This window comes from Paeniclostridium hominis (assembly GCF_014306135.1).
Taxonomy (GTDB): Bacteria; Bacillota; Clostridia; order Peptostreptococcales; family Peptostreptococcaceae; genus Paraclostridium; species Paraclostridium hominis.
The window spans coordinates 1-57,671 of sequence record NZ_JACRWD010000005.1 but is presented as its reverse complement, the minus strand read 5'-3'; the positions used below and the strand labels follow the sequence as shown (position 1 = coordinate 57,671).

Here is a 57,671-nt window from a genome sequence, read left to right as displayed (position 1 = left end):
CTCTTCATTTATAACTTTTTGTATTATAACAGCTCCTTCAAGACCAGCATTAATAGCTATTTGTCTTAATGGTTCTTCTAAAGCTCTTCTTATTATTTTAGCCCCAACTTGAAGTTCTCCTTCAAGTTCTTCTATTAATTTATCTACAACTGGTATAACACTAACTAATGCAGTACCACCACCAGCAACTATACCTTCCTCAACAGCTGCTCTTGTAGCATTTAGAGCATCTTCTATTCTTAATTTTCTTTCTTTCATTTCAACTTCTGTTGCAGCTCCAACTTTTATAACAGCTACTCCACCAGCAAGTTTAGCTAATCTTTCCATTAATTTTTCTGTATCAAATTCAGAAGTAGTTTGCTCAATTTGATGTTTTATTTGAGCTACTCTATCTTCTATAGCTTTCTTGTCTCCAGCACCATCTACTATTGTAGTACTTTCTTTAGTTACTTTAACAGAACCTGCTCTACCTAACATAGATAAATCTGCTTCTTTTAAATCATATCCTAATTCTTCAGATATAACTGTTCCTCCAGTAAGTACTGCTATATCTTCAAGCATAGCTTTTCTTCTATCTCCAAATCCTGGAGCCTTAACAGCAACTACTTCAAATGTTCCTCTTAATTTGTTAACTACTAATGTAGATAATGCTTCTCCTTCTACATCTTCAGCTACTATTAATAATTTTTTACCTTGTTGAACTATTTGCTCAAGAACAGGTAATATATCTTGTATATTAGTTATTTTTCTATCTGTTATTAATATATATGGATCATTTAATACAGCTTCCATTTTGTCAACATCAGTTACCATGTAAGCTGAAACAAATCCTCTATCAAATTGCATACCTTCAACTGCATCTAATTCAGTATGCATAGTCTTAGATTCTTCAACAGTTATAACTCCATCTTTACCTACTATCTCCATAGCTTCTGCTATTAGATTTCCTACTTCTTCATCTCCAGCAGATATAGAAGCAACTTGAGATATAGATTCTTTAGTTTCTATAGTTTTTGATTGTTTTTTTAATTCTTCAACTGATACTTCAACAGCTTTTTGTATTCCTTTTCTAATTAATATTGGATTAGCTCCTGCAGTTACATTTTTTAATCCTTCTCTTATTATAGCTTGAGCAAGAACTGTTGCAGTTGTAGTTCCATCTCCTGCTACGTCATTAGTTTTAGTAGCAACTTCTTTAACTAATTGAGCTCCCATATTTTCAAATCTATCTTCTAATTCTATTTCTTTAGCTATAGTAACACCATCATTAGTTATAAGTGGTGCTCCAAATTTTTTATCTAATATAACATTTCTTCCTTTAGGTCCTAATGTTACCTTTACAGTATCTGCTAATTTATTTACACCAGCTTCTAAAGCTGATCTTGAATCTTGAGCGAATTTTATTTCTTTAGCCATTTTATATCCCTCCCCTAATATTATTCAACTACTGCTAATATTTCACTTTGTTTTAATATAGTATATTCTTGACCTTCTAATTTAACTTCTGATCCTGCATATTTAGAGAATATTACTTTATCTCCTACTTTTAATTCCATCTTAACTTCTTTACCATCTACTATTCCACCAGGTCCTACTTCAACTACCTCAGCTATTTGAGGTTGTTCTTTAGCTGCCCCAGGTAAAACTATACCACTTGCAGTTTTTTCTTCTGCTTCAATTTTCTTTATAACTACTCTGTCAGCCAATGGTCTTATTCTCATAATTATCCCTCCTAATGAAATTTATATATGTAAATTTTTTATTAGCCTTTTTATCACTCTACTCATTAGAGTGCTAATAATTTTATAATATATCAAACTTTTTTATTTTTCAATAGTTTTAACTAGATTTTATGTATTTTTTATACGAGGAATTTTTGTTTATATTGACAAAACTCCTCGCATAATATATTTATAAAATCGGAGAAAATAATCTTGCCACAGATTCTGCCCATTTTTTTATAAATGGTCTATTTTCAAAATCTTTTAATTTTATTTCTTCGCTATTTTCAAGATCTTTAAAGAAATCATCTGTTATTTTGCTTATTATTTTTTCATCATAAATAAATGCGTTTATTTCAAAATTAAGCATAAAGCTTCTTAAATCCATATTTGCAGAACCTATTGATGAAATCTTATCATCTATAATTACTACTTTTGAATGTATAAATCCTTTTTTATATAAATAAACTTTTCCTCCAGACCTTAAAATATCATCAAAATATGAATATGATGCTTGATGTACAATTTTATGATCTGCGATACTTGGAAATATAATTCTTACATCAACTCCACTAAGTGCTGCACTTTTTAATGCCCTTAACAAACTCTCATCTGGTATAAAATATGGAGTCTCTATATAAACCCTTTCCTTAGCATTACAAATAGCTGAAAAATATGCATAATGTATAGCTTCCCAATCACTATCTGGACCAGTAGCAACAACTTGTATCATCGAGTTGCCCATATTACTTAATTTTGGAAAATATTGTTCGTCAAATGATTCTTTTTGAGTCGTATAATACCAATCAATTAAAAATACCATTTGCAGCATATAAACAGAGCTACCTTCTATTCTTATATGGGTATCCCTCCAGTATCCAAACTTTTTATTTTTACCCATATACTCATCACCTATATTTATGCCACCCGTATAACCTATATGACCATCAATTATAGCAATTTTACGGTGATTTCTATAATTGATTTTGCCCCCTATTATAGGAAACTTTGCTGGTAAAAATGGTACTATTTCTATACCTTCATCTTTCATATCTTGAAAGAATTTTCTATGAAACCAAAACCTCCAACATCCAACATCATCATATAAGATTTTTATACTTACTCCTTCATTTGCTTTCTTTATTAATAATTCCTTTAATTTAATGCCTATCTCACTATTTTTTATTATAAAATATTCTAAGTGAATATGCTCTTTTGCTTGTTCTATATCTTTTAGTAAACTTTCAAATTTTTCGTTTCCATCTATAAATACTTTAACGTTGTTATTAGTCGTAAATGGAAATTTCCCTGTATTTAAAAGTAAACTTATTACCTTCTTTTTTATACCTTCATAATATTCATCTTTAATTAAATTATTATCATTTATAGCTCTTTGTTCTAATTCAACTAGCTCTTCTATAGACTCCATATTTTTAAATAAATTATTTTCTTTTATATTTGTAGCTAGTTTTTGTGTATTAAATATTTTTCTCTTTCTTATATTTCGTCCCAATACTGCATATATAACTAAACCTACCCCTGGTAATAATATAAATATTAATAGCCAAGCCATAGTCTTAGCTGGATCTCTATTTTGAAGTATTATATTAATAGAAACTATAATACCAGCTATGTATGATATTATTACATAGCTTAAGAGTATTATATCTAAAGCAACCATAAAGCCTCCTTTAGTTATCTTCCTATACCTAATTCACGTGCATAATAGAATAAATATTGTTGAGCAAAACCTGATAAGTCTCCAAATTTATCTATAGCATACTTTCTAATTTTAGGCAAACTCATATCGTCTTCTACATAAAATTCTTGCATTACTCTCTTCACCCAAACATCAACAGGGAATGTGTCATACTTTTGCATACCAAATAACGCTATACAATCACACACTTTAGGTCCAATTCCGTTAAATTTAAGAAGTTCCTTTCTACAATCTTCTGTATCTAAATCTCTATATTTATATACATTATCATTACTAGTTACAACAGCTTCTGTTGTAGACTTTATGTATTTATCTCTAAACCCTGTAGAACAAGATCTTATTTCTTCTATCGAAGCTTTATTTAATTGCTCTGGTGTAGGAAAATCATAATAATCTACTCCATTATATTTTCCTATATAAGTTCCATATTCTCTTGATAAATTAGCTATAGCTTTTTGTATCATAGGTATTCTATTGTTAGATGATATTATAAACGATATTATCATTTCCCACGGATCTTGACGCAAAATTCTTATTCCCCATCCAAATTCAGTTGCTTTTTCTAAATACTCATCCATACTCCTTAACTTATCTTTTATCTTTGAGTAATCAGTATCTAAATCAAAATATTCTTTCCATATATCATTAAAATCATTTAAATTAGTATTCTTTAAATAAATTGTTTCTCCTTCTCTTAATACATTTATTACTCTACCTTTAGCTACTCCAGTGTATGATCCATCATCTTCTGCTTTCCATCTAAAACACTGCCCACATTCAAATATATGTTTCGGATCAAAATCTGTTACTCCTTCTAATATAACTAGTTCATTTTTTTCGTATACTTTCATTTTTTTACTCCCTTCAATTAAGCTTATACCTCTAATTCTACCCAAATTTTTATAAAATTAAATTAACTATTTTTTTATAATACAAATTTAATTTAAAAAGTCTAGAGTAGAATTGATAAATTTTTTTTGCTAAAATACATAAGACATTATTTTTAGAAGGTGATTATATGAATAATAGAGGTGTATTTATAGCTATCGAAGGACCTATAGGAGTTGGAAAAACAACTTTATCAAATATACTAAGTGAGCACTTTAATTATACTTTACTTAGAGAGATAGTTGAAGAAAACCCATTCCTATCAAAATTTTATACAGATATAAAAGAGTATGCTTTACAAACAGAAGCATTTTTTCTTTTTAATAGAATAAAACAGCTTGAAGATACGGAAAAAAATATTTTAGAAAAAGGTAATGGAGTAATTAGTGATTATCACATAATTAAAAATTTAATTTTTGCAGGTATAACACTTGATAATATGCAATTTTATAAATATAAACAAATGTATAACATTTTTATCAATGATTTGCCTCAACCAGATATAGTAATATATCTTAATTCAAATACAGATGTTTTAATGAAGAGAATAGCTATGAGAGATAGAAGCTTTGAAAGACAAATGGATAGAAATTATATACATGAATTGAGAAATGAATACAAATACTATTTCAATCCATTATCTATAAAGCATAACTTTGTAGGTAAAGAGCCTATTATATTAGAAATAGACAACTCTAATTTGGACTTTTTAAATAATGAAAATGATAGAAAATTTATAATAGACAAAGTTGAAAATGCAATCAATAACTTAGGGGGACATTTTAATGTTTAAATTGGTAAATCAGTGTAACAAACCACTAAATAGGGATTTATTTATTACTGTTGCAGGTAATGTTGGAGCAGGAAAATCTACTTTAACAAAATTAGTAGGAGAAAAACTAGGATTTGAAACTCATTTTGAGCAAGTTGATAATAATCCATATCTAGAGGATTTTTATAAAGACCAAAATGCTTGGGGATTTCATTTACAATTATATTTCTTAGCTCAAAGGTTTAAGCAACAAAAAGAAATAGATAGTAATGGCTTAAATAACATTCAAGATAGAAGTATATACGAAGATGTTGAAATTTTTGCTAGAAATCTATACGATAATAAAAAAATGTCTAAAAGAGATTATATAACATATAGAGATTTATTTAATGATATGGTCCCTTATCTTAGAAGACCAGATTTAATGATATATTTAGATGGTTCTATAGATACTATTATTAATAGAATAAATTTAAGAGGTAGGGATATGGAAAAATCAGTTGATTTAGAGTATTGGGTTAATCTGCATAATCGATATGAAAAGTGGATAAGTGAGTATAATCAATCTCCTGTACTTTATGTAAATATTGATAAAATTGATTTAATTAATAATCCTAAAGATTTAGATTCTTTATGTAATGAGATAAAAAAAATATTAAATATATAAATTAAAAATGACCCTTTAAAGGGTCATTTTTTATAATAATATAGCTATTAATACTATTGCTGTTACTATCTGTAATATACCTACAAACAATCCATATAATGAAACTTCTTTACCTTGTTTTATAAGATCTTTAAAGTTTACTCTAAGTCCAATTGCTGCCAATGCTATTATTTCTAATTTGCTACTTAATTCTTTAGCTATGTGAGATAATTCTATTGGTATTAAATTCATAGAAAATAATGCACATGTTATAAAAAATCCTATTACATACCAAGGAATTTCAATCTTTTTATTAGATATTTGAGCTTCTTCTTCTTTTATAATTTCTGTGTTAGTTTTATTTTTTAAATGTCCAAATATAAATACTACAACAACTAATAATATAACTCTCACTATTTTAAATATAGTAGATAAATCTTTTGTAGCTTCATTAACCATCGCTCCACTGGCTACAACTTGACCTACTGATTGTAGCGTTCCACCTATTATAGCTGAAGTCTTCATTAGTTCATGTTTATATAACACTCCTGCTAATAGTGGTAGTAATAACATTAAAACAACACCTGTTACATTAACTATTGTAATTGCTATTCCTTTTTCCTTATCATCAGCATTTATAACTGGTGCAGTTGCTCCAATTGCAGATGATCCACAAACTGCATTTCCACTTGCCATTAAATATCTAAAGTTTTCACTAAATCCTAACTTTTTACCTATATATATAGCTCCAACTATAGTCACTGCCATTTGTATAACTATAAATATTATTCCACCTAATCCTAACTCCATTATTGTAGATATGCTTAATGTCGCTCCTAAAAGAACTATTGAATATGATAATAATTCTGTTTCTGAAAATTTATAACCCTCATGAAATACTTTTTTATTTAAGAATAGATTTCCTAATATCATTCCAAGAAATATAGAAATTGTTGCTGCACCTAAACTCGGTACAAATTTAGCTAAGAATATACTAATAAATCCTATTATTATAGATACCATTAATCCTGGTAATATTTTTTTTATTTTATCCATATATAACATCTCCTAAAACTTGTTGTCTTTTTACATGAAGTAGTATACCAAACTTATTATTATTGGTAAAATAGATATATATCATAATAATCATTACTTTTTTAAATGATTTTTTAAAACAAGGAGGTTTTAAGGTTGATAGAAGAATTTAAAACGTTTATAGCAGTTGTAGAACACCAAAACTTTACTAAAGCTGGGGAAAGTATAAATTTATCTCAACCAACAGTAAGTACACATATAAAACATTTAGAAAACTACTTTAACACAATACTTATAAACAGATCTATTAAACAAAAAACAATATCTATAACTGATAATGGTTATCTTTTGTACAAAAGAGCCAGAGAGGTAATAACATCAATAGAATCAATTAAAGATGAGTTGGGTAGTATATCTAATTCTATAAAAGGTCATATAAAAATAGGTACTAGCCTTACAATTGCAGAGTATTTTCTTCCAGATTTTTTAGCTTTATTTTCAACAAAATACCCTGATGTAGAAATTGAAATGGTAGTTGAAAACACTCATAAGATTTGTGAAAAAGTAAAAAGTTCAAATTTAGATATTGGATTGGTAGAAGGAAGTCTTTCTTCTTTTGACTTTAATCAAAATTTCTTCTTTGAAGATAGAATGGTCCTAACATTCTCACCTAAAGCTAAAATAGATTCTAAAAATTTCACATTAGATTCTATAAGAAATAAAAAGTGGATTTTTAGAGAAGAAGGTTCTGGAACTAGAGAATATTTAAACATATTTTTAAGTAATAACAAAATAACTCCAACACAAATAATGGTGTTAGGAAGTAATCACACTGTTAAAGAAGCTATAAAAAATAATTTAGGTGTATCTATTTTATCTAAATTAGTTACAGATTCAGAAGGAGATGCTTTATGTACTGTAAATTTAGATGACACATATAATCGATCTTTCTCCTTTATTACTCCAAAAGGAATAAAGCCTTCAAATACAACAACTTTATTTATAAATGAGCTTGAAAAATATACAAGTTTAAATAAATAAAAATAAAGTCATAGATATTTTTAAAATATCTATGACTTTATTTTTACATCCCTAATTCTTTAAATTCTCTACTTCCCGGCTTAACTAATTCCTCTTTACCTTCTTTACATAATGGACAGTTATCAGATTCATAAACTTGTATATCTAATTTTATAGCACTATATATAGGCATTCCTATATCATGGTTAGTTCTATCTGCTATACAAGCAACACCTATAACTTCCCCACCTAAAGCCTCTAGTGCTTTTTTAGTTTCTATAGTAGATTTTCCAGTAGTAACAACATCCTCAGCTATTATTATTTTAGCTCCTGGTTTAACCTCAAATCCTCTTCTTAGTTGCATTTGTCCATCTTTTCTTTCTGTAAATACTGATTCTTTTCCTAATTGTCTTCCTAATTCATATGAAACTATAACCCCTCCCATAGCAGGTCCAACGACTAAATCTATATCTAAATCTTTGATTTGATCAACTACTGTACTTAAAACTTTTTCTGCTTGATTTGGAAATCTTAGTACCTTTGCACATTGTACATATCTATTACTATGCTTCCCTGAAGATAATAAGAAATGTCCTTCTAATAAAGCATCACATTCTTTTAATATTTCAACAACATTTACATTACTCATAATTTTCTTCTCCCTTTTATCCTTAAATTTGATATTTTTACTTTATTCCATAAAAAGTCTTTTATATAAATTTTTATTAAATAATTCCTCTAATTTCATCCAAAGAATTTATTCCTTCTTCTTCCATGTATTTCTTTATTCCTTCTATAATATCAAGTCCTATTTTAGGATTTACAAAGTTTGCTGTTCCAACTTGAATACATGTAGCTCCAGCCATTATAAACTCTATTGCATCTTGCCAAGTTGTAATTCCTCCCATACCCATAACAGGAATATTTACAGCTTTGCAAACTTCATGTACCATTCTAAGAGCTATTGGCTTTATTGCAGGACCTGATAATCCAGCATATGTATTTTCAAATACTGGCTTTTTCTTATTTATATCAATAGCCATAGCTTTAAATGTATTTACTAAAGATATCCCATCTGCACCTTCTTCTTCACAAACCTTAGCCATTCCAATTATATCCTCTGCATTTGGAGATAACTTAACTATTAAAGGAAGTGTAGTTTTTGCTCTTACTGCTCTTACAACTTCTCTTGCAACCTCATTTTTTATTCCAAATGCCATTCCCCCCGCTTTTACATTTGGGCAAGATATATTTAGCTCTATCATATCTATTGGTTGGTCATTTAATAACTCTACACCTTTTATATAATCATCTAACGTTCCCCCACCTAAGTTTGCAATTCGTACTGTATCAAGCTTTTTAAAAAATTGAAGTTCATTTTCTATAAAGCCTTTAACTCCAGGATTTTCAAGTCCTACACTATTCATCATACCTGATGGAGTTTCAAAAACTCTCATACCTTTATTTCCATCTCTTTTTTCAAGCGTAAGTCCTTTACTACTTATCCCTCCAAGTTTTTCTATATCATAAATTTCTGCATACTCTTTTCCGAATCCAAAAGTTCCTGATGCCATAATTAAAGGGTTTTTAAACTCTATATTCCCAAATTTAACACTTAAATTAGTCATTAAATATCACGTCCTCTCCCCAGAAAACTGGACCATCTTTACATGTCTTTTTGTTTCCAAACTTTGTTTTACATGTACATACTAAGCAAGCTCCTACACCACAAGCCATATGATTTTCTAATGAAACCATTATTTTAGTATTAGTTCCCTCTGTCATTTTCACTAGTTTTTCCATCATAGGTGTTGGTCCACAAGCTAGTATATAATCATATTTTTCCACATCTAATATATCTGTAACAAAAGTATCTCCTAGTGCTATATTAACGTCATTACAAACTTCTTTAAATTCTTTTTCTAATATAGATTTCTTTCTAAATCCTAGGTACGCATCACAATTTTTAATATTTTTAGCTACTAAATATAATGGAGCTACTCCGATTCCACCACCTACTAAAGCAATCTTTCCTTCTACTTTTTCATATCCATTTCCATATGGACCATCTAACTTAATAGAATCATTAGGTTTTAAATTGCTGAAAATTTTAGTACCTTCTCCAACTACTTTATATAAAAATGATATACCTTCTTCGTCTACATCATGTACACTTATCGGTCTTGATAGTAAAGGATATGTATCCCAAGCTCTTAACATGTAAAACTGCCCCATTTTAGCTTTGAAGTTCCCTTTTACTTTCATAAAATACATATCTTCTCCAACATATTTATTTTCTAAAACTTTATACATTACATATCCCCCTTTATGTAGTACATAATTTTTCCGTCTCTTATTGTCATTAATACTTTTCCTAAAATTTTTTGCTTATCAAATGGATTATTTTTACCTTTAGATATAAATTTAGATGTATCTATAATATCATTACAGTTACTATCTACTAAAACTAGATCTGCTTTTAATCCTTCTTCAACCAAACCTTGATTTAATCCTAAAAGTTTAGCAGGATTTAAGCTCATCATTTCACTTAATTTATTTAAAGAAATCCCATTTTCACTAAACACCTTATTTACCATCCCAAAAGCTACCTCTATATTAGATATCCCAGGTGCGCCATTTTCCTTATCTTCTTTAGTATGAGGTGCATGATCTGTTCCAATCATATCTATATATCCATCTTTAATTCCTTGAATAAGATATTTCATATCTTCCTCATTAGCAAAAGATGGATTTACCTTATAATCTAGTCCATATCCATATATATGGTGTGGCCCTACTTCACAAGTAAATTTATGTCCATTATCTTTATATTTTTTTATTTCTTTTAAAGTTTCCTTTAAACTGATATGGCATATATGAAGGTTACCCGCAACTTCCTCAAGAAGTTTTAAATCTCTTTTTACTATTATTTCTTCTGGTTGACAATGAGTTAATACTTTAAAATCTAGTTCTTTTGAAAGTTCTAATGCTTTTTTCATTATATCTTTGTCATGAAGAGTGTATCCATCATCAGAAAATAATTGAGTGTATTTTCTCATACTTTCTATATCTATCATTTCCTGACCTTCTAGATTTTTAGTTATTGCACAAACTTGGTTTATATAACATAAGTCTAATTTTTCAGCTTTATCTAAGATATATTCCATAGTTTCTTTATTGTCACAAGCTGGTTTAGTATTTGCCATAGGACATAATACTGTAAATCCACCTTTTAAAGCTGCCATTTGTCCTGTTTCTAAATCTTCTTTATGAGTTAATCCTGGATCTCTTAAATGTGTATGTACATCTATAAATGAAGGCATTAATATATAATTTTCTCCATTTATAATTTTTGCATCTATTGAATCTATATTTGTATCAATTTTAGAAATCTTACCATCTTCTACAAGTAAATCACTTTTAAAATCTTTATTAGCATCAACTATTCGTGTATTTTTTATTAAAATCTTATTCATTTGCATCTACCCCCAAAAGTTTCATTATTAATGCCATCCTTACGTACATACCGAATTTAGCTTGATCAAAGTAAACAGCTCTTTTATCTTTATCAACTTGTGTATCTATTTCATTTACTCTTGGTAGTGGGTGCATAACTAACATATCAGATTTTGCTTTTTCCATCTTTTCAGTAGTTAGTATATAGTAATCTTTTAATCTTTCATATTCATCTTTATTTTCAAATCTCTCTTGTTGCACTCTAGTCATATAAAGTATGTCTAATTCCTCTATAACTTCATCTAAGTTATTAGTTTCAATATAATCATGACCTTTTATAGCCTCTTTTATATAATCGGGCATCTTTAATTCTTCAGGTGCTATAAATACAAACTTAGTATCTTTATATCTTGACATAGCCTTAACTAAAGAGTGTACTGTTCTTCCATTTTTTAAATCTCCACACAATCCTATGGTGTGATTTTCTAATTTTCCTTTAAGTGATTTTATTGTAAGAATATCTGTAAGTGTTTGAGTTGGATGTTGATTCCCTCCGTCTCCTGCATTTATAAATGGTACTCTAGCGAATCTTGAAGCTTCCAAAGCTGAACCGGCTCTTGGATGTCTCATAACTATTGCATCAGCATAACAAGATACTGTTTCCATGGTATCTTCTAAAGTTTCTCCTTTTGCTGTGGATGATGAGTTTGGTTCTGAAAAACCTATAACTCTTCCCCCTAATCTATTCATTGCAGCTTCAAAACTAAATCTTGTTCTTGTTGATGGTTCATAAAATAAAGTCGCTAGTAAATTTCCTTCACAAACTTGTGAGTATTTTGACGGATTATCAATTATATTTTGAGATAATGATAGAATTTCATCTATTTCATTTATCGAAAAGTCTTCTGGTTGGATTAAATTTCTTCCTTTTAATTTCATCTTATATATCCTCCTTTTTTAGCCTCTCTGGACTAAATTTAAAAGTTTTATAATTTTTTCTTTTATAGTAGCTTATCACCTTTGGTAAACGATGTCAATATAACTTTTAATTTTTTATATGGTGCTTATGTGTATAAAAAAAGGATATACATAATACAAATAGCTAAGGAAAATATGCATAACTATGCATATTTTCCAAGTAACTATAAGTTTTAAGCTATATCCTTTAAATTTCTATTATTATAATACTCTCTTAGCTCCAACGTAAGTTTTTTGCCAGTAAGATGAGTTTATGTTACTTACTTTAACAACATCTCCTTCTTGTGGTGCATGTATCATGTTACCTCCACCAACGTATATACCAACGTGGCTTATTCCACCTCCACCAGTAGCGAAGAATACTAAATCTCCTGGTTGTAAGTTAGCCTTGCTAACAGATCTTCCTGCTCCATATTGAGCTGATGAAGTTCTTGGTAAAGATATTCCTGCTGCATTTCTAAATACATATGATGTAAGTCCTGAACAGTCAAATCTATTTGGACCTTCTGCTCCCCATACATATGGAGAACCTAATTTAGAGTAAGCTAAATTTACTACAGCACTTGCAGCATTTGAGTTATTAACTGGCTTTTCTTCTGGTTTTTCAACTGGCTTTTGAACCGGCTTTTGCACTGGTTTTTGTACAGGCTTTTCTGCTGGTCTCTCTACTGGTTTTTGTACAGAATTTGAAGCTTGGTTATCATTTGAAACTTGATCTTTATTAACATTAGTATTGTTATTTACATTACTATTGTTATTCTCTTTTTCATCATTATCATTATTAGCTGTATTATTTTCAGTAGTACTATTATTGTTAGCACTATCGTTATTATCATTGTTAGTTGTAGTATTTTCAGTTGTTTGTGTATTATCTACTACTTGTCCATCATTTTGATTTTGAGACTCATCTTGAGTTTCTTTTTCTTCTACTACAGGAGCCTTGTCAGATACATATAAATCTCTTATATATCCTTCTTTATCTCCATTTTTAACTTTTACCCAGTTATCTTGAGTTCCTAATACTTCAACTTTTGTAGATAATCCTAATTCATCTTGAATATCAGATTCTACATGAGCATCTTTTCTTAAGTTTACTTTGTCTGCTGTTACATATGCATTAGCAGCTTTAACATCAACAAATCTAGATGCTATCCATCCTTCAGTGTTGTCATCTAATTGGATTTTATACCATCCATCTTGCTCTCCAACTATTTTAAATTCATCCCCTGCATATGCTATAGTTTGAACAGAACCTTGTTGTCTTACTTTTACTCCAACTCCATCTTTTACAACAGCAACTTTGTAATCTACATCTTTGTAGTTTTCTAAGTCTATTATATTTTTTTCATTAACCTTTTTCTTATCTGTTGCTTTTTCAGCTTTTGTATCATCTGCATGAGCTATTCCATTCATCGATAATGCCATAAATGATGCAAACACTGGTACTAATATTTTTCTCTTCATAACGTTTTTCCCTCCAAAAATTCACCATAAGTTTTCTTACGTGTTATTTTCATAGATGAAACCTATGTAGGATAAAATACTAATACACAAGATATTTTTTATTTATTTATATTTCATAATTTGTAACTTTTTTGTAAATAATTGTTACAAATTATGTAGTATTCTTATATTAAACAATAGTTAATTTATACCTTGTATATAATATTAAAAAATTAAAACTTATTTATTTTATCCAAAAATAACTTTAATATACATTTTTATCTTTATTATATACTATATTTTCCAAAAAGTAAATATTTTTGGATATTTTAGCATATATTAGTACATTAATTTATTCTTTATGTACTTTTTTTATGCCCTTTTTTCTTATATAGCAAAATAAAGTGTGTATTCTCTTTAAATCAATTAAAAGAATACACACTTTTTATTTAAAAACTTTTAAATTTATATTATATTCTCTACCTTAAACTAAAGATGTAGCTACTTCTTTAGCAGGAGCCTCTGTATACCATCCTCTTAACTTCATAGCATCAGCTATTCTCTTTATAGACATCATATAAGCAGCAGTTCTCATTTCTACATTACGTTCTTCTGCTAATGCCCATATTTCTTCAAATGCTTTTATCATTAAAGCTTTTTGTTTTTCTTGAACTTCGTCAAAAGTCCAGTTATATCTCATTAAGTTTTGTACCCATTCAAAGTAAGAAACTGTAACTCCACCACTATTAGCTAATATATCAGGTACTAATGTAACACCTTTTTCAAATAATATATGATCTGCTTCTGGAGTTGTTGGTCCATTAGCACCTTCACATACTATTTTAGCTTTTATATCTCCTGCATTAGCTGAAGTTATTTGATTTTCTAAAGCACAAGGCATTAATATATCAACTTCTGTAGTTATTACACTTGTGTCTACAGCTTCAGCTCCTGGGAACCCTTTTATACATCTATGTTCTTTATTATAAGCCATTAAAGCTTTCATATCTATTCCATCTTTATTATATATAGTTCCTGTATGATCTTCTACATATATAACTTTTGCCCCAGCTTCGTCTATGTACATACCAGCAAAGCTTCCAACGTTTCCAAATCCTTGAAGACCTACAGTAACGTTTGATACATCTATTCCTTTTTTCTTAGCAGCTTCCATAGCCATTGTAGCAACTCCGTATCCAGTAGCTTCAGTTCTAGCTAAAGATCCGTAAAAATCAACTGGCTTTCCAGTAAATACCCCTGGTTGAAATTCACCTGTAACATTAGCATATTCATCAACCATCCAAGCCATTATTTGTCCATTTGTATTAACATCTGGAGCTGGTATATCTTCTTTTTCCCCTATTATTGGAGCTATAGCTTTAGCAAATCCTCTAGATATTCTTTCTAATTCTCCTTGAGAAAACTCTGTAGGGTCGATGGCCATACCACCTTTTCCTCCACCATATGGTATACCTACTACTGAACATTTAAAAGTCATCCAAGTAGATAATGCTTTTACTTCATCCATGCAAACTGCTGGATGGAATCTTAATCCACCTTTAAATGGTCCACATGCATTATTATGTTGTGATCTATATCCTGTAAATGTTCTTACAGTTCCATCATCCATTTTTACTGGGAATGATACTTCTAATACTCTCATTGGATTTTTTAATATTTCATATACTGCTGGATCAGCCCCTAACTTATCACAAGCAGTTTTAACTTGAGATCTTGCTATCTCTAGAACATTTAAAGTTTTTTCAGCCATTTTAAAAGCCCCCTTAAAATATTTATAATTTTATATCCCCTTGTTTGTTTTAATTGAAAACATTTTCCCTTCGATACATTTTGATTATAGCATAGTTTTTTTTAATTTTGTATATAAATTTTATTAGTTTTTTATTTAACATATTTTATTTTATTTATCCTTACATCTATTTTATTAACATTTATTAAAGTCATTTTATATAAACACCTTATTATATGTTGTTGTAGCTCAAAAACATTCTCAACGCCTTCAAATTCATTAAATTCTAATGCAATAAAAACATTTAAGTTTCCTTTTTCATTCTCAAATTTTACAGTATTTATTTTATGTATATAGTGAATTTTAGATAATTCATAAAATATTATTTGACTAATAGCATTTTTACTTATATAAAATTTTCCAATATAGCTAAAGGTAGGCCTTATTATTGTTTTCTCTACAATAATAGATTCTTTATCTTTCCTTTTAAATAATTTTTTTATAGGATTTATACTTAAACCACTAGCAATAGGTTTTACCTCTAAAGTAGAAACAGGGATTATGTGATTGCCTGCTTTTCTTGATTCTTTTGCAGCATTTATTTCTTCTTTTGTAGATATATCCTCTATATAAATAGTTTTATTTATCTTTTCTAACCCCAATCTACTTATAATTTTATTTACCATTTTATCAGATGTTCCTATAACTAAAATTTTATCAATCTCTTCTTTTAACAACTTTTCTTTTACATTATCTCTATGTTCTCCATTATTAAATATAGCTATTTTAACAGCTTGAGTTTTAGTACTTGCTTGTTTTGCTGATAATCCTGCAATTATTTTGTTATTGTGTATTAATATACCATCATCTATTATGTAATTTATATTATAATCATATGCTAATTCTAAAGCTTTATAACTTTTTCCTGAACCACTTTCTCCTACTAATGCATAAACCTTCATAGACTTCTCCTATATCCTTATATATTTAAAGGCTATAGATTTAATCTATAGCCTTTAATATCATATATTATAGCAAAACTCTCCATTTCCTTTAATAGAAAAGAAATCTGAGTATCCTATATCAAATATTTTGTTTTCTAAATCGTTAACTACTACCTTATTTTTTATTAAATAAGTAAATACACTACATAAGGTATATCTCCTTGTATTATAGCACCCTTAATTACATTATCTTTTATTATAAACTTCTTAATATAATACTATATTATATAGATTTAATTCCTACTTATTTATAAATTTAATTTTCTTTTGTATACAATGTCTTTATTGTTATATTGATTTGTTTTTGCTATAATACTATTGAACATATTATTTATATATATTAGGAGGAGATTTAAAATGGCTTACAAAATTAATGATGCTTGTATAAGCTGTGGTGCTTGCGAAGCTGAGTGCCCAGTTAGCTGTATATCAGCTGGAGATGACAAATACGTTATAGATGCAGACTCTTGTGTTGAGTGTGGTGCTTGTAACGGAGTTTGTCCTGTAGATGCTCCACAACCTGAGTAATAAATAGTATAAAAAAACTACCTACATTGTAGGTAGTTTTTTTATACTATTTATTTTCGTTCATAAGATATGATAAAGTAAATAAACTTTCAGTTAAATTTACATTTTCAACGATAACATCATTTGGAACTTCTAAATCTAATGGAGCAAAATTCCAAATACCTTTTATACCAACTTTCACAAGTCTGTCTACAACATCTTGTGCTCCATTTTTAGGTATACATAATATTGCTATATCAATATTATTTTCTTCTACAAACTCTTCTATACTTTCAGAATCAAGTATTTCAAAATCTCTAATTTTTAATCCTATCATTCTTGGATTTGCATCAAATAAAGCTTTTATTTTAAACCCGGCTTTTGTAAACCCAGAATAGTTTGCTATTGCTTGTCCTAAGTTACCAGCACCTATTATAATAGAATTGTATGTTCTAGATAAACCTAATATTTTACCTATCTCATTATACAATTCTTCAACATTATATCCGTATCCTTGCTGTCCAAAACCACCGAAGTTATTTAAATCTTGTCTAATTTGAGATGCTGTAAATCCTATTATATCACTTAACTCTTTAGAAGATATTCTTTGTATATCTCTATCTAATAAATCTCCAAGGTATCTATGATATTTAGGTAATCTTCTTATTACAGCCATAGAAATATTTCTATTACTCATGTCATCACCTCCTGTATAGTCATAATCCCTATTTTCGTATAATCTATGCTATTTTTTTAACATAGTGCATATATCCTTGATTATATTATACCAAAACATTATAATTTTAGATAGTTTAAGGAGGTATAAATTTATGATTGTTTTGTCATGTAATAACTTAAATAAAAGTTTTGGAATAGATACTATATTAGAAAATATTAGCTTTACAGTAAATGAAGGAGATAAAGTTGGTATTATAGGCGTTAACGGAACAGGTAAAACAACTTTATTCAAGATTCTTTCAGGAATATATGGATATGATAGTGGAGATATATATCTTGGAAAAGGTGTAGAAATAGGCTATCTTGAACAAAATACTAATTTTCAATCGGAAAAAAGTATATATGAAGAAGTTTTAGAAGTTTTTTCAGATTTAATGGAAATGGAAAACTATATAAGAAATTTAGAAATTAGAATTTCTGAAGAAAGTTCAAATCCAAATTCAAAAGAATTAGACAAGCTTATGAATGAATACTCGCATAAGCTAGAGCTTTTTTCAGAATTAAATGGTTATGGATATAAGTCTGAAGTTAAAGGAATTTTAAAAGGTCTAGGATTTTCTGATAACGATATGCAAACTCCAATAAACATATTGTCAGGTGGAGAAAAAACTAGAGTCTTACTTTCAAAATTATTGCTTAAAAACCCTTCACTTTTATTATTAGACGAACCTACTAACCACCTAGATTCAGATGCCATAGAATGGCTTGAAGTTTTCTTAAAACAATACAAAGGAACAGTTATTATCATTTCACACGATAGATATTTCTTAGATCAAGTTGTTAATAGAGTATTTGAAATTCATAATAAAAAACTTAGAACATATAATGGAAACTACTCTAAATTTATAGAGTTATCTAAAGTTGAGAAAGAATTAGAAGTTAAAAAATATGAAGATCAACAAAAAGAAATTAAAAAACAAGAAGAATCAATAGAAAGATTAAAAGCTTACGGTAGAGAAAAACATTTAAAAAGAGCTAGAAGTAAAGAAAAAATGCTTGATAAAGTTGAGGTTTTAGATAGACCTGATGTTCATAGAAAAAGAGCAAGTATAAAATTTAGTCCTTCTGTTTCTAGCGGTAATGATGTTTTAGAAGTTAAAGATATTTCTATGGGTTATGGAGAAAGAATTCTTTTTAAGGATATAAACTTTAATATATATAGAGGTGAAAAAGTTGCACTAATTGGAGCTAACGGTATTGGTAAATCTACCTTATTCAAAATTATTATGAACGAAATAGTACCTCTATCAGGTAGTACTAAACTTGGTACAAATGTACATGTCGATTATTTCCACCAAGAGCAAAAAACTCTTAATTTAGATAATACTATAATAGATGAAATCTGGGATGATCATCCAGAATTAAATCAAACAAATCTTAGAAATATGCTAGGTTCTTTCTTATTTGAAGATGAAGAAGTATTTAAGAAAATCTCTACTTTAAGTGGTGGAGAAAGAGCAAGAGTTGCAATATTAAAACTTATATTATCCAATGCTAACTTCTTGTTACTAGACGAACCTACAAATCACCTTGATATAGATTCTAAAGAAGTGTTAGAAGAAGCACTTTTAAATTATACAGGTACTTTATTTACAATATCTCATGATAGATATTTTTTAAATACTGTAGTTGATAAAATTTTAGTTCTAGACTCTGAAGGTATTACTGAATACTTAGGAAACTACGACTACTATATGGAAAAGAAAAAACAAACTCTAGAAATGAATACTGTAGAAGTTGTTGAAGAGAAAACTAAAACTCAATTAAAAGATGAAAAAAGAAAAGAAAGAGAACAAAGAGAGATAGAAAAAAAAGCTAGAATCAAGAGACAAAATATAGAAAAAGAAATTGAAGAAATTGAAGGTAAGATTGAAGAACTAGATTTACTTATGTGCCAAGAAGAAGTTTATTCTAATCCTGAAAAATCTAAGGAAGTAAGTCAAAATAAATCTAATCTTGAAGAAAAATTAAATAATCTTTACGAAGAATGGGAACAGCTAATGTAAGCTGTTCTTTTTATTTCGATAATTCTGATTTTTCCATAATAAATTAGTTGCTATATATGTGTTGTTTATATTACCATAGTATAGACATTAAAATTTAGGGGGTGCTTATTTGAATAATATTTTAAATTTAAACGATGAAAATAAGAGATTTTATAAACTATTAATTTCACTTTGTATACCTATAATCATACAAAATCTTATCTCAACTTCAGTAAATGTTATAGATACCGTTATGATCAGTAGTTTAGGAGAAACTTCAGTTGCTTCCATAGGAGTTGCTAATCAGTTTTTCTTCTTATTTAATATGACCTTATCTGGTTTAACAGGTGGAGCAGGTTTATTTATATCTCAATTTTATGGAAAAAATGATATTAATAACATAAAAAAAGTGACAGGATTAAATGTTTTACTTGGCATAATACTTGGACTAATATTTCTTATACCTGCGCTTTTCTTTCCAAAACTAATAATACACTTTTTCTCTTATGATCCTAATGTAATAAAACTTTGTATTGATTACTTTAGCATAATAGCATTTTGTTATCCTTTAATTGCAGTTAGTACTGTTTTTAGTATGGGATCTAGAAGTGTAAGAAATCCTAAATTAGGAATGATTTGTAGTGCAGTAGCTCTTATAAGTAATATAATCTTAAATTATGGATTAATATTTGGTAATTTAGGTCTTCCTGCATTAGGAGTTAAAGGTGCAGCCTTAGCAACTGTTATAGCTAGATTAATTGAATTTTCACTTTTAATTGCCTATGTTTATGTAGTTAAAAAGAATTATGTTTTAAGATTTAATTTAAGCAATTTAAAATCTATCGACAAATCATTTATAAATGCATTTTTTGCTAAAAGTACACCAATCTTATTAAATGATTCTGGTTGGGCTATAGGAACTGTGTTATATTCTGTAGCATATTCTAAAGCAGGTACTTCTGCGATTGCTGCAAGTCAAATAGCAACAAGTACAGGTAACTTCTTTATAATGACTGCTGTTTGTGTAGCTATAGGAGCATCTATTATGCTAGGAAATGAACTTGGAGCAGATAATAAAGAAGTCGCTATTGATTATGCTAAAAAGTTTTCTAAGATTGTATTTGTTGTAGGAACTCTATTTGGTATACTTCTTATATTTAATATTCCTATGCTACTTAAGATGTTTAGCGTCTCTGATAGTCTAGCACCTGATATCATTAAGATATTTGTTATTATGGGATTATTAATGGGACTTAAATCTTTTAATACACTTTTAGTTATAGGTATATTAAGAAGTGGTGGAGATACTAAATACTCTTTATTCTTAGAATTAGGATGTATGTGGTTAGTCTCACTTCCTCTTACTTTTATATTCGCTATTAAAGGAGCGCCAATTTACGTACTTGTTCTTATTACTTATTCTGAAGAAATAGTAAAATTCATATTTGGTGTCCCTAGAGCATTATCTAAAAAGTGGGTTGCTAACATCGTTAAAGAAATTAATTAATAAAGCTTGGACTTATAAAATAGTAATTTAATATTTTATAAGTCCAAGCTTTTATTTTTAGCAATATAAATTATTTAATTTTGTCCAATTTTTAAATTTGGAACTGCATTTAAGCTCATATCATCTCTTCTTCCATTAATAAAACTATAATATCCTGCACATCCAATCATAGCTGCATTATCTGTACATAAAATAGGAGATGGATACTTAACTTTTATATTTTGTTTTTCACCCATAATTGTTAGTTTTTCTCTAAGTGCTGAATTTGATGCAACCCCTCCAGCTAAGGCAATAGTATCATATCCTTTTTCTTTTGCTGCCTTTATAGCTTTTTTAGATAAAACTTCTACTACAGCCTCTTGGAAAGATGCTGCTACATCTTCTACTACTATTTCTTCTTTTTTCATTTTTTTAGCATTTAAATAATTTAAAACTGCTGACTTTAAACCACTAAAGCTAAAGTCATATCCTTCATCCATACATGCTCTAGGAAAATCTATTGCTTTTTTGTTACCACTTTTAGCCAATCTATCAATTATTGGTCCACCTGGATATCCTAATCCCATGGCTCTTGCTATTTTATCAAATGCCTCTCCTGATGCATCATCCTTAGTTTTTCCTAAGATTTCATATTTACCATAATCTTTAACTTCTACTAAGTGAGTATGTCCACCTGAAACTATTAATGTTATAAATGGAGGTTTTAAATCTTTATCTTGTATATAATTAGCACTTACATGCCCTTCTATATGATTTACACCTACTAATGGTATATCTAAAGTGTATGCTAGTGCTTTAGCATAAGATAATCCCACTAAAACTGCCCCTACTAATCCAGGTCCATATGTTACTGCTATATGGTCAATATCATCAAATGTTACTTTTGCTTCATCAAGAGCTTGTTGAACAACCATAGGTATATTTTCTATATGTTTTCTAGATGCAACCTCTGGTACAACTCCACCAAATTTTTTATGTAATTCAATTTGAGTTGATATTATATTACTTAAAACTTCTCTTCCATTTTTAAGAATTGCACAAGCTGTTTCATCACAGCTAGATTCTATAGCTAATGTTATTATATCTTTCATCACTACACCTCTTTTAATTGGCTCCACATTATCATTGCATCTTCTTTGTTGTCACTGTAATATTCTTTTCTTATTCCAGCTAATTTAAATCCATATTTTTTATATAAATTTTGAGCTACTAAATTAGAAACTCTTACCTCTAAAGTCATAGCAAATATGTGATTTTCTTTACACTTTTCAACAAGATGCTTTATAAGTTTATCGCCTATCTTTTGTCCTCTATAATCACTATGTACTGCAACGTTTGTTATATGTCCTTCACCAGCTATGAACCATATTCCTACATAGCCAACAATCTTTTTATCTATTTGCGCTACTAAATATCTAGCAACATCATTTTTCATTTCTTTTTCAAATTCAGACTTAGACCAGTAATGTTCAAAGCAATTTTTTTCTACTTGAAAAACGCCTTCTACATCATCTATATTCATGTCTCTTATTATTAAATTGCTATTTGTCATTTTCTAACCTCTTAATTTTTTCTTCATATTGAACTTCTGCTTGAGATTTTCTTATATACATTGGATTTACAGTATAGCAATTATATACATCCATATCTTTATGGTATTTCATAGCTCCTATTGCACATAAACTACTTGCTTTGCTAACATTATTAGATGCTGACGCTACGTAAATATTTTCAACTGGTTCAAGCTTTTCTTTATATAAAATCGTAGCTTCCCCAACTAAAATAAAATCTTCATCTTTATTAGATAATTCTTCTATTAATGATTCTATTTCAATAACTTTTATATCTTCTATTGTTTTAAATTCTCCATTTTCAAACTTATACTTTCCTGTATAAACTTGATTTCTTTGAGCATCTAAAATAGGGCATATTATTTTATCACATAAATTCATATTAAATGCTAGAGATTCTAAAGAATTGACAGCTATTATTGGTAAGTTTCTAACTTGAGCTATTGCTTTTGCTGTAGCCATAGAAATTCTAAGTCCAGTAAATGAACCCGGTCCTATACATATTGCTATTGAATCTATGTCTTTTATATTTAAATCACTTTCTTTTATCATTGATTCAATCATTACCATAAGTTTTTGAGAATGTGTTTTTTTAGTATTTACTGTATATTCACAAATTAATTTTTCATCTTCTATAACACACACACTAGTTGAATGTGTAGAAGTATCTATTCCTAATATTTTCATTACTTAGTCAACTCCTTAACTATTTCTTCATACTTTTCTCCTTTTGGAGTTAATATCATTTCTCTTCCTGTTTCTTTATAGTTCATTTCTATATATAAGTATTCATTTGGAAGTATATCCTCTATTAAGTTTGCCCATTCTATTATACAAACTCCTTCTCCATCTATATACTCATCAAAGCCTATATCATACATTTCGTCACTGCTTCCAATTCTATATACATCAAAATGATATAAAGGCATTCTTCCTTCATATTCATTTACTATATTAAAAGTAGGACTTGTTATATAATCATCTACTTCTAAAGCTTTTGCTAAACTTTGAGTCATAGTCGTTTTACCTGCACCTAAATCTCCAATTAAACAAACTACACTTTTAGGTGTTAAAAGTTGACCTAATTTATAACCTATTTCTTTAGTTTGTTCTTCATTTTCTAAATATATTTTAACCATCTATATCATCTCCATAAATAAGACTTTTTTATTATTTTTTAATGTAACAGATATTATTATATTATAACCAATTACTATTATAAAGGTTTTAAATTGACAAAGTTTTTTTATATAACACTTATTTGTAAATTTATGGTAATATATTCTATGACAAGGGGGGATTAACTTGAATTATAAAGTTCTTACGTATGAAGATTACGATGATATATTGGATATATCAAAAAATATTTGGGAAGGAAAAGATTATATACCTAAAATATTTCATAAATGGGTAGATGCAAAAGAGGGCTGTTTTTTAGGTTTAGAAAAAGATAATAAGATTGTAGCATTTGGAAAGTATACAGTATTACCAGATAGACAAGGGTGGATTGAAGGACTTAGAGTTCATATAGAATATAGAGGGCAACAACTTGCTCATGCTATTATTGACACGCTATTTAATATAGCTAGAGAAGATTTAAGAAATGGTAAAACAACTAATATAGGAATATGTACTCAAAAAGATACTAAAGCTAGTATAAAAATGTTCAAAGCTAAAAACTTTAAATTTATTCAAGGTTGTCTTGTATGTTTTAAAAGTTATGAGAGTATTAAAGGCTTAGACATCAAAATTGATGACTTTAATATAGAAAGTTGGAATATTTCATATGAAGATTTCAAAAATCTTGATTACTTCAAAAATTTTAATAATAAGTTAGCTTCTGGTTTTACTTATTTAAATATATGCGAAGATGTATATAATGATTTAGTAAAAAATAATTCTTTGGTAATAGTTAATGGACATAAGTGTATAGTTACAATGAAAGCATGCCCTTCTATAATTTGTATAGATAATACATTTGAAGGTATAAACGATGCTACTAACTACTACTTATTAAAATCAAAAGCCAGAGAAGCTGAAATTTATGTTTCTAATCCATATAATGATCTAGTAGATAAACTTAAGAATAATCATTATAGATCTATGTCTGATTTTGATAAAGACTGTGTTTATTATACTTATAAAGAATAAACCTTAAAATAAAAAGACTATATTAAAATAAATTAGTATGCTAGTTAGCAATTTACTTTTATATCTAGCATACTAACTTATTATTTTAATATAGTCTATTTTTTAAGTATAACTTCCATCTTCTTGTATAATGGTAGTGTTATTAATGATATTAATACTGCTTTAACTAAATTAAAAGGAGCTATCATCCAAATAACAAAACTTCCTAAATCTGTAATCCTTGGATTTATTATATTCCCCATGCTTATTATAGCTTCCATTGGCATTACTTTAGCATAAAAAGGCAATAACATATAATAATTAGTTAGGCATCCCACTATAATCATAGCTATAGTCCCTAATATAAATCCTATTAATAAACCTTTAATATCTTTTTTATGTCTATAAATTAAAGATACTATTACTACATATGATCCACCAATTAATAAATTAGCTATTTCTCCTATCCAAGCAGTAGTAGAAGCCGTCATAGCTTGAAATAAATTTTTTATAAATACTATTATAAATCCTGCAATTGGTCCTAAAGACATACCTCCAAATATAGCAGGAACATCTGATATGTCTATTTTAAGAAAATCTGGGAATATCCCTGGTATTGGCAGTGATATAAACATCAGTATATAAGATATAGCTGATAATATCGCTACCTTCGTCATAGTATTTGTTGACATCAATCTTTGTTTTTTAATTATTTGTTGCATATATAAAACCTCCTAATTTATATATTAGGAAAAATAAAAGCCCGAAGAATCTCTTCGAGCTTAGTTTTTGAGTATATCAAAAATAAAATTCATTTATTTTTAAATTTTATACATTTATACTAATCCTCTCTCATCCAGACTTTACTGTCGGCCTTGGAATTTCACCAAGTCATGCTACAAATGTAGCTCGCGGGCTATACCGCCGGTAGGGAATCTCACCCTGCCCCGAAGATTTTCGTGCTATTTAATTTTCCTTATAATTATATATTATAAACTTTACATATTTATGTCAATAATTTAATCTTTAATTATTTACTATAAACAACTTTTCCATCAATTATAGTATATAATACGTTACTTTGGATTTCTAATGGATCATTATCCCATATAACTATGTCTGCATCTTTTCCTATTTCTAAAGACCCTACTCTATCTTCTATACCTAATAACTTAGCTGCATTTATAGTTATAGCTTCTATAGCTTTTTCATACATCATACCATGTTTAACTGCTATTCCTGCGCATATAGGTAAATAGTGAAGTGGTACAACAGGATGGTCTGTTGTTAAAGATACATTCATACCTGCATTAGATAAAATTCCAGCTGTATCAAAAGTTAAATTTCTAAGTTCTATTTTAGATCTCTCTGAAAGAGAAGGCCCAACTACAACAGGATATCCTTCTTCTAATAAATCTTCTACTATTAAATGTCCTTCTGTACAATGATCTAAAGTTAATTTAAGATTGAACTCTTTAGCTATTCTTATAGCAGTGAACATATCATCAGCTCTATGTGCATGAACTTTAAATGGAATTTCTCTTCTAAGTACAGGTAGTAAACTTTCCATTTTTATATCGTAATCTGGCTTTTCATTTTCATCATCTTCTTCATGCATAAGAATTGCATCTAAGTACTGCTCAGCTTCTTTTAATGTTTCTCTTAACATTGCAGCTATTGCCATTCTAGTTTGTGGTGTTTTATCATCTTGTCCATAACAACTTTTTGGATTTTCTCCAAAAGCTATTTTTGAAGCTACTGGATTTTTTATAACCATTTTATCAATTCTTCTTCCAACAGTTTTTATAGCTATACACTGTCCACCCATAACATTAGCACTTCCTGGTGTTGTACAAACTGAAGTTATTCCTCCATTTCGGGCTTCTTCAAAACTTCTTTCCATGGGATTTATTCCATCTATAGGATTTAAATGTGGAGTTATTGGATCTGTTTCTTCATTTCCATCGGCTCCTTCAAATCCCATTCCATCTTCCCACAATCCTAGATGTGTATGTGCATCTATAAATCCTGGATATACTTGATTGCCATTAGCATCTATTACTTGTGCATCTTGTGGATGTGATATATTAGTTCCTATTTCTATTATCTTACCATTTTCTATAAGTATATCACCATGAATTATTCCATTAGTGACAGTATTTATAACTCCATTTTTTATAAAAAGCATTTACTCCTCCTATATCTCCTTAACATCTCTCATAGTTAAAGAAACTCTTTGTGTTTTTAAATCTACTCCTATTACTTTTACATCTATTACATCCCCAACTGTAACTATTGTCATAGGATCTTTTACAAATTTATTGCTCATTTGAGATTTATGAACTAGTCCATCATTTTTTATTCCTATATCAACAAAAGCTCCAAAGTCTACTACATTTCTAACAGTTCCTTTTAAAACCATACCTTCTTTTATATCTTCAATTTTCAATACGTCAGTTCTAAGAACTGGTTTCATACCTTCTTCTCTAGGGTCTCTTCCTGGTTTTTTAATTTCAGATATAATATCTTTTAAAGTTACTACTCCTACTTCTAGTTCTTCACTTAATTTGTCTATACCTATAGCTTCAATTTTTGAATCTATGTCACTTATACTTTTATCTTTTATATCATTTAATGAATATCCAATTCTCTCTAAAAGTTTTTTACATACATCATAACTTTCAGGATGTACAGATGTATTATCTAAAGGATTTTTAGAATCTGTTATTCTCATAAACCCAGCACATTGCGTAAATGCTTGAGGCCCTAATCTTTTTACTTTTTTAATCTGATCCCTTGATGTAAAATTCCCATTTTCTTCTCTATAAGCTATTATGTTTTTAGCTATAGTTTTACTTATACCTGCTATATGCTCAAGTAATGAATATGATGCTGTGTTTAAATCAACTCCAACAGAGTTTACTGAGTCTTCAACAACTCCATCTAAAACCTCTTCTAATCTCTTTTTATTAAGATCATGTTGATATTGCCCAACACCTATGCTCTTTGGATCTATTTTTACTAATTCAGCTAGCGGATCTTGTAATCTTCTCGCTATTGAAATTGCACCTCTTATAGATACATTTATATCTGGATGTTCTTCATTAGCAAGTTCTGATGCTGAATAAACTGATGCTCCTGCTTCACTTACTATTGTATATTGAACTTCTTTCTTTATTTCTTTTAACATTTCAGATACAAATTGTTCCGATTCTCTTGATGCAGTTCCATTACCTATAGAAATTATATCTATATCATGCTTTTCTATAAGTTGTTTTAAAGTTTTCTTTGCTCCTTCAATATCATTTTGAGGCTTAGTAGGATATACTGTTGTATAATCTAAAAGCTTACCATTTTTATCAACTACTGCAATTTTACATCCAGTTCTATATGCTGGGTCAAACCCCATTACAACTTTATCTTTTACTGGTGGTTGAAGTAATAAACTTTTTACATTTTGACCAAAAACACTTATAGCTCTTTCGTGAGCTATATCTGTTAAATGATTTCTTACTTCTCTTTCTATAGAAGGGAATATAAGTCTTTTATATGCATCTTCTATAGCTAGCTTTATTTCATCTTCATTAGTTTTATTATTTTTATTAATATAATTATCTATTATATGATTTATTACTTTATCGTTATTTATCTCTAATTTAACTTTTAAGAATTCTTCTTTTTCACCTCTGTTTATTGCAAGTACTCTATGTGGAGCTATGGTCTTTACAGCTTCACTATAATCATAATACATATCATAAACAGATTTTTCATCTTTTGTATTTTTAGTAATAATAGTTCCTTCTCTTAAAGATAAATCTCTTATATATTTTCTTAATTTTGCATCTTCTGATACTATTTCAGCAATTATATCTTTAGCTCCTTTTAATGCATCTAGTTCTGAATTAACTTCTTTTTCTAAATCTATATATTTTTTAGTTTCTTTTTCTAAATCTATATTTTCATTTAATATAGACATTGCTAATGGTTCTAATCCTTTTTCTTTTGCTATAATTGCTCTCGTTCTTTTCTTTTGTTTAAAAGGTGCATAAATATCTTCTACTTCTTGAAGTGTTTTAGCTTGCTCTATATTTTTAACTATTTCTTCAGTTAACTTCCCTTGTTCTTCTATAATCCTTTTTACGTCATCTTTCCTACTTTGTAAATTTCTTAGATAAACTAATTTATCATAAAATGCTCTAAGAGTTACATCACTCATTTCTCCCGTCATTTCTTTTCTGTATCTAGCTATAAATGGTATAGTATTACCTTCATCTATAAGCTTTATAGTATTTTCTATTTGTGAATCTCTTAAATTAAACTCTGATTTTAATATTTTATTTATATCCAATTTAATTCCTCCTAAAATAAGGCTTAAGAATTAACTTCTTAAGCCTTAAGTTTTATGAATTATTTTAATTTAGCCATTTTTAAATATTCATTTATAAATAAATCTATATTTCCATCCATAACACTATCAACATTTCCAATTTCAGCATTAGTTCTATGGTCTTTAACTAGCTTGTATGGTTGGAATACATAAGATCTTATCTGACTTCCCCAAGTTATTTGCGAATATTTACCTTGTAAATCTTCTATTGTTTCTTTTTGTTCTAACTCTTTAAGCTCTATAAGTTTTGCCATTAACATTCTCATAGCAGTATCTTTATTGCTATGTTGGGATCTTTGGTTTTGGCACTGAACGACTACACCTGTTGGTATATGTGTTATTCTTACTGCTGAGTCAGTAGTATTTATATGTTGACCTCCAGCTCCAGATGCTCTATACGTATCTATTTTTAAATCTGAAGGATTTATATCTATAGTTATACTATCGTCCAATTCTGGTATTACATCTACTGATGCAAAAGATGTATGTCTTTTTCCTGATGGATCAAAAGGTGATATTCTTACAATTCTATGTACACCTTTTTCACTTTTTAAGTATCCATAAGCATTTAGACCTTCTATTTGTATAGTAGCACTTTTTATTCCAGCTTCTGGATCATAAATTAAATCTAATGTTTTAACTTTAAATCCTTTAGAACTTGCCCATCTATCATACATTCTTAAAAGCATATTTGCCCAATCCTGAGCATCTAGTCCTCCAGTACCTGCATTTATAGATAGTATAGCATTATTTTTGTCGTATTCTCCACTTAATAATGTTTTAATTTTTACTTTATCTATTTCTTCTTCAAGTGAATTTATAGAAGTATTGACTTCTTTTTCTAAAGATGAATCATTTTCTTCTAAAGCTAACTCTATAAGAACTTCTATATCATCTAGAGAAGACTGTAGATAATTAAACTCATCTACAGTACTCTTTAAATTTTTGTTTTCTTGTAAAGTCTTTTGCGCTTTATCATTATCATTCCAGAAATCTTGTTCACTCATTATTTTTTCATTTTCAATTATTTTTTCTCTTAAGCCATCTATGTCAAAGAGAAGCCCTCAATTCTTGTATATTTTTAGACATATCTTCTATTTTATGTCTATACTCTTGTATATTAAGCATTTTTACCTCCAGATTATCTTCCACAACATTTTTTATATTTTTTACCACTTCCGCAAGGACACTCGTCATTTCTTCCTATTTCTTCACCTTTTTTTACAGGCTTATTTCCTTGTCCTTCATCAGCGTTTGAAGACATCTTATCTACATCTACTACTTGTTTTCTTTCTATAGGTGCTTCCACTGTAAAGTTATATAAATATCTTACAGTATCTTCCTTTATAGCTTTTGTCATATTGTCAAACATATCAAATCCTTCTAATTTGTATGCTACAACAGGGTCTTGTTGACCTATTGCTCTAAGACCTATACCTTGACGTAATTGATCCATAGCATCTATATGATCTATCCAATAAGAATCAACTGCTTGAAGAAGTATTACTCTTTCTATTTCTCTCATTTTTTCAGGTGAAACCATATCTTCTTTTTCTTTATAAATTTTATTAGCTATTTCATATACAGCATTTATAAGATCTTCTTTTTTCATATTTTCAAGGTTTTCAACTTCTAAACTTCCTTTTGGCATAAACATATGATATAGATGTTCTTTATATGCATGAAGATCTAACCCTTGATCTGTAACATATATATCGTATGATTCTTCTATTATTGATAGAATCATTGCTTGAATTTGTTCTTGTAAGTTTTCACCTTCTAATACACGGCCTCTTTGCTCATATATTATTTCTCTTTGCTTATTCATAACATCATCATATTGAAGTACATGCTTTCTTATACCAAAGTTTCTACCTTCAACTTTCTTTTGAGCATTTTCTATAGATTTAGTTAACATTTTAGCTTCTATTGGTGTATCATCATCTAATCCTATCTTTTCAACCATTCCAGATATTCTTTCACTTCCGAATAATCTCATAAGCTCATCTTCTAAACTTATATAGAATCTTGAACTACCTGGATCTCCTTGACGTCCTGCACGACCACGTAACTGATTATCAATTCTTCTTGATTCGTGTCTTTCTGTACCTATTATAGCTAATCCACCAGCTTCTCTAACTTTATTTTGTTCTTGTTCTGTTTGCTCTTTATATTTTTTAAGTATTTTATCATAATCAGATTTAGCTTTTACTATATCTTCTGTTAATTCTATTCCTAAACTTTCTATATCTGCATCAACTGTATTTATTAATTCCTCAGAGTATCCCATTTTCTTCATTTCTTTTTTAGTTAAGAATACTGGGTTACCTCCTAAAACAATGTCAGTACCACGACCTGCCATATTAGTTGCTATAGTTACAGCTCCTAATCTACCGGCTTGCGCTACTATCTCTGCCTCTTTATGGTGGTTTTTAGCATTTAACACTTCATGTTTTACGCCTTTTCTTTTTAGAAGCATAGATAATACTTCAGATTTTTCAATCGATACTGTACCAACAAGAACGGGTTGATTATTTTTATGTCTTTCTATTATATCTTCTACAACTGCATTAAACTTACCTAACTCACTTTTATAAACTGAATCAGATAAATCTTCTCTTAATATTGGCTTGTTAGTTGGTATTTGAACAACATCCATTTTATATATAGCTTTAAATTCTTCTTCTTCTGTTTTAGCTGTACCTGTCATTCCTGATAGCTTATTATACATTCTAAAATAGTTTTGGAATGTTATAGTAGCTAAAGTTTTAGACTCTCTTTGAATTCTTAATCCTTCTTTTGCTTCTATAGCTTGGTGTAATCCTTCTGAGTATCTTCTACCAAACATAAGTCTTCCTGTAAATTCATCAACTATAACTATTTCTCCATCTCTAACAACATAGTCTACATCTAACTTCATTATTTTATGAGCTTTTAATGCTTGATTTATATGATGGAATAATTCTATATGAGCTATATCTGTTATGTTATCAACTCCAAAATAAACCTCTGCTTTTTGTATACCACTTTCTGTTAAAGATACAGACTTTTGTTTTTCATCTATCTCAAAGTTATCATCTTTTAAAGTATGTATAAATGTATTTGCATCTGAATATAGATGAGTCGATTTATCTCCAGGTCCAGATATTATAAGAGGAGTTCTAGCCTCATCTACTAATATAGAATCGACCTCATCCACTATTGCATAATTTAATTCTCTTTGTACTTTTTGTTCTTTGTGTATTACCATGTTATCCTTTAGGTAATCAAATCCATATTCATTATTTGTACCATAAGTTATATCACACTCATATTGAGCTTTTCTTTCTTGTGGGTTTTGTCCATGAACTATAACACCTACTGTCATTCCTAAGAATTCATAAATTTTACCCATCTGCTCTTTATCACGTTTTGCTAAGTAATCATTTACTGTAACTACGTGTACACCTTTACCAGTTAAGGCATTTAAATAAACTGGAGCTGTTGCAACTAAAGTTTTACCTTCTCCAGTCTTCATTTCAGCTATTCTTCCTTGGTGTAATACTATTCCACCTATAAGCTGAACTCTATATTGTCTCATTCCAAGAACCCTTTTTGAAGCTTCCCTAGCAACTGCAAATGCTTCGGTTAATATGTCATCTACTGTTTCTCCATTTTTAAGTCTTTCTTTAAATACGTTAGTCATATTCTTTAATTCACTATCTGACATTGCTTGAAACTTAGGTTCTAATGCATCTATCTCATCTACTGTTTTATTGAACTTCTTCATTTCTTTTTTATCTGCTATATTAAATAAGTTATCTAATAAACCCATATACTATTCTCTCCTCGTTCATTATATGTATAATATACATTTTACCATAAAACTATTATATTTTATATTTAAAAAGCTATCGATGTTCATTTTTATCGATAGCTTTAATAATCAAATTTAATTCTACTCTTGCTCTATTATTCCATAGCCGCCATTTTTTCTCTTATATACTATTGATATATCATCAGTTTGTGCATTTGTAAACATATAGAAATCATGCCCTAGTAAATCCATTTGTAATACAGCTTCTTCCGGACTCATCGGTTTAATACTAAATTTCTTACGTCTATCTATTGAAATATCTATAGAGTTTTCATTTTCATTTTGTAGATCTTCTTCCGTTAAATCCTCTATATGACTAAATCTTATACTTTCATTTGACTGATGTCTATCTTGTACTCTTTTTTTATATTTTCTTAATTGTGTATTAAGCTTATCATATACAACATCCATAGCTGCATATAAACTTTCTTCTGTATCTTCTGCTCTTATTATAGGTCCACTTATAGGTATTACAGTTACCTCTACTTTTTGTCTTGCTTTTTTAGCACTTACAGTAACTTTTACTTCTGTTTCTGGGTGAAGGTAGTAATCTAATCTTTCTAATTTTTCTTCTACTGCATCTTTTATAGCATCTGTTAATTCCATTTGTTTCCCAGATATTGTTATTCTCATAAGAACATCTCCCTTCAGAATATACCAGTATAAAAACTATACTTATCGTATATATTTCTATGCTTAAATTCAATTTCCTTTATTTTTATTGTTGGCTTCTTACAATTATAATATTCAATTTAATTAAATTTATTTTTTGTCGAATTGTTTTATATTATTAACCTTATGTGGATTTATTTTTTTAACTTCCTGTGGATAATGTGAATAACATTGTTAATAAGTAATAGATTATTTGATTTTACACACTTTTTTCAAAAATTATATCCACAGAACTAATGTTTATTTGTTATTAATTTGTTTATTATTGTCATATTGTCGAATAAATTTAACGAAATTTGTTTTTTAGATAAAAAAAAAGCACCTATAAAGGTACTTTCGTAATATTTTAGCTGACCTGGTCTTTGCCCCCACACTCGCCTGCTGGAGATTTCGCTTGGGTTCGCCGCACTACTGACTCTCTCGACTTTAATGTCGGCAGGTCTTACTTCTAAGCTGCACCATGATCATTAATCCCATTTTTAGAATTAACTTACGTGGGTCCTTTCGCCTGCAACTGGCATGAACTTTCAACCACAGACCTAACATATTACTAATTTATTTTAATATCTTAAGAAGTATATGTCAATAAGAATTTATTTTTGTTAATAATGTGCATACATATATATTATTTACTTCTTTGCATTGTAGTATTTTAGATATTTCATTTACAGTACTTCCTGTAGTAAAAATATCATCTACTAATAATATATTTTTATTCTTACAAATTCCTATTTTATCATTTACAGTAAATGCATTTTTTAATTCTTTAATTCTTTCTTCATTTTTTAGTTTGAATAACCTAGATGTATTTTTATTTCTTTTTATACAATTTAATACTTCTATATTTGTCATACATCCTAAATACTTTGCTATTAACTTAGATTGATTAAAACCCCTTTTTCGCTCTCTATTTTTATGTAGTGGAACATATAATATATAATCATATTTTATGTTTTCACTCTCTAATTTATCTTTAATTATATTTGCTATATACTTTGCCATAAATGTTTTATCATTATATTTAAATTTAAATACCATCTTTTTACTAAACTCATTATATTCAATACACCCTATGGCTTTATCAAAGTAATAAGTTTTATTTATACAAGATAAACACCCATCAAGTAATTCCTTTGAGCTAATCTCTTCTATTGATTGATTTATTATTGTCTTTCCGCATTTTATACATCCGTCATTTATAAAATTAAGTTCTTTAAAACAATCTTTACATAATGAATAGGTATTTTCTTTACTTATTGGTTTGTTACATATAATACATTTTATATTACTCGGATATATAATATCTATTAACTTTTGTATTATTAATTTAATCTTTTACCAGCAGCCCTTCTTTTTTTAATCTATTTAGCTTTTTACTTAAGTTTGAGTATCTATCATTAGTCCTATTGTTTTTAATCATATACTCTAAGTACTTTACATTTCCAACTAATACAACTAATTTCTTTGCCCTAGTTACAGCTGTGTATAACAAATTCCTATTTAATAACATCGGAGGAGCCCAAGCTACAGGTATCACGATAGCGGGAAATTCACTTCCTTGACTTTTATGAATAGTAGTACAAAAACTATGATCTAACTCATCTAATTCTGAATACTCATATGATACTATCTTTGTTTGATCAAACAATACATATATTATTTTATTCTCTTTATCTATATGATAAATATAGCCTATATCTCCATTATATATACCTTCTCCACTTTCACTTTTATCCTCTGTTTCCCATTTTTTAGTATAATTGTTTTTTATCTGCATTACTTTATCGCCAACTCTAAAAATTCTCTTTTGTAAAGTTTCTTCTACTTTATACTTATCTTCTTTATTTAAATATTTTTGAAGTTCAATATTTAAATTTGCTACTCCTAAATCTCCTTTTCTCATAGGTGCTAACACTTGTATATCTTTTAGTTTATCTAGTTTGTAAAATTTAGGCAGTCTTTCACTTACTATGCCTACAATCTCATTTAGTATCTCTTCATTTGTATCTTTTTTTATAAAGAAAAAGTCCTTACCTTTAACATTTAAGTGTAGTGGAAGTCCTTGATTAATTCTATGAGCATTAACTACTATCATACTTTCTTGTGCCTGTCTAAAAATCTCATTTAATCTAACAACATTAATAACTTCAGAATCTATTATATCCTTTAAAACATTTCCTGCTCCTACAGATGGCAACTGATCACTATCTCCTACTAGTATTAATCTCGTTCCTGGTTTTATAGCTTTTAACAAACTATACATAAGAACAACATCAACCATAGATACTTCATCTACTATAACAACATCTGCTTTAATCGGATCTTCTTCGTCTTTTAAAAATACTAATTCTTCTGAATCCGTAGCATATCCCATTTCTAATAATCTATGAATGGTTTTAGCTTCTTTATTAGATGTTTCACTCATTCTTTTCGCAGCTCTACCTGTAGGAGCTGCTAAAAGAACTTCTTGATTATTATTTTCAAATACTTTTATTATTGTATTTATAGTAGTAGTTTTTCCTGTTCCAGGCCCACCAGTTATTACTACTAATCCACTATTTATAGCTTCTTTAACAGCTAAAATTTGATTTTTAGCAAGTTTTATATTCGTTTCCTCTTCAACTTTTTCTATTTCTTCTTCTATATCTATATTTAAATCTTTAAACTCTGACTGAGATAATTTTATAATTTGCTTACATACTCCATTTTCAGATAAATAATAAGGAATTAAATATATATGTTCTGTGTTCCCAAGATTTCTTTCAATATGAATTTTTTGATCATATGCTAGATTCAAAATAGAATCTAAGACATATTCTTTATCTATTCCCAAAAGCTTACTGGTTTCTTCTACTAATATATCTTTAGGTAAATAAGTATGACCACTAGCTAGCGATTGATTAAGAGTATATAAAACTCCCTGCATTATTCTATCTTTTGAATATTTATCTATACCTAAGTTTGATGCTATTTTATCAGCTACTTTAAATCCAATCCCCCTAACATCTTCTGCTAGTTTATATGGATTTTTGCTTATAACATCTATTGCCTTATTTTTATATTTCTTGTATATTTTCAAACAAAAATTAGGAGTTATTCCATAAGGAGATAATTTAATTATTATATTTCTTAGCTCTCTATCATCTTCATAACTTTTGGCTATCTGTTCTATCTTTTTAATGCCTATACCTTCAACTTCAGATAATCTTTGAGGAGAATTTTGAATTATATCTAATGTATCAACTCCAAATTTATCAATTATCCTTTTAGCCATTTTTTCTCCTATACCTTTTATCATTCCAGAAGATAGATAAACATATATACCTTCTATAGAAGATGGAGTAACAGGCATAAAACTACTAACTTCAAACTGAGTCCCATAAGTTTTATGATTTACCCATTTGCCCTCAACCTCTATACTCTCTCCAACTGTTAGGGTCGGCATACATCCAACTATTACAACATCATTATTTTCATTTGACAAATGTGCAATAACATAACCATTATCTTCATTTTTAAATACAATATCGCTTATCATTCCTTCTATTTTTTCCATAAATAATCTCCTATAAAATACTAACTTTATCGTTTACATAATTTATTATTATTATACAAGTAAATAGTTATAAAAAAAATAGAAGACTGTAAAATTACAGTCTTCTTATCTTCTCAATTTTAAAAGATAAATTATTATTTACCTAATGCTTCACTTCTTAAAGTTTCAGCTTTATCTGTTCTTTCCCATGGTAAATCTAAGTCAGTTCTACCAAAGTGTCCATATGCTGCAACTTTTTTATACATTGGTTTTCTTAATTCTAAATCTCTTATTATTGCTCCTGGTCTTAAGTCGAAATGCTTGTTTACTAACTCAACAAGTTTTTCTTCACTAACTTTTCCTGTTCCAAAAGTATCTATAAATACAGATAAAGGTCTAGCAACACCTATAGCATAAGCTAATTCTATTTCACATTTATCAGCAAGCCCTGCTGCTACTATATTTTTAGCAACATATCTTGCTGCATATGCAGCTGATCTATCAACTTTTGTAGGGTCTTTTCCTGAGAAAGCTCCTCCACCATGTCTAGAATATCCACCGTAAGTATCTATTATTATTTTTCTTCCTGTAAGACCTGTATCTCCTTGAGGTCCTCCTATAACGAATCTTCCTGTTGGATTTATGTATATCTTAGTTTCATCGTCTAGTAACTCACTAGGAATAACTTCTTTTATAACTTTTTCTATTAAGTCTCTTCTTATTGTTTCATTACTTACTGTTTCACAATGTTGAGTAGATATTAAAACTGTATGAACTCTAACAGCCTTATTTCCATCGTACTCAATAGTTACTTGAGTTTTTCCATCTGGTCTTAGGTATTCTAACTCTCCACTTTTTCTAACTTCTGTTAATCTTCTTGATAATTTATGAGCAAGAGATATTGGAAGTGGCATTAATTCTTCAGTTTCATTACAAGCAAAACCAAACATTATACCTTGATCTCCAGCTCCTATTTTCTCTATTTCATCTTCTGTTATTTCTCCGCTTCTATTTTCTAAAGCTTCATCTACACCCATAGCTATATCTCCTGATTGTTCATCTATAGCTGTTATAACAGAACAAGTCTCTCCATCAAATCCATATTTAGCTCTAGTATATCCTATTTCTTTAATTGTATTTCTAACTAATTTTGGTATATCAACGTATGTATTAGTACTTATTTCTCCGGCAACTAATACTAATCCTGTAGTAACTGTAGTTTCACAAGCAACTCTTGCTAGTGGGTCTTTTTCTAATAATGCATCTAATATTGCATCTGATATTTGGTCACATATTTTATCTGGATGCCCTTCTGTAACTGATTCTGATGTAAATAAATGTTTTGCCATTTAATTACCCTCCTATACATTTATATTTTAACTTATCTCCATTACCTTAGTTTTATGTTTGTATAGTTTTTTTGATATTAAAAAAACCTCTTCTTTTTAAGAAGAGGTTAATTATATTCATCAATAACTAACTAACCTCATCTTTCAAGATATAAATATCTTGTAGGAATTAGCACCTTTTCCATTCGGAATGGTTGCTGGGTTTCACAGGGCCTGTCCCTCCACCTCTCTTAATAAGGTAATTAAGAAATTTATTAACTTTTTTATTTTACATGTATGATTATACTACTATTAAAAATTCTTATCAACATATTTCTTAAAATTTTACTTGTTATTTTTTTTTATAAATTTCATATATTTATTTTAAGGGGGGATGTTCCCATGTATTTGGCTAAAGTAAACTACAAAAAAGATAGTGTTGTTCAAGTACTTAGTGATACATTAAAAGATATAATTGATGAGAATACGGTTATAGTTTGTATAGGAACTGACAGAGCTATAGGCGATTCTTTAGGCCCTTTAGTTGGAACGATGTTAAAAAACAGCAATTATAAATATCCTGTTTATGGTACTTTAGATAAACCTATTCATGCCTTAAATATATATGAATCTCTACAGTCTATAAAGAAAAAGCACCCCAAGGGGAATTTTTTAGCTATAGACGCTTGTTTAGGGTCAAAAAGTAATATAGGAAATTTACAAATACGAAAAGGCCCTATTCTTCCTGGAAAAGGAGTGGGAAAAAAGCTACCAGAAATCGGCAATTATTCTATAGTCGGTATAGTCGATAAAGTTGATGAAAATAATAAATTTTCCTTTAACAATATCCGCCTAAGCTTTATTTTAGAAATGTCTGAAATAATAGCATTATCTTTAATACTTTCAACATAACTTATCCCCTTATTATATAAAAATAAAGAAGCTGTATAAAAGACAGCTTCTTTATTTTTGAACTAATGCAAACATTAATTCTCCACTACATACTAATTCTTCACCTACATATGCACTAGCATGTGCTTTTCCTATATTTCTTCTTATTGAAAGCATTTCTACTTCCATTTTTAAAGTATCCCCAGGTCTAACTTCTTTTTTGAATCTAACTTTATCTATTCCCGCAAACACACCTAGTTTACCTTTATTTTCTTCCATTGACATCATAGCAATTGCTCCAACTTGTGCCATAGCCTCTACTATTAAAACTCCTGGCATTATAGGATATTTAGGAAAATGTCCTTGAAAAAATGGTTCATTTGCACTTACATTTTTTATACCTATAGCTTTTTTTCCCACCTCTAGGTCTAATATTTTATCTACAAGTAAAAATGGATATCTATGAGGTATTAATTCTTTTATCTGATCTATATTTAACATATTAATATCACCCTTTATTTATTTTTCTTTTAAATGGTACTGTCCCACCTATTTCTAATAAGTCTAGTGTTGAAAGTGATTCTCCTGTTCCTTTAGCTACACATGTTAAAGGATCTTCTGCTATTTTTACCTTTATCCCCGTTGCTTCTTCTATCTTTTTATCTAAACCGTATAGCAAAGCTCCTCCGCCCGTCATTATAATTCCTGCATCACTTATATCTGCGGCTAACTCCGGTGGTGTTTTTTCAAGTACAGAACGAACTGTAGAAACAATTTGATTCACACCATCTTCTAAAGCTTCTAATACTTCAGATGAATTTATAGATATTTTTTCTGGAAGACCAGTTATTAAATTTCTGCCTCTAACATCCATAGTTACTTCTTCTTCTCTAGGATAAGCTGTCCCAATATTTATTTTAATTTGCTCAGCAGTTCTATCCCCTATAAGTAAGTTATGATGTTTCCTAATGTATGAAACTATATATTCATCAAATCTATCTCCACCCATTTTTATAGATTCACTTACTACAGCTCCACCTAAAGATATTACAGCTATATCTACCGTTCCTCCACCTATATCAACAACCATATTTCCATCAGCTCTAGATATGTCTATTCCGGCTCCTATGGCTGCTGCTATAGTTTCCTCAATTATATATACATCTCTAGCACCAGCTTGTCTAGTCGCTTCTTCTACAGCTCTTTTTTCTACCTCTGTTACTCCACTCGGAACACATACCATTATTCTTGGCATAAAAAATCTAGAAAATCCCTTTTTATCTACAACTTTATTCACATAATAGCTTAACATTTTTTCAGTAATATCATAATCAGATATTACTCCGTCTTTTAAAGGTTTTATAGCCACTATATTTCCAGGTGTTCTCCCGATCATCCTTCTAGCCTCAGATCCTACCGCTAAAACATTCTTAGATCTTTTTTCTATAGCAACAACAGAAGGTTCTTCTAAAACTATTCCCTTACCGTTGACATACACAAAAACATTCGCCGTACCTAAATCTATGCCAATGTCAGCTCCTTTAGTCATTTATTTCAACTCCTTTTTATTTACATAAACTATTCGTTAATTTTAATACTCTACATACAAAATATACAAAAACTACTTTTAAGTCAAGAAAAAATGTAGGTACATTAACCTACATTTTTGTCACATTTAATTTCATATTTTTGTTTCGTTGCCATTCCACCTCTGATGTGTCTTTCTGATTTATTTTTTTCTAAAACCATTTTGACCTCTTTTGCAAGAGATGGGTTAATTTCCTCCAATCGTTCTGTTACATCTTTGTGTATAGTACTTTTACTTACACCAAATGTTTTAGCTGTTTGTCTAACTGTTGTTTTCTTTTCTAATATATACTTTGCAACAACTATAGCTCTTTCTTCTATGTGAGATCTCAAAACTTCCCCCCCTTAAATCTGGCCTTAGTGATATATATGTAAATTAAATAAAAAATATAACAAGCCCAATCAAATTTGATTGAGCTTGTTATACTTTTTATTTAATCAATGTCATAGGGTCTATAGATTTACCATCTTTTGTTACAGTCAAATGAACATGTGGAGCATCTAAGCTCTCAACACTTGTAGTATTTCCTACTTTACCTATAACATCTCCATCTTTAATTTCTTGTCCTTTTTTTACAGATACTTTTTCATCTAAATTAGAATATACAACAGATACTTTATCCTTTGATTCTATTTTTACTGATACTCCATGTTGCTGATCTTCAAATATATCTGTAACTTTTCCACTTATTAAAGATTTTACTTTGCTTCCTTTCTTTGCTTGTACATCTAATCCTTTATGTATTTCCCAAACATCTAATGTACTTGAGTAGCTTGGTTCTTTTTCTGAGTATTCTCTTATAACTTTCTCACCTAGATAATTAAGTTTGCTTTCATTTTGTTTACTAACTTCTTTTTCCTTTGCTTTTTCTAAATTCTCTTTTGAATTAGTAGTAGTAGGTACAACTTTTTTCTCTTCTTCTATTAAATGTATTTCTTCATCTTCATCGCCTTTTGCAACTTTATCTTTATTATCTAAAAAACCACTTTTAGTTGCTAAATTATCCACACTATTTTTTGTAAACCAAACACCTCCAATTGCTACTAAACAAACACACACAAATAAAGCTAAATAAAAACCATCTTTTTCTAATAGCTTTTTCTTTTTCATAACGCACCTCCAAATATATTCATACATTTTCATACATTTGTATTTTGTACCTTTTTTGTTATTTTTATACAGTTTTTATTTCTTTATACTCTATACAATAAAAAAACTCTAAACCAATCTAATATTAAGATTGGTTTAGAGTTTTAATATATATCTTTAATTTGCGTACCTGAGTAATAATGGTTTAAAATCTCGTAATAAGTGTACCCTTCATTTGCCATCCCTTGTGCGCCCCATTGACTCATTCCTACACCATGACCATATCCTTTTACTACAATATCTACATACTCTTTATTAAACTTCAAATCAAAATTAGCAGAATTTAAATTGAATAAATTTCTTATATCACGACCTGTTAAGTTTTTATTCCCAACTTTAATTTCATTTACTGATCCACCTTTGCTTCTATTTTTAATTCGAATTTTCTTAGATAAGTTATCCTCTGATATATTTATATTAGGATAACCCTTTTTTATAGTATTTACAAAATCTGAGTTGTTTATCTTAATATTAGATGCATATTTAGGTGCACTTTTATCATATGGACTATCTACAGACCTTAAATATGGATATTTAGTGCTAAATACTTCTTCACTATTTTCTGTATTTCCAGAAGATGTAGAAAAGTAAAGTGGTAGTATTGGTTGATCATTATAAACAACAATGTGGCCTTTGGTTTCTTTTACAGCCTGTTGTATTTTTTTATAGTACTTATTCATCCATTCTTGTCCATTTTTATTTAATAATTCTTCTTTACTCTTATATTCCTGACAATGTTTATAATCTGTACATACATCTGCATTTTTATGTTTATTAGTATTTTTATTATATATAGTAAATGTTCTTGCTGCCACAGCTTGTGATTTTAATGCTTCTATATCAAATTCAGGTGACATCTCTCCTGCAACAACACTACATAGATATTCTTCTATGTCTAGATTTTCAACTTGTCCTTTTTTATGGTTATAAACTTTTATATTAGGGGACTCTTTATTTACAGTTTCATAATTTATTATTTTTTTAGTTCCTTTAGATTTAATATTGAATTGATTTATAGAGTTATCATTTTGTTTTATATCTGAATCATAAGTAAATACAGATATAAAAATTGGTATCGCTACTGTAACTAGCACTGTACTAGCTAAAACTAATAAAGGGTTCTTCATAAAATTTTCCTCCTTAGATAAATACTTCTAATCAATAAATTTTATGAACAACCCTATGTAATTATTACTAAATATTAGTCTTCAATTATTTCTATGTTTCCACCTAATGCTTGGATTTTTTTATCTATATCCACATATCCTCTTTGTATATGATATATATCTCCTACTTCAGTTTCACCTTCTGCTATAAGTCCACATAATATTAAAGCTGCTCCCGCTCTTAAATCTGTAGCTTTTACTTTAGATCCATATAATTTATCTACTCCTGTAACTATAGCACTTCTACCTTCTATCTTTATGTTAGCTCCCATTCTATTAAATTCTGCTACATGCATAAATCTATTTTCAAATACAGTTTCTATAACTACACCTGTACCGTTAGCAATTGTAGCCATAGCCATAAATTGTGCTTGAACATCTGTTGGGAAACCTGGATGAGGTAAAGTTTTTATATCTATTGGCTTTAACACCTCAGGACCTTTTACTCTAACTGCATTTTCCATATCTATTATTTCACAACCAGCTTCCTTTAACTTAGCTACAACAGGTTTTAAATGTTCCATCATTACATTTTCTATAGTTATATCTCCTTTTGTCATAGCTGCTGCTACCATATATGTTGCAGCTTCTATTCTATCTGGTATAACAGTATGTTCTGCTCCTTTTAATGATTTAACTCCTGTTATTCTTATTGTATTAGTTCCTGCCCCTTTAACATTAGCTCCCATTTCATTTAAGAAATTAGCTAAATCAACTATTTCTGGCTCTTCTGCTGCATTTTCTATTATAGTAGTACCTTCCGCTAACGCAGCTGCCATTATTATATTTTCTGTAGCTCCTACTGATGGAAAATCTAAGTATAACTTACTTCCTACTAATTTTTCAGTATTTGCTTCTACAAATCCATGATCTATTATTACATTTGCCCCTAATGCTTTAAATCCTTTTAAATGTAAATCGATTGGTCTTGTACCTATTGCACATCCCCCTGGCATAGATATTTTAGTTTGATTAAATCTTGCTAATAATGGTCCCATTACTAGGAATGATGCTCTCATTTTTCTTACAAGTTCATATGGAGCTTCACAAGTTTTTATTTCACTTGCATCTACCGTTAATGTACAATCCTTATATTCAACTTTTGCCCCTAAATGTCTTAATAAATCAGATATTACATGAACATCTTTTAAGTTTGGAACTCCCTTTAATACAGATTTTCCATCTGCTAATAAAGTTGCTGCTATTATTGGTAGTACTGCATTTTTCGCCCCATCTATTTTAACATTTCCTACAAGTGGATTACTCTTTTTCACTAAAATTTTTGCCATTTTACTTTTCTCCTCATAATCTTATTAATAATCTAATTTTATTATAGGTGTAGCTATATAAATCATTGTTTTTTCTTCATTTTCACTATACCTAATTCCTATATTTAAATTTACCTTATTTCCCAAATATTCTAAGTAATCAGTTTTTATAGCTTTACTAAAAGCTGTAACTGACATAAAATTTTCCTCTTCTACCCTATCTATTTCTTTAGCATTCATATTATATAATATTTTTTTCAAAATATCATCATATTTATATAGTTGTAACTTTTTTTTATATTCTCCAGCTAAACATGTATAAACATCAACCCTTTTACAGTAGCTGTTTAAAGTATTTTCTAGAACTGTATAAATATCCACTATATCTTTATATACTTTATTTTCTAATATGTCAACTATAATATATGACTCATTTTTGCTTTTATTTGCAACAATTATAGATATATTTTTATTTTTTTCTTCTATTTGTGCATATACCTGGCTTTGAGCCTTCTTTTTGCTCTCTATCCACTTTAATTGCGCCTCTTCTAAGCCTAGCATGGAAATAATATCCACACATATATTTTTCATTTCTTCTTTATTTAAAGATCTATCTATATAAGCATTTGCTTTAATATTATAAAACTTAAATTCACTATTTGTATTTTCAAAAGAATTTATCATTTGCAGATATCCATTATTTTCCGAACTATTTTTTGATTCTCCATAACAAACAAATAACCCTAGTAAAAACATAAATACTAAACTTATTACAATTAATATTTTCTTCATAGTATATACCCCCTAGATTTCATTTAATTCATATTTATAATTATTAACGTAAAATAGAAGATTATACTATTTATGATTTATCAATTTTAAAATGTATTCACCATAAAATAAGCCTATGTAATTACATAGGCTTTTATATTTGTTATATTATTCAACTGTAACTGATTTAGCTAAGTTTCTAGGCTTATCTACATCACAACCTCTTTCAACTGCAACGTAGTAAGATAATAATTGAAGTGGTAAAACTGTTAATATACTTGATAATACATCCTCAACATTAGGTATATATATTACCTCGTCAGCAGCCTTTTCAACTTCTTTATTTTTCTCTTGAGCGATAGCTATAACATATGCTCCTCTAGCTCTAACTTCTTCCATATTAGAAACCATCTTTTCAAATAAAGCTTCTTGAGATGCAATTGCAATAACAGGAGTACCTTTTTCTATTAATGCTATTGTACCATGCTTTAATTCTCCAGCAGCAAATGCTTCAGCGTGTATATAAGAGATTTCTTTTATTTTTAGAGCACCTTCCATAGCTATATTATAATCTAGACCTCTACCTAAATAGAAAGCACTATGCTTTTCTTTTAAAGTTTTAGCTATTTCTTTTATATGATCTTCTTGCTTTAATGCTTCTTCTACTTTTAAAGGCATTTCTTTTAATTTTTCTATCATTTCATTATAGTACTCTTTAGTTATAGTACCTTTCTTTATAGCAAAATCTAAAGCAATCATATAAAATGATACTAATTGAGTTGTATAGGCCTTTGTAGACGCAACTGATATTTCAGGTCCTGCCCAAGTATAGAATACATCATCAGATTCTCTAGCTATTGATGATCCAACAACGTTAGTTACTGATAATATTCTAGCTCCTCTTTCTTTAGCATATCTTAAAGATGCTAATGTATCTGCAGTTTCTCCTGATTGACTTACTAATATTAATAAAGTTTTATCATCTATAAATGGATCTCTATATCTAAACTCTGATGCTATATCAGTTATAACTGGTATTTTAGCAAATTTTTCTATAGCAAATTTTCCTACAAGACCTGCATGATAAGCTGTACCACATGCCACTATATAAACTCTATCTATGTTGTCTAAATCTTCTTTAGTCATTTTTATATCATCTAAATGAATTTCTCCATTTGCATTTAATCTTCTTACTAATGTTTCTTTAACTCCATTAGGTTGTTCGTATATTTCCTTTAACATGAAGTGCTCATATCCACCTTTAGATGCAGCTTCTACATCCCAAGTTATTTCATTTACTTTTTTATCAACAACTTCTCTGTTTTCATTTAATACAGTAACCTTATCTCCTACTATATGAACGAATTCTCCATTTTCTAAGAAATATACTTTTCTTGTATATTTTAATATTGCAGGTATATCTGATGCTATAAAGTTTTCACCTTCTCCAAGACCAACTACTAAAGGACTGTCTTTTCTAACTGAAACTAATTCTTGATTGTTGTCTTTACATATAACACCTAATGCATAAGCACCTCTTAATCTTTGAGTAGCTTTATACACTGCATCTAATAAATTACCTTCATAGTATTTATCAACTAAATGTGCAACAACTTCTGTATCTGTTTGAGATAAGAACTTTACACCTTCAGCTTGTAATTCTTCTTTTAATTCTATATAGTTTTCTATAATTCCATTGTGAACAACAGCTATTGTTTTATCCATATTAAAGTGAGGATGTGAGTTTACATCAGATGGCTCTCCATGAGTTGCCCATCTTGTATGTCCTATACCTAATCCACCCTTTATAGGGTTTTTTTGTAAATCTTCAGCTAAAACAGCTAGCCTACCTTTGAATTTTCTTATTTCTAATTCATTTCCAGTATTTACTGCAACACCTGCTGAATCATATCCTCTGTACTCAAGCTTAGAAAGTCCTTCTACTAGAACTTCTGTCGCCATTTTATTTCCTAAATATCCAACTATACCACACATATTTTGTGTCCTCCTAAAAATATTATTTATTTATATTTTTAAGATTTAGGTCAGTTTACATAAGCTTTATTTTGTACATGTAATTACTTACATGTTTTGTTAAAACTTTCCGATGGTAAACACACCGCAGAGCATCCGCCGACACTTCGATAAACTCTGTCCTCGTCAACTCAGACCAAATTTTCAATCTAAGTTCTGGCGCTTGCAAAAGCGAATACTAAAAATTTAAATTTAGTATTCACTTTAAAATTATGATAATTTCTCTTGTATTAAATTAGCTAAGTTTGTAGCTAATTCTTTTAATTGACCTTCATCTTTACCTTCTAACATAACTCTTACTAATGGTTCTGTTCCAGATGGTCTTATTAAAACTCTACCTGAACCATCCATTAATTTTTCTATTCTTTCTATTTCAGATTTTATCTCTGGAATTTCCATATATCTATTTTTGTTTTCATTTTTAATTCTTGCATTAACTAATACCTGTGGGTATTGAGTCATTACTGACGCAAGAGATGATAAAGTTTTACCTTCTTCTTTAACTATTTGAGCTAAGATTAAAGAACTTAAAACTCCATCTCCTGTAGTATTATAATCTAGGAATATCATATGTCCTGACTGTTCTCCACCTAAATTATATCCACTATTTTTCATTTCTTCTAAAACATATCTATCTCCTACAGAAGTAGTAGCTAAGTTTATATTGTTTTCTTTAGCTGCTATAACTAATCCTATATTACTCATAACTGTAACAACTAGGGTATCCTTAGCTAATTTATTGTGTTTTTTTAGGTAAATGGCACCTAATATCATTATATGGTCTCCATCAACTATTTGGCCCTTTTCATCTACAGCAATAAGTCTGTCTGCATCTCCATCATATGCAAGACCTAAATCTGCATTGTGCTTAACTACAGCTTCTTGTAAGCTTTCTGGATGTGTTGATCCACATTTGTCGTTTATATTATTTCCATCAGGAGTATTATTTATTGCTACAACTTCTGCTCCTAATTCTTCAAAAACCATAGGTGCAACTTTATAAGATGCTCCATTAGCACAATCTAATACTACCTTTAATCCATCAAAGTCTGCATTTACTATAGTTTTTAAGTAATCAACATAATCTCTAACTGCATCATGTTTGTGTAGTTTCTTTCCAACATTACTTCCTGTTGGATGAACATCTACTTTATCTATATCATCTATATACTCTTCTATTTCTAACTCAATAGAATCATCTAATTTATATCCATCTTCATTAAAAAACTTTATTCCATTATATTCAACAGGGTTATGTGATGCTGATATAACTACTCCACAGTCAGCATTGTAGTGCTTAGTTAAGTAAGCTACTCCTGGAGTTGGTATAACGCCAACAGTTATTATATCGCATCCAACTGACATAAGTCCAGCTATAAGAGCAGATTCTAGCATATCACCAGATACTCTAGTATCTTTTCCAACTACGACCTTAACTTTATCTTTCCCCTTAGTTAAAACATATCCACCAGCTCTACCTAGCTTATATGCAAGATCACAGTTTAGTTCTGTATTAGCTATTCCTCTTACTCCGTCAGTTCCAAAATATTTTCTCATCTTAAAATACTCCTTCCAACAATAAAGATTTAACTTGAATATAATTTTATATTATGTCCACGTTAAATCTTTAGTTCATAATTGATATTGTAATATGTTTATCAAAAAAAGACAATAGTATTTACACTATTGTCTTTTTTATGTCACTTTTTATATTTTTTTCATATATTTAAAATTATGCAAGTGCTTCTTTATTTTGTACAGCTTCTGCACCTTTCATTAATGCTTCTTTATTTAATGGAACAAACTTCTCTTTACTTGGTCCAAAAACTTTTTTGAAGGCTTCTAATACAGATTCAACTTCTACACATTTATTTAACTCTAAATATGCTCCTAGCATTATCATATTAGCAACTCTTGGATTACCAAGTTCTAAAGCTATTTCATTAGCTGGTATATAATAAGCTTTGACATCTTCTCTTTCTACTTTTTTCTCGATTAATGAACTATTTACTAGTATCTTTCCACCAGGAATAACATCTTTTTCAAATTTATCAAGTGATGGTAAATTCATTACTATAGCACAAGTTGCATCATCTGTTATAACTGGAGATCCTACTGGTATATCAGAAATCGTTACTGAACAGTTAGCTGTTCCTCCACGCATTTCTGGTCCGTATGAAGGTAGCCATGAAACTTCTTTTTCTTCAAGCATCCCTGCATAAGTAAGTAATTGTCCCATAGACATAACACCTTGACCACCAAATCCTGCACATATTACTCTTTCTGTAGCCATATTACTTCGCCTCCTCAACTTTAACATCTTTAATGTTTCCTATTGGATAATATGGCATCATATTATCTCTTAGCCATTGTAATGAATTTTGAGGTGTTAATCCCCAGTTTGTTGGACAAGTTGATAATACTTCGACTATACCAAATCCAAGACCAGCTAATTGTACTTCAAATGCTTTTTTTATAGCTTTTTTAGCTTTCCTTACATTAGCTGGAGTATCTACTGAAACTCTTTCTACAAATACAGCTCTATCTAATGTTCCTAACATCTCTGCCATTCTTATAGGAGATCCTTGTAAGTTAACATCTCTTCCGCTTTGAGCTGTAGTAGCTTTTTGCCCTGGTAAAGTTGTTGGTGCCATTTGTCCACCAGTCATTCCATATATAGCATTATTTACAAATATAGTTGTAAATCTTTCTCCTCTAGCCGCAGCATGAACTATTTCAGCTGTACCGATTGATGCCAAATCTCCATCCCCTTGATAAGTGAACACTACTTTATCAGGATGAACTCTCTTTATTCCAGTTGCAACAGCTGGTGCTCTACCATGAGATGCTTCTTGCATATCACAGTTAAAGTAATCATAAGCTAAAACTGAACATCCAACAGGAGCAACCCCTATAGTATCTCCTAATACTCCTAACTCTTCTAATACTTCTGCCACTATTCTATGTATTATTCCGTGTGTACATCCTGGACAGTAGTGAGTATGTTTATCTGTTAGTCCTTGAGTTTTTTTGAATACGACTGTCATTATCTAGCACCTCCCATAGCTACTTCTTGAGAATCTTCAACTATTTGTCTAGCTTTATCAGCTATCTCTGCTGGTGATGGTATCATACCACCTGTTCTTCCATAGAAATGTACTGGTAATCTACCTTCTATAGCTAATCTAACATCTTCTACCATTTGCCCCATACTCATTTCCACAGTTAATATATTTTTAGCTTGTGGTATTTGGTTAAATGCTTCAAATGGGAATGGCCATAAAGTTTTCGGTCTTATAAGTCCAGCTTTTATTCCGTCATCTCTTAATGATTCTATTGTATTTTTAACGATTCTTGAAGTAGTTCCATATGCAACGAAAACTATTTCAGCATCTTCTGTTTTATACATTTCATAATCAGTTTCATTTTTCTCTATTTCTCTATACTTCGCTTCTAAATTTATACAGTGATCTTCTAGAGCTTTAGGATCTAAGTATAAAGAATTTATTATATTTGGCTTTCTTTCCATTTTAGTTCCAACACTTGCCCAAGTTTTTGGAGCTAAATCTCTTTTTTTAGGCGCATTAAATTCTACAGGTTCCATCATTTGACCTATCATACCATCTCCAACTACCATAACTGGAGTTCTGTAATAATCAGCAACTTCAAATGCTTCTTGTACCATATCAACTGCTTCTTGTACAGTTGCCGGAGCATATACTGGAGTTCTGTAATCTCCGTTACCTCCACCTCTTGTTGACATAAAATAATCAGCTTGAGATGGTTGTATTCCTCCAAGACCTGGACCACCTCTCATTATATTAACTATAACGCATGGAAGTTCTGCTCCTGCTATATAAGTTATCCCTTCTTGCTTTAAAGCTATTCCAGGAGAAGATGACGAAGTCATAACTCTAGCTCCTGCACCAGCAGCCCCATAAACCATATTTATAGCAGATACTTCTGATTCTGCTTGAACAAATACCCCTTCGTTCTTTGGTAATTCTCTAGACATATATTCTGGCAACTCATTTTGTGGTGTTATTGGATATCCAAAGAAATACTTACAGCCAGCTTCCATAGCTGCTTTTCCTATCGCTTCGTTACCTTTCATAAGTATCTTAGCCATTTTAATTCCCCCTTAAGTTTATATTTAGTCTCTCTCAACTGTTATAACTGCATCTGGACACATAGTTGCACAATTTGCACATCCTATACACTTATCTAAATCTGAAACAGTAGCTGGATTATACCCCTTATTGTTTATTGTAGCTGTGTCTATCTCTACAATTTTAACTGGACATGCATCTACACAAAGTGCACACCCTTTACAAAAGTCTTGGTCAAAAGTTACTTTTCCCTTAGCCATAAAATTAGCCTCCCTTGAACTGTATATATTTAAACCTCTTATTACATCCAACATTCCCTCATGTATAATTTAACTGGGAATATTTCTCCCCTTAAGTTGTTTGGAAGTTGAGGTATCAAGCTTTCTAAACACGTGACATATCTTATAGGTATGCCCGTTAAATTTGAAACTTCTTTTATTAATTCATTTCCTTTTAAAATATCATCTACAGTAGTTTCCCTAACTAAATGTGTATTATTAACAAGTCCTGTCACTTTAAGATTTGAAGTTTTTTCTATAGATTTAATATGATTTATAACATCTTGTGCTGTTTGAGTTTTCTCTCTATTTGCATTTACTACACAAAACATATCATAATCATCTTTTTCTATTAAATGACTAAATCTTCCTAAAACTCTAGCTCCTACATCATCTCCACCTACATCAATTACATAATTATATTCTTTATCAGTTATTGGACTCGTAACTTGAGCAGATACTGCTGGTAAATCTAATGTAGTTGCTTGAACTGAACTATCTATTGGTAATATATCTTTAGATTGTAAAAAATCCCTTTTTTCCCTAGTTCTAAAATAGACATTTACTACATCTAAATCAGATATTGCAACTTTTGTATCTATAAGTTCCCTAAGACGTGTAACATAATTCATGGAAAACTCACTTTTACCACTACCATAGTGACCTATGATGATTCTAATTCTCTTGTCATTTACTATCATTTAATCACCTTTTTATAATGTATTAGCTATAGCTAGTTCTTTACCATAAACTTTAGCTTCTTCTTCATTTGATAAAACTCTAAGCCCCCCTTGAGCTAAAGCTATCATTTCATCTTCGCCAGGGTAAACCTTTACCTCAGCCACAAATTTAACCTTATCTATTATCATATTTGTAAACATCTTTGAATATGATATACCACCTGTTAATAAAACTGCATCTACTTCCCCATTTAAAACAGTTGCACAAGCCCCTATTTCTTTAGCAACTTGGTAAGCCATTGCTTCATATACTAATTTAGCCTTTTCATCTCCAGCTTCTATCATAGCTTCAACTTCTCTACCGTCATTAGTATTTAAATATGCTATTAACCCACCATTACCCTTTATCTTTTTCTTTATATCATCATGAGAGTATTTTCCAGCAAAACACATCTTTACTAAATCTCCAACAGGAAGCCCCCCACTTCTCTCAGGTGAGAATGGACCTTCTCCATCTAGAGCATTTGCAACATCAATTACAGAGCCTTTTAAATGTGCTCCAACTGATATTCCTCCACCCATATGTGCTACTATAAAATTACAGTCCTCATACTTTTTATTTAAATCTTTGGCAGCTCTTCTTGCTGTAGCTTTTTGATTTAAAGCATGGAATATACTCTTTCTAGTAATCTCAGGTATACCTGAAATTCTAGCTACATCATTTAACTCATCTACGACAACTGGGTCTACTATATATGAAGGTATGCCTACACTATCTCCTATTTCTTTTGCTATTAATCCACCTAAATTAGATGCATGTTCTCCTAAAACTCCTACTTTTAAGTCCTCTACCATTTCCTCATCTACACTATATGTACCACCTGTTATAGGCTTTAAAAGTCCTCCCCTACCTACTACAGCGTCTAAATCTGATACTTTTATTCCACCTTCTTTTAAGGCATCCTCTATTACTTGTTTTCTGAATTCGAATTGATCTGATATTCTTTCATATTTGTTTATTTCTTCTGAAGTGTGTCTTAATGTTTTCTCAAATAATAATTCTTCATTATCAAAAACAGCTATTTTAGTTGATGTTGATCCTGGATTGATTGTTAAGATTTTAAATTTTTTCTCCATATTAAGCCCCCTGTATATTTATTTAACCTTTTGCAGCCATTAAAACCCCTAACGCTATGGAATTTAGCTTAGTTTCCTCACTATCCGCTCTAGAAGTTAATATTATTGGTGCTTTAGCTCCAACTATGATACCAGCATTTTTACTTTCAGAGAAAAATACTAATGATTTATATAGTATATTTCCAGCTTCTATATCTGGAGCTAAAAGTATATCTGCTTTACCTGCAATTGGATTATCTATTCCCTTATGTTTAGCCGCTTCTTCTGATACCGCATTATCTAAAGCAAAAGGACCTCCTACTATACATCCTTTTATTTCCCCATTTTTGCACATATCCTCTAAATTTTTAGCATCTACTGTATCTGGCATCTTAGGATTTACTTTTTCCTTTGCACAAACTACTGCTACTTTAGGAATTTCTATATCTAAAGCATTAGTTACAACACATGCATTTTCTATAATTTGTTTCTTTGATTTTAAATCTGGTGCTAAATTCATAGCAGCATCAGTTATAAAGAAAAGTCTATCATATCCTTTAACATCAAATACTGCAACATGACTTAGTATATTCCCAGTTCTTAATCCCACTTCTTTATCTAAAACTGCTTTTAAAATTATTGATGTATCTACTAAACCTTTCATTACCATATCTGCTTTACCTTCAGATACTAAACTTACTGCTTTTAAAGATGCTTTAGCCAAGTCTTTTTCTTCTATTAATTCATATTCACTCAAATCTATATTTAATTCATTTGCTATACTTTTTGTTTTTTCTATATCTCCTACTAAGATAGCCTTAGCTATACCCTCTCTTTTTGCTATATCGACAGCCATTAAAACTTCCTTGTCTTGCGAACAAGCTACTGATATAGTTTTAGGACCCCTTTCCTTAGCATATTTAATTACATCATTAAAACTTCTCAATACTTCACCCCATTTTATATATAAAGTTTTATGAAATTGTTTTCCTCTACATTTTTATCATATATCTAAAATAAAAAAGATGCAACAATAATTATTTATTTAACTTAGTAATTTTTGTTGCATCCTGTTATATTAATTTATATCTCTACTATTTGAGGGTCTATCTTTACTTCTTTAAAATTATATTTACTTTTATATTTTATAATATACTTCCCTTCACCTTTCGACCTATCAGTCATATCTATATAAAGTTGTATATCATCTTTACTTAAATTGCTAATTTCATCTGAATGTACAATAGTAACTTTTATGTCGTCAGGAACTTTACTTAAATCTACTTTTGTGTCTATGTCACTTTCTTTATCAAGAATATCTATATTTGATTTTGGTATAATAAATTCACTTGTTATACTTTTATCTATATCTATCTTAACACTTGAAATATTATCATTTACTCTAATTCCATTTGGAATATCAAGTCCAACATCAACACTATTTGCATCTTTTAAATCTTCTATTTTGACAGGTTTAGTACTTATACTATTTATTTTATCTAGTGATTCTTTTTTTCCTTCTATAGTAATTTCATTTGGAGATATCTTATAATCTTTTATATTATTGTCTCCTTCACTACTTCCTTCTAACTTTAATTTCACAGGAACTACTTTTTGTTGCAAGAACTTAACTGTAGCAACTACAAAATCATCTTCTAATTTTACATCTTCTACTTCATTACCAGATTTGTCTACAGGTACTAATTTAACCTTTGTAGAAAAGTCTTTTTCTTTGTTATCTACATCTACAGTTGCCTTTATGCTAGTTACTTTATTAACAACACTTCTAGGTCCAGTAACATTTGCTGTTTTTTTATTAATTTCTATATTATCAATGTTTATATTTGATTTTCCTTTTGTACTTACTTCTATACTTCTTTTTTCATCTACAACTTTTTCTAAATCCACAGTTATAACACTAGGTTTTATATCATACTTGTTAACACGTTCTGGTAGATTAGCTTGTAGATATATAGCATTTTTTCCTTCCTTGGGATCATCTAATCTTCCATATATATATATATTATCTCTGTTTATAGTCCTAAGGCTAGACAAGTTTGCTTTTATTGATATATCAGCTAATAATTCTTCTTTTGGATATATAGCTAATCCTCTATCTTCTAACATACTCATGTTTGTTATGGTTATAGGTATATTATTAAAAGTTCTTAATTCAACAGGATCTTCTACTGTCATAACGTATAACCATAAAACTAATGCACTTAGCAATGAGATTAACTTTATTTTAGTATTGTTCTTTAAATTTTTTATCATCTAAATATACCACCTTTAAAAAAGCCTTTTTCTTGATTCTGATTACTAGATTTCAAATTGCTTCGTAATATATTAGTTAATCTTTCTTTAGTCATATTTCTATATAACTTTCCTGATTTAGCTATAGATACAGCTCCTGTTTCTTCCGATACGATTAGTGATAAGCAATCAGAAATTTCACTTACACCTATAGCAGCTCTATGTCTTGTACCTAAATCTTTACTTAAATCTTTACTCTCTGTAAGAGGTAAAAAGCATGCTGCAGCTTTAACCTTACCATCTCTAATTACAACTGCTCCATCATGCAATGGAGTATTTGGGATAAATATATTTATTAATAATTGCCTTGAAATATCTCCATCAATTATAGTTCCAGTATTTATGACTTCACCTATTTTAGTATCTCTCTCCATTATTATAAGAGCTCCTATTTTTTGTCTTGATAAAGAATATAAACACTCTACTATCTCTTCTATATCTTTATTTAGCATATCTTCTGTTAAGCTATAATTATTTTTACCTAAAAAGTTAAATTTAGTTCTACCTATATATTCAAGACCTGATCTAAGCTCTGGTTGGAATATTATAAGTACAGCAATTAATCCTACAGTTAAAGTATTTTCTAACATCCAATATAATGTATGTAAATTAAATATTTCACTAAGCTTTGTAGCTATTAATAAAAATAGCATACCTTTTAAAACTTGTTCTGCTCTTGTATCTTTTATAAAGGTATATACTTTATAAAAGATATATGTAACTATGATTATATCAACTAAATCTGGTATGCTTACATTCTTAGCCAAACTAATAAAACCCTGCCAAAAAGAATCTATATTAAACACAGTTTTGTCCTCCTGTTTATAATACTCAAATCGTTTACAATATGTATTATACTATATTAATCCAGCTATATTCAATTTATAATATATAAAATAATTTTATAATAAAAAAAGAGTTTCACTAATGTGAAACTCCTTTAAATGATTGGTGAGCGCACAGGGATTCGAACCCCGGACACACGCCTTAGAAGGGCGTTGCTCTATCCAGCTGAGCTATGCACCCACGATAGTGGAGCGGGAAACGAGATTCGAACTCGCGACTTCAACCTTGGCAAGGTTGCGCTCTACCACTGAACTATTCCCGCATATTAATTTGGCGACCTGGAAGGGACTCGAACCCTCGACCTCCAGCGTGACAGGCTGGCATTCTAACCAGCTGAACTACCAGGCCGCAATTGGTGGGATTAACAGGGCTCGAACCTGTGACCCCCTGCTTGTAAGGCAGGTGCTCTCCCAGCTGAGCTATAATCCCACATTTAATGGTGACCCATAGGGGAATCGAACCCCTGTTACCGCCGTGAAAGGGCGGTGTCTTGACCGCTTGACCAATGGGCCTTGTTACCTAGCTACGTCCTACTCTCCCAGGCAGCTTCCCACCAAGTACCATCGGCGCTAAAGAGCTTAACTTCTGTGTTCGGAATGGGAACAGGTGTATCCTCTTTGCTATAATAACTAGATCAGAGTTAGTACTCTAAAAACTACATATCATCTATCTGATTAAATAATCTTGGTCAAGTCCTCGATCTATTAGTATCAATAAGCTACATACATTACTGTACTTCCACCTTTGACCTATCAACCAGGTAGTCTTCCTGGGATCTTACCCTTACGGTGGGAAATCTTATCTTGAAGTTGG

At 29.4% G+C, this 57,671-nt stretch carries 53 protein-coding genes, 5 tRNA genes, 2 rRNA genes, 1 pseudogene and 2 riboswitches (1 of these 63 running past the window's edge); of the genes and pseudogenes, 8 read left to right on the top strand and 53 right to left on the bottom strand.

Going from position 1 to position 57,671, the window contains the following annotated elements; genetic code table 11:
• The 4 genes from groL to H8891_RS11670 all read right to left on the bottom strand — a co-directional run.
• On the bottom strand, positions 1 to 1,416 hold the 5' portion of the coding sequence (groL, locus tag H8891_RS11685; RefSeq protein ID WP_147547375.1) for a chaperonin GroEL. It extends 207 nt beyond the left edge of the window; only the first 1,416 of its 1,623 coding nucleotides appear in the window; the start codon lies at positions 1,414 to 1,416; the stop codon falls past the left edge of the window.
• 20 nt (positions 1,417 to 1,436) lie between these two features.
• Positions 1,437 to 1,721 carry a co-chaperone GroES gene (locus H8891_RS11680; protein ID WP_147547377.1) on the bottom strand — a complete coding sequence of 95 codons (285 nt, stop codon included), beginning with the start codon at positions 1,719 to 1,721 and terminating at the stop codon, positions 1,437 to 1,439.
• 190 nt (positions 1,722 to 1,911) lie between these two features.
• Positions 1,912 to 3,402, bottom strand: a complete 1,491-nt coding sequence (cls, locus tag H8891_RS11675; RefSeq protein WP_187006583.1) for a cardiolipin synthase — start codon at positions 3,400 to 3,402, stop codon at positions 1,912 to 1,914.
• Positions 3,403 to 3,416: 14 nt separating this feature from the next.
• Positions 3,417 to 4,292 (bottom strand): DNA-3-methyladenine glycosylase family protein, encoded by an 876-nt coding sequence (locus tag H8891_RS11670; RefSeq protein WP_187006582.1) that lies wholly within the window; start codon positions 4,290 to 4,292, stop codon positions 3,417 to 3,419.
• Between the two features lie 167 nt (positions 4,293 to 4,459).
• Between H8891_RS11670 and H8891_RS11665 the strand changes: the two genes are divergently transcribed.
• Together H8891_RS11665 and H8891_RS11660 are read left to right on the top strand one after the other, a co-directional pair.
• Complete coding sequence (locus tag H8891_RS11665) at positions 4,460 to 5,122, top strand: deoxynucleoside kinase (protein ID WP_147547383.1); 663 nt, start codon at positions 4,460 to 4,462, stop codon at positions 5,120 to 5,122.
• Positions 5,115 to 5,768 carry a deoxynucleoside kinase gene (locus tag H8891_RS11660; RefSeq protein WP_187006581.1) on the top strand — a complete coding sequence of 218 codons (654 nt, stop codon included), beginning with the start codon at positions 5,115 to 5,117 and terminating at the stop codon, positions 5,766 to 5,768. The genes H8891_RS11665 and H8891_RS11660 overlap by 8 nt, the downstream gene beginning before the upstream one ends.
• Positions 5,769 to 5,798: 30 nt before the next feature.
• Here H8891_RS11660 and H8891_RS11655 read toward each other — a convergent pair whose 3' ends face one another.
• Positions 5,799 to 6,803: a YeiH family protein gene (locus tag H8891_RS11655; RefSeq protein ID WP_243196546.1), complete on the bottom strand. Its 1,005-nt coding sequence runs from the start codon at positions 6,801 to 6,803 to the stop codon at positions 5,799 to 5,801.
• Between the two features lie 135 nt (positions 6,804 to 6,938).
• On the opposite strand from H8891_RS11655, the gene H8891_RS11650 reads away from it, so the two are divergent.
• On the top strand, positions 6,939 to 7,823 hold the full coding sequence (locus H8891_RS11650) for a LysR substrate-binding domain-containing protein (RefSeq protein WP_187006579.1): 885 nt from the start codon (positions 6,939 to 6,941) through the stop codon (positions 7,821 to 7,823).
• Between the two features lie 43 nt (positions 7,824 to 7,866).
• On the opposite strand, the gene pyrE is transcribed toward H8891_RS11650, so the two are convergent.
• The 8 genes from pyrE to H8891_RS11610 form a co-directional block, all read right to left on the bottom strand.
• Complete coding sequence (gene pyrE / locus H8891_RS11645; RefSeq protein ID WP_187006578.1) at positions 7,867 to 8,451, bottom strand: orotate phosphoribosyltransferase; 585 nt, start codon at positions 8,449 to 8,451, stop codon at positions 7,867 to 7,869.
• Positions 8,452 to 8,527: 76 nt separating this feature from the next.
• Positions 8,528 to 9,430, bottom strand: coding sequence for a dihydroorotate dehydrogenase (locus H8891_RS11640; protein WP_187006577.1), 903 nt, complete (start codon positions 9,428 to 9,430; stop codon positions 8,528 to 8,530).
• Positions 9,423 to 10,115 (bottom strand): dihydroorotate dehydrogenase electron transfer subunit, encoded by a 693-nt coding sequence (locus H8891_RS11635; RefSeq protein WP_187006576.1) that lies wholly within the window; start codon positions 10,113 to 10,115, stop codon positions 9,423 to 9,425. Before H8891_RS11635 ends, H8891_RS11640 begins: the two co-directional genes overlap by 8 nt.
• Positions 10,115 to 11,278: a dihydroorotase gene (locus H8891_RS11630; protein ID WP_187006575.1), complete on the bottom strand. Its 1,164-nt coding sequence runs from the start codon at positions 11,276 to 11,278 to the stop codon at positions 10,115 to 10,117. Before H8891_RS11630 ends, H8891_RS11635 begins: the two co-directional genes overlap by 1 nt.
• Positions 11,271 to 12,197, bottom strand: a complete 927-nt coding sequence (gene pyrB, locus H8891_RS11625) for an aspartate carbamoyltransferase (protein WP_187006574.1) — start codon at positions 12,195 to 12,197, stop codon at positions 11,271 to 11,273. The genes H8891_RS11630 and pyrB overlap by 8 nt, the downstream gene beginning before the upstream one ends.
• Positions 12,198 to 12,437: 240 nt before the next feature.
• Positions 12,438 to 13,700, bottom strand: coding sequence for a C40 family peptidase (locus H8891_RS11620; protein ID WP_187006573.1), 1,263 nt, complete (start codon positions 13,698 to 13,700; stop codon positions 12,438 to 12,440).
• Positions 13,701 to 14,163: 463 nt separating this feature from the next.
• Positions 14,164 to 15,450 carry a Glu/Leu/Phe/Val family dehydrogenase gene (locus H8891_RS11615; protein WP_147547403.1) on the bottom strand — a complete coding sequence of 429 codons (1,287 nt, stop codon included), beginning with the start codon at positions 15,448 to 15,450 and terminating at the stop codon, positions 14,164 to 14,166.
• A 131-nt stretch (positions 15,451 to 15,581) separates the two neighbouring features.
• Positions 15,582 to 16,391: an ATP-binding protein gene (locus H8891_RS11610; protein WP_187006572.1), complete on the bottom strand. Its 810-nt coding sequence runs from the start codon at positions 16,389 to 16,391 to the stop codon at positions 15,582 to 15,584.
• Between the two features lie 399 nt (positions 16,392 to 16,790).
• Here H8891_RS11610 and H8891_RS11605 point away from each other — a divergent pair, with 399 nt between their 5' ends.
• Positions 16,791 to 16,961, top strand: coding sequence for a DUF362 domain-containing protein (locus H8891_RS11605; protein ID WP_147547407.1), 171 nt, complete (start codon positions 16,791 to 16,793; stop codon positions 16,959 to 16,961).
• A gap of 46 nt (positions 16,962 to 17,007) precedes the next feature.
• Here the strand turns inward: H8891_RS11605 and H8891_RS11600 are convergent, their stop codons facing one another.
• Positions 17,008 to 17,637 (bottom strand): redox-sensing transcriptional repressor Rex, encoded by a 630-nt coding sequence (locus H8891_RS11600; RefSeq protein ID WP_147547409.1) that lies wholly within the window; start codon positions 17,635 to 17,637, stop codon positions 17,008 to 17,010.
• A 133-nt stretch (positions 17,638 to 17,770) separates the two neighbouring features.
• On the opposite strand from H8891_RS11600, the gene H8891_RS11595 reads away from it, so the two are divergent.
• On the top strand, positions 17,771 to 19,684 hold the full coding sequence (locus tag H8891_RS11595; RefSeq protein ID WP_187006571.1) for an ABC-F family ATP-binding cassette domain-containing protein: 1,914 nt from the start codon (positions 17,771 to 17,773) through the stop codon (positions 19,682 to 19,684).
• A 109-nt stretch (positions 19,685 to 19,793) separates the two neighbouring features.
• On the top strand, positions 19,794 to 21,170 hold the full coding sequence (locus H8891_RS11590) for an MATE family efflux transporter (protein WP_187006570.1): 1,377 nt from the start codon (positions 19,794 to 19,796) through the stop codon (positions 21,168 to 21,170).
• Positions 21,171 to 21,244: 74 nt separating this feature from the next.
• Here the strand turns inward: H8891_RS11590 and tsaD are convergent, their stop codons facing one another.
• Genes tsaD through tsaE form a run of 4 tightly spaced genes read right to left on the bottom strand, consistent with a single transcriptional unit; the run spans position 21,245 to position 23,880 of the window.
• Entirely contained in the window at positions 21,245 to 22,261 is a 1,017-nt protein-coding gene (gene tsaD, locus H8891_RS11585; protein WP_187006569.1) for a tRNA (adenosine(37)-N6)-threonylcarbamoyltransferase complex transferase subunit TsaD, read from the bottom strand.
• Between the two features lie 2 nt (positions 22,262 to 22,263).
• On the bottom strand, positions 22,264 to 22,722 hold the full coding sequence (gene rimI, locus H8891_RS11580) for a ribosomal protein S18-alanine N-acetyltransferase (RefSeq protein WP_243207843.1): 459 nt from the start codon (positions 22,720 to 22,722) through the stop codon (positions 22,264 to 22,266).
• Positions 22,712 to 23,428 (bottom strand): tRNA (adenosine(37)-N6)-threonylcarbamoyltransferase complex dimerization subunit type 1 TsaB, encoded by a 717-nt coding sequence (gene tsaB / locus H8891_RS11575; protein WP_187006568.1) that lies wholly within the window; start codon positions 23,426 to 23,428, stop codon positions 22,712 to 22,714. The genes rimI and tsaB overlap by 11 nt, the downstream gene beginning before the upstream one ends.
• Positions 23,428 to 23,880: a tRNA (adenosine(37)-N6)-threonylcarbamoyltransferase complex ATPase subunit type 1 TsaE gene (tsaE, locus tag H8891_RS11570; protein WP_187006567.1), complete on the bottom strand. Its 453-nt coding sequence runs from the start codon at positions 23,878 to 23,880 to the stop codon at positions 23,428 to 23,430. Before tsaE ends, tsaB begins: the two co-directional genes overlap by 1 nt.
• A 166-nt stretch (positions 23,881 to 24,046) precedes the next feature.
• On the opposite strand from tsaE, the gene H8891_RS11565 reads away from it, so the two are divergent.
• Positions 24,047 to 24,892 carry a GNAT family N-acetyltransferase gene (locus H8891_RS11565; protein ID WP_187006566.1) on the top strand — a complete coding sequence of 282 codons (846 nt, stop codon included), beginning with the start codon at positions 24,047 to 24,049 and terminating at the stop codon, positions 24,890 to 24,892.
• A gap of 95 nt (positions 24,893 to 24,987) precedes the next feature.
• Here H8891_RS11565 and H8891_RS11560 read toward each other — a convergent pair whose 3' ends face one another.
• The 10 genes and pseudogenes from H8891_RS11560 to metK all read right to left on the bottom strand — a co-directional run bounded on the left by H8891_RS11560 (position 24,988) and on the right by metK (position 38,670).
• The gene (locus tag H8891_RS11560; protein WP_187006565.1) at positions 24,988 to 25,593 is read right to left on the bottom strand and encodes an ECF transporter S component; all 606 of its coding nucleotides are present in this window, start codon (positions 25,591 to 25,593) and stop codon (positions 24,988 to 24,990) included.
• 118 nt (positions 25,594 to 25,711) lie between these two features.
• Positions 25,712 to 25,830, bottom strand: a riboswitch (FMN riboswitch).
• A 71-nt stretch (positions 25,831 to 25,901) separates the two neighbouring features.
• Positions 25,902 to 27,059, bottom strand: coding sequence for an amidohydrolase (locus H8891_RS11555; RefSeq protein ID WP_187006564.1), 1,158 nt, complete (start codon positions 27,057 to 27,059; stop codon positions 25,902 to 25,904).
• A 9-nt stretch (positions 27,060 to 27,068) separates the two neighbouring features.
• Positions 27,069 to 29,219 (bottom strand): Tex family protein, encoded by a 2,151-nt coding sequence (locus H8891_RS11550; protein ID WP_187006563.1) that lies wholly within the window; start codon positions 29,217 to 29,219, stop codon positions 27,069 to 27,071.
• A 59-nt stretch (positions 29,220 to 29,278) separates the two neighbouring features.
• Positions 29,279 to 30,386 (bottom strand): peptide chain release factor 2 gene (gene prfB / locus H8891_RS11545; protein ID WP_187006562.1). Its coding sequence is split into 2 segments (ribosomal slippage): positions 29,279 to 30,310 and positions 30,312 to 30,386, totalling 1,107 coding nucleotides; the frame shifts between segments, so codons are not numbered across the junction.
• Between the two features lie 13 nt (positions 30,387 to 30,399).
• A complete protein-coding gene (gene secA / locus H8891_RS11540; RefSeq protein ID WP_187006561.1) occupies positions 30,400 to 33,072 on the bottom strand; it encodes a preprotein translocase subunit SecA in 2,673 nt (890 codons plus the stop codon).
• Positions 33,073 to 33,195: 123 nt separating this feature from the next.
• A complete protein-coding gene (gene hpf, locus H8891_RS11535) occupies positions 33,196 to 33,747 on the bottom strand; it encodes a ribosome hibernation-promoting factor, HPF/YfiA family (protein ID WP_147547444.1) in 552 nt (183 codons plus the stop codon).
• 621 nt (positions 33,748 to 34,368) lie between these two features.
• Positions 34,369 to 34,788, bottom strand: a complete 420-nt coding sequence (locus tag H8891_RS15355; protein WP_243207842.1) for a ComF family protein — start codon at positions 34,786 to 34,788, stop codon at positions 34,369 to 34,371.
• Between the two features lie 168 nt (positions 34,789 to 34,956).
• Positions 34,957 to 35,085 (bottom strand): annotated as a pseudogene (locus tag H8891_RS15640) (double zinc ribbon domain-containing protein); the annotation flags it as partial.
• A 28-nt stretch (positions 35,086 to 35,113) separates the two neighbouring features.
• Positions 35,114 to 37,342, bottom strand: coding sequence for an SF1B family DNA helicase RecD2 (gene recD2, locus H8891_RS11525; RefSeq protein WP_187006560.1), 2,229 nt, complete (start codon positions 37,340 to 37,342; stop codon positions 35,114 to 35,116).
• A 134-nt stretch (positions 37,343 to 37,476) separates the two neighbouring features.
• Positions 37,477 to 38,670: a methionine adenosyltransferase gene (gene metK, locus H8891_RS11520; RefSeq protein ID WP_187006559.1), complete on the bottom strand. Its 1,194-nt coding sequence runs from the start codon at positions 38,668 to 38,670 to the stop codon at positions 37,477 to 37,479.
• Between the two features lie 134 nt (positions 38,671 to 38,804).
• Positions 38,805 to 38,910, bottom strand: a riboswitch (SAM riboswitch).
• 141 nt (positions 38,911 to 39,051) lie between these two features.
• On the opposite strand from metK, the gene yyaC reads away from it, so the two are divergent.
• Positions 39,052 to 39,561 carry a spore protease YyaC gene (gene yyaC / locus H8891_RS11515; RefSeq protein ID WP_187006558.1) on the top strand — a complete coding sequence of 170 codons (510 nt, stop codon included), beginning with the start codon at positions 39,052 to 39,054 and terminating at the stop codon, positions 39,559 to 39,561.
• Between the two features lie 51 nt (positions 39,562 to 39,612).
• On the opposite strand, the gene fabZ is transcribed toward yyaC, so the two are convergent.
• From fabZ to H8891_RS11390, 25 genes are all read right to left on the bottom strand, one after another.
• The gene (fabZ, locus tag H8891_RS11510; RefSeq protein ID WP_187006557.1) at positions 39,613 to 40,041 is read right to left on the bottom strand and encodes a 3-hydroxyacyl-ACP dehydratase FabZ; all 429 of its coding nucleotides are present in this window, start codon (positions 40,039 to 40,041) and stop codon (positions 39,613 to 39,615) included.
• A gap of 7 nt (positions 40,042 to 40,048) precedes the next feature.
• Positions 40,049 to 41,089 carry a rod shape-determining protein gene (gene mreB / locus H8891_RS11505; RefSeq protein ID WP_187006556.1) on the bottom strand — a complete coding sequence of 347 codons (1,041 nt, stop codon included), beginning with the start codon at positions 41,087 to 41,089 and terminating at the stop codon, positions 40,049 to 40,051.
• Between the two features lie 104 nt (positions 41,090 to 41,193).
• The gene (spoIIID, locus tag H8891_RS11500; protein ID WP_021122079.1) at positions 41,194 to 41,460 is read right to left on the bottom strand and encodes a sporulation transcriptional regulator SpoIIID; all 267 of its coding nucleotides are present in this window, start codon (positions 41,458 to 41,460) and stop codon (positions 41,194 to 41,196) included.
• 97 nt (positions 41,461 to 41,557) lie between these two features.
• The gene (locus H8891_RS11495; protein WP_147547471.1) at positions 41,558 to 42,238 is read right to left on the bottom strand and encodes a M23 family metallopeptidase; all 681 of its coding nucleotides are present in this window, start codon (positions 42,236 to 42,238) and stop codon (positions 41,558 to 41,560) included.
• A gap of 143 nt (positions 42,239 to 42,381) precedes the next feature.
• Positions 42,382 to 43,404 carry a stage II sporulation protein D gene (gene spoIID / locus H8891_RS11490; RefSeq protein ID WP_187006555.1) on the bottom strand — a complete coding sequence of 341 codons (1,023 nt, stop codon included), beginning with the start codon at positions 43,402 to 43,404 and terminating at the stop codon, positions 42,382 to 42,384.
• A 74-nt stretch (positions 43,405 to 43,478) separates the two neighbouring features.
• Positions 43,479 to 44,732, bottom strand: a complete 1,254-nt coding sequence (murA, locus tag H8891_RS11485) for a UDP-N-acetylglucosamine 1-carboxyvinyltransferase (RefSeq protein ID WP_147547475.1) — start codon at positions 44,730 to 44,732, stop codon at positions 43,479 to 43,481.
• Positions 44,733 to 44,756: 24 nt separating this feature from the next.
• Positions 44,757 to 45,503 carry a YwmB family TATA-box binding protein gene (locus tag H8891_RS11480; RefSeq protein WP_187006554.1) on the bottom strand — a complete coding sequence of 249 codons (747 nt, stop codon included), beginning with the start codon at positions 45,501 to 45,503 and terminating at the stop codon, positions 44,757 to 44,759.
• Between the two features lie 147 nt (positions 45,504 to 45,650).
• On the bottom strand, positions 45,651 to 47,477 hold the full coding sequence (gene glmS / locus H8891_RS11475) for a glutamine--fructose-6-phosphate transaminase (isomerizing) (protein ID WP_187006553.1): 1,827 nt from the start codon (positions 47,475 to 47,477) through the stop codon (positions 45,651 to 45,653).
• A 249-nt stretch (positions 47,478 to 47,726) separates the two neighbouring features.
• Positions 47,727 to 49,073 (bottom strand): phosphoglucosamine mutase, encoded by a 1,347-nt coding sequence (glmM, locus tag H8891_RS11470; RefSeq protein WP_147547481.1) that lies wholly within the window; start codon positions 49,071 to 49,073, stop codon positions 47,727 to 47,729.
• Between the two features lie 175 nt (positions 49,074 to 49,248).
• Positions 49,249 to 49,809, bottom strand: coding sequence for a 2-oxoacid:acceptor oxidoreductase family protein (locus tag H8891_RS11465; RefSeq protein ID WP_187006552.1), 561 nt, complete (start codon positions 49,807 to 49,809; stop codon positions 49,249 to 49,251).
• Position 49,810: 1 nt separating this feature from the next.
• The gene (locus tag H8891_RS11460) at positions 49,811 to 50,563 is read right to left on the bottom strand and encodes a thiamine pyrophosphate-dependent enzyme (RefSeq protein WP_147547485.1); all 753 of its coding nucleotides are present in this window, start codon (positions 50,561 to 50,563) and stop codon (positions 49,811 to 49,813) included.
• Positions 50,563 to 51,645, bottom strand: a complete 1,083-nt coding sequence (locus tag H8891_RS11455) for a 3-methyl-2-oxobutanoate dehydrogenase subunit VorB (protein WP_187006551.1) — start codon at positions 51,643 to 51,645, stop codon at positions 50,563 to 50,565. Before H8891_RS11455 ends, H8891_RS11460 begins: the two co-directional genes overlap by 1 nt.
• Positions 51,646 to 51,669: 24 nt before the next feature.
• Complete coding sequence (locus tag H8891_RS11450; protein WP_147547489.1) at positions 51,670 to 51,885, bottom strand: 4Fe-4S dicluster domain-containing protein; 216 nt, start codon at positions 51,883 to 51,885, stop codon at positions 51,670 to 51,672.
• A gap of 41 nt (positions 51,886 to 51,926) precedes the next feature.
• Entirely contained in the window at positions 51,927 to 52,604 is a 678-nt protein-coding gene (locus H8891_RS11445; protein WP_147547491.1) for an ATP-binding protein, read from the bottom strand.
• A gap of 12 nt (positions 52,605 to 52,616) precedes the next feature.
• Positions 52,617 to 53,720, bottom strand: a complete 1,104-nt coding sequence (gene buk / locus H8891_RS11440; protein WP_187006550.1) for a butyrate kinase — start codon at positions 53,718 to 53,720, stop codon at positions 52,617 to 52,619.
• Between the two features lie 22 nt (positions 53,721 to 53,742).
• Positions 53,743 to 54,645: a phosphate butyryltransferase gene (gene ptb, locus H8891_RS11435; RefSeq protein ID WP_147547495.1), complete on the bottom strand. Its 903-nt coding sequence runs from the start codon at positions 54,643 to 54,645 to the stop codon at positions 53,743 to 53,745.
• A 137-nt stretch (positions 54,646 to 54,782) separates the two neighbouring features.
• The gene (locus tag H8891_RS11430; protein WP_187006549.1) at positions 54,783 to 55,973 is read right to left on the bottom strand and encodes a CdaR family protein; all 1,191 of its coding nucleotides are present in this window, start codon (positions 55,971 to 55,973) and stop codon (positions 54,783 to 54,785) included.
• Complete coding sequence (cdaA, locus tag H8891_RS11425; RefSeq protein ID WP_147547499.1) at positions 55,970 to 56,818, bottom strand: diadenylate cyclase CdaA; 849 nt, start codon at positions 56,816 to 56,818, stop codon at positions 55,970 to 55,972. Before cdaA ends, H8891_RS11430 begins: the two co-directional genes overlap by 4 nt.
• Before the next feature lie 143 nt (positions 56,819 to 56,961).
• Positions 56,962 to 57,038 (bottom strand) — tRNA-Arg (locus H8891_RS11420).
• Positions 57,039 to 57,045: 7 nt separating this feature from the next.
• Positions 57,046 to 57,120 (bottom strand) — tRNA-Gly (locus H8891_RS11415).
• A gap of 9 nt (positions 57,121 to 57,129) precedes the next feature.
• Positions 57,130 to 57,206, bottom strand: a tRNA-Asp gene (locus H8891_RS11410).
• A 5-nt stretch (positions 57,207 to 57,211) separates the two neighbouring features.
• Positions 57,212 to 57,287: transfer RNA gene (locus H8891_RS11405), tRNA-Val, on the bottom strand.
• Between the two features lie 8 nt (positions 57,288 to 57,295).
• A tRNA-Glu gene (locus tag H8891_RS11400) sits at positions 57,296 to 57,370 on the bottom strand.
• Positions 57,371 to 57,375: 5 nt separating this feature from the next.
• Positions 57,376 to 57,492: ribosomal RNA gene (gene rrf / locus H8891_RS11395) — 5S ribosomal RNA — on the bottom strand.
• 50 nt (positions 57,493 to 57,542) lie between these two features.
• Positions 57,543 to 57,671 (bottom strand): 23S ribosomal RNA (locus H8891_RS11390); the annotation flags it as partial.

What these genes read in the sequence shown, in the direction of transcription:
- H8891_RS11680 (WP_147547377.1), bottom strand. Translation starts at nt 1,721, where the DNA reads ATGAGAATAAGACCATTGGCTGACAGAGTAGTTATAAAGAAAATTGAA.
- cls (WP_187006583.1), bottom strand. Translation starts at nt 3,402, where the DNA reads ATGGTTGCTTTAGATATAATACTCTTAAGCTATGTAATAATATCATAC.
- H8891_RS11670 (WP_187006582.1), bottom strand. Translation starts at nt 4,292, where the DNA reads ATGAAAGTATACGAAAAAAATGAACTAGTTATATTAGAAGGAGTAACA.
- H8891_RS11665 (WP_147547383.1), top strand. Translation starts at nt 4,460, where the DNA reads ATGAATAATAGAGGTGTATTTATAGCTATCGAAGGACCTATAGGAGTT.
- H8891_RS11660 (WP_187006581.1), top strand. Translation starts at nt 5,115, where the DNA reads ATGTTTAAATTGGTAAATCAGTGTAACAAACCACTAAATAGGGATTTA.
- H8891_RS11655 (WP_243196546.1), bottom strand. Translation starts at nt 6,803, where the DNA reads ATGGATAAAATAAAAAAAATATTACCAGGATTAATGGTATCTATAATA.
- pyrE (WP_187006578.1), bottom strand. Translation starts at nt 8,451, where the DNA reads ATGAGTAATGTAAATGTTGTTGAAATATTAAAAGAATGTGATGCTTTA.
- H8891_RS11640 (WP_187006577.1), bottom strand. Translation starts at nt 9,430, where the DNA reads ATGACTAATTTAAGTGTTAAATTTGGGAATATAGAGTTTAAAAACCCT.
- H8891_RS11635 (WP_187006576.1), bottom strand. Translation starts at nt 10,115, where the DNA reads ATGTATAAAGTTTTAGAAAATAAATATGTTGGAGAAGATATGTATTTT.
- H8891_RS11630 (WP_187006575.1), bottom strand. Translation starts at nt 11,278, where the DNA reads ATGAATAAGATTTTAATAAAAAATACACGAATAGTTGATGCTAATAAA.
- pyrB (WP_187006574.1), bottom strand. Translation starts at nt 12,197, where the DNA reads ATGAAATTAAAAGGAAGAAATTTAATCCAACCAGAAGACTTTTCGATA.
- H8891_RS11620 (WP_187006573.1), bottom strand. Translation starts at nt 13,700, where the DNA reads ATGAAGAGAAAAATATTAGTACCAGTGTTTGCATCATTTATGGCATTA.
- H8891_RS11615 (WP_147547403.1), bottom strand. Translation starts at nt 15,450, where the DNA reads ATGGCTGAAAAAACTTTAAATGTTCTAGAGATAGCAAGATCTCAAGTT.
- H8891_RS11610 (WP_187006572.1), bottom strand. Translation starts at nt 16,391, where the DNA reads ATGAAGGTTTATGCATTAGTAGGAGAAAGTGGTTCAGGAAAAAGTTAT.
- H8891_RS11605 (WP_147547407.1), top strand. Translation starts at nt 16,791, where the DNA reads ATGGCTTACAAAATTAATGATGCTTGTATAAGCTGTGGTGCTTGCGAA.
- H8891_RS11600 (WP_147547409.1), bottom strand. Translation starts at nt 17,637, where the DNA reads ATGAGTAATAGAAATATTTCTATGGCTGTAATAAGAAGATTACCTAAA.
- H8891_RS11595 (WP_187006571.1), top strand. Translation starts at nt 17,771, where the DNA reads ATGATTGTTTTGTCATGTAATAACTTAAATAAAAGTTTTGGAATAGAT.
- tsaD (WP_187006569.1), bottom strand. Translation starts at nt 22,261, where the DNA reads ATGAAAGATATAATAACATTAGCTATAGAATCTAGCTGTGATGAAACA.
- rimI (WP_243207843.1), bottom strand. Translation starts at nt 22,722, where the DNA reads ATGACAAATAGCAATTTAATAATAAGAGACATGAATATAGATGATGTA.
- tsaB (WP_187006568.1), bottom strand. Translation starts at nt 23,428, where the DNA reads ATGAAAATATTAGGAATAGATACTTCTACACATTCAACTAGTGTGTGT.
- tsaE (WP_187006567.1), bottom strand. Translation starts at nt 23,880, where the DNA reads ATGGTTAAAATATATTTAGAAAATGAAGAACAAACTAAAGAAATAGGT.
- H8891_RS11560 (WP_187006565.1), bottom strand. Translation starts at nt 25,593, where the DNA reads ATGCAACAAATAATTAAAAAACAAAGATTGATGTCAACAAATACTATG.
- H8891_RS11555 (WP_187006564.1), bottom strand. Translation starts at nt 27,059, where the DNA reads ATGCTTTTTATAAAAAATGGAGTTATAAATACTGTCACTAATGGAATA.
- secA (WP_187006561.1), bottom strand. Translation starts at nt 33,072, where the DNA reads ATGGGTTTATTAGATAACTTATTTAATATAGCAGATAAAAAAGAAATG.
- hpf (WP_147547444.1), bottom strand. Translation starts at nt 33,747, where the DNA reads ATGAGAATAACAATATCTGGGAAACAAATGGAATTAACAGATGCTATA.
- H8891_RS15355 (WP_243207842.1), bottom strand. Translation starts at nt 34,788, where the DNA reads ATGGCAAAGTATATAGCAAATATAATTAAAGATAAATTAGAGAGTGAA.
- recD2 (WP_187006560.1), bottom strand. Translation starts at nt 37,342, where the DNA reads ATGGAAAAAATAGAAGGAATGATAAGCGATATTGTATTTAAAAATGAA.
- metK (WP_187006559.1), bottom strand. Translation starts at nt 38,670, where the DNA reads ATGGCAAAACATTTATTTACATCAGAATCAGTTACAGAAGGGCATCCA.
- yyaC (WP_187006558.1), top strand. Translation starts at nt 39,052, where the DNA reads ATGTATTTGGCTAAAGTAAACTACAAAAAAGATAGTGTTGTTCAAGTA.
- fabZ (WP_187006557.1), bottom strand. Translation starts at nt 40,041, where the DNA reads ATGTTAAATATAGATCAGATAAAAGAATTAATACCTCATAGATATCCA.
- mreB (WP_187006556.1), bottom strand. Translation starts at nt 41,089, where the DNA reads ATGACTAAAGGAGCTGACATTGGCATAGATTTAGGTACGGCGAATGTT.
- H8891_RS11495 (WP_147547471.1), bottom strand. Translation starts at nt 42,238, where the DNA reads ATGAAAAAGAAAAAGCTATTAGAAAAAGATGGTTTTTATTTAGCTTTA.
- spoIID (WP_187006555.1), bottom strand. Translation starts at nt 43,404, where the DNA reads ATGAAGAACCCTTTATTAGTTTTAGCTAGTACAGTGCTAGTTACAGTA.
- murA (WP_147547475.1), bottom strand. Translation starts at nt 44,732, where the DNA reads ATGGCAAAAATTTTAGTGAAAAAGAGTAATCCACTTGTAGGAAATGTT.
- H8891_RS11480 (WP_187006554.1), bottom strand. Translation starts at nt 45,503, where the DNA reads ATGAAGAAAATATTAATTGTAATAAGTTTAGTATTTATGTTTTTACTA.
- glmS (WP_187006553.1), bottom strand. Translation starts at nt 47,477, where the DNA reads ATGTGTGGTATAGTTGGATATTTAGGAAATAAAATGGCGACAGAAGTT.
- glmM (WP_147547481.1), bottom strand. Translation starts at nt 49,073, where the DNA reads ATGAGAAAATATTTTGGAACTGACGGAGTAAGAGGAATAGCTAATACA.
- H8891_RS11465 (WP_187006552.1), bottom strand. Translation starts at nt 49,809, where the DNA reads ATGGCTACAGAAAGAGTAATATGTGCAGGATTTGGTGGTCAAGGTGTT.
- H8891_RS11460 (WP_147547485.1), bottom strand. Translation starts at nt 50,563, where the DNA reads ATGACAGTCGTATTCAAAAAAACTCAAGGACTAACAGATAAACATACT.
- H8891_RS11455 (WP_187006551.1), bottom strand. Translation starts at nt 51,645, where the DNA reads ATGGCTAAGATACTTATGAAAGGTAACGAAGCGATAGGAAAAGCAGCT.
- H8891_RS11450 (WP_147547489.1), bottom strand. Translation starts at nt 51,885, where the DNA reads ATGGCTAAGGGAAAAGTAACTTTTGACCAAGACTTTTGTAAAGGGTGT.
- H8891_RS11445 (WP_147547491.1), bottom strand. Translation starts at nt 52,604, where the DNA reads ATGATAGTAAATGACAAGAGAATTAGAATCATCATAGGTCACTATGGT.
- buk (WP_187006550.1), bottom strand. Translation starts at nt 53,720, where the DNA reads ATGGAGAAAAAATTTAAAATCTTAACAATCAATCCAGGATCAACATCA.
- H8891_RS11430 (WP_187006549.1), bottom strand. Translation starts at nt 55,973, where the DNA reads ATGATAAAAAATTTAAAGAACAATACTAAAATAAAGTTAATCTCATTG.